The organism is Lentzea sp. NEAU-D7 (assembly GCF_026242055.1).
In the GTDB taxonomy this organism is placed as follows: domain Bacteria; phylum Actinomycetota; class Actinomycetes; order Mycobacteriales; family Pseudonocardiaceae; genus Lentzea.
In genome coordinates this window covers 179,641-220,906 of the sequence record NZ_JAPJDL010000017.1, presented here as the reverse complement: position 1 = coordinate 220,906, position 41,266 = coordinate 179,641, and the positions used below count along the sequence as shown (strand labels likewise).

Below are 41,266 nucleotides of genomic sequence, written 5' to 3'. Positions count from 1 at the left end.
CCCCCCCCCCACCACCCTGTTGATCAGGATGACGTTCGTGGTTCGAGCCCGTCCGCACGGAGGACACCTTACTTGGCCGGGAGCGATCGAGTTCTTGCTCAGACCGGTGCCCGTACGGATCGCTGGGATCGCGAACGGCTCAATCGGAGGCCAGGCCATCGAGCCTCGTCATTAGGACGCCGCGCGTTCTCGTCAGGGTCATTGGCCAGCCCACCAGCGAAGTCAAGGGAGAAGCACGAGTTGAAGGTGTTATGCGGGATCGACTGGGCCGAAGACCATCACGACGGCGCCTTGGTCGGCGCCGACGGCGGCCTGGTCGCCAAACGCCGCATCGGGGACAGCACAACAGGGTTTGCCGAGCTGACGACAATGCTCGCCGATGCCGGCGACAACGCGGACGACCCGATCCCGGTCGCGATCGCGACTCCACGCGGGCTGCTCGTGTCGGCGTTGCGCCAGACCGGCCGGCGGGTCTAGGCGATCAACCCGAACGCGGTGTCGCGCTACCGCGAGCGGCACACCGTCGCCCGCCCGAAGTCCGACCACGTCGACGCGATGACGCTGGCGAACATCCTGCGCACCGACGCCCACGCCCACCGGCCGTTACCCGCCTACAGCGACCTGGCCCGCGCCATCGCGGTGCTCTCCCGCGCGACACAGGACGCCACCTGGCGACGAACTCGCGCCACCCAGGAACTACGCGCGGTGCTGCGCGAGTACTACCCGGGATTCTTGGCCGCGTTCACCAAAGGCACCGTCACCAACCTCGCCAGCCCCGAAGCACGAGCGGTTCTGCAACTCGCGCCCACCCCGGCCGCCGCGGCGCGAGTCACCAAGGCGCAGCTGGCCGCCGCGCTGCCGGGCCGGCCGCAAGCGCGGCATCGACGAGCTCGCAACACATCTGCGCCACGCCCTGCGCGCCCAGCAGCTCCGGCAGCCAGCGGCGGTCGAGGACGCCTTCGGCCGCCAGGCCCTCGCGCTGCTCGGCAGCCTCAACGCCGAATGCGTCGCCGTCGACCAGCTCGGCGTCGCCACCGCCACAGCGTTCCAGCAGCACCCCGACTCGGTAGTGGTCTTGGGGCGCGCCGGGTTTGGCCATCGCGGCGAAGGCACAGAGGAATCCCGTGGCGTTTAGGCGGTCGTTCTTCACCGTGCGGCGGGTGATCGAGATGCTGCGGCCAGACGCTCGTGTGACCGGTGCGGAACCGGCGTAGGCCTTGAGCGCGCGGGCGTCGGTGAACCAGTCGCGGTCGTCGCCGATCTCACCGAGAACACGTGCGCCGGACAGGTCGGCCAGACCAGGCAAGCTGGTGATTATGGCGTACGCCCGACGAGAACACGGCGTACGGCACGCGCAGCCCTGCGGCATCTGTTCAACCACTTCCTCGGCCAGCTCTTCCACTGCCAGCACTACAACCCAGCTGAAGCCTTCGGCACACCAAACGCAGCGTCCGAATGCGCCACAGCTTGACTCTTAATCAGATCGGAGGTCTATGCCCGCCATTACCGGTCAAAGACAGCTCGTCGAGCAGCCTTGCCCGGCGGGCTGCACTACAATCACCACCGAACAATCTGCGCGTCTTGCCTACACCAGCTACGTAGAACTGCCGCACCGACGCGTCCTCGGCGTCGACCACCACCACCCGTCCCCGGCCAGGTGCCGGCCTTCGCGGTTGGCGCGTCCCGCCGCCTGCTGCAGTGACTTCGCAGGCGCCAGCGCGCGGAACATAACCGGGAAATCCACATCCACGCCCACCTTTACCAGCTGAGTGGACACCAGCAACACAGGCTTCCCATCGGCCAGCAGCGTGCGGATACAGGTGAGTGCCTGCTTGCGGTGCCGAGGGCGCATCCGGGTCGACAGGTGCACCACCTCGGCGTCCGGCCCACGATCCGCCACCAGCGAGTACAGCCTGCGGCCGTGGGCAACGGCGTTGACGATCGCCAGCGCCTGGCGCTCCTCGCAGATCTGCGCCGCGACGTCATCCAGCGTCGGGGGTGGATCCGGCTGCCATTCGTAGCGCACCCGCTTGAGCCGGGTGAACAGCTCCACCGAGTCGTCGGCCAGCGGCCGGATCTCCAACGACTTTCACACAGCCAGGTGGTCGAAGCTCGGTTGCGTCGCCGACGCCAGCAGCACCGTCGTACCGAAATGCCGCGACAACACCTGTAGCGCGTCCAGGATCGGCACTAGCAGCGGCAACGGCAACGCCTGCACCTCGTCCAGCACGACTACCGCGTTCGCCAGCCTACGCAGCTTGCGCGACTGCCTGGGCTTACGGCCGAACAACTGCACCGCCGTAGTCACCACGAAAGGGGCATCCCAGCTTTCGCAGCTAACCGCAACCGACGATCGTCCAGCTCCCAGGGAGATCATCATCTTGTCGACAACACCCAGCCGCCTCTGCCGCTTCGCGGCGGTCTTGGGCTGGAAGCTGGCGCCCCGGTCTTGCGGCACGGCGACTGCGGCCGGGCCAATATCGGTGAGCACGGTCATGAACCGGGTGCCGTTGCGCGAGTTTGCGGTCCCGCGGCTGGCCGGGTCGTGCTTGTCGCAGCTGAGGTGAACAGTGATCTCGACCTCGAGCGCGGACTCCAGTAGCCGCTTTGCCAGCTGCTGCAGCATCCCGCCCGCACCGGTCAGCTCTAGTCTGCTGGCCCTGCCGCGACTAAACCGCTGCGCGACGAGCTAAGCGTTCAGTACGTCCAGACCGGTTGCGGGCTTCGAGTCTCGGCGTTCTCCAGTCCGGACATCATGTCGGTCATCAGGTGCACTTCCATGATCGGGAGTTACTGCTCGTTTTATAGTCTCACCTTCGGGTCAAACCACTCATCGTCGTCCGTGACGTCATCCCAGGCTCCTGGACCGACTCGGAACCTGTCGCTCGTGACCAGATTCTTGCGGGCTGTGTCATCGCTGACTACAGCGTGGTCAACGCGGTACCACGCTTCGTCCTCGGGCCAGCGCAGGGCTACCGAGCCTGTGACGCGGCTGATGCGGATGTCTGGAATCGCCATTGGCATAGTGTGCCTGAGGAAGCGGAGAGCGAGTAGGGCGACTTCCTTCGAGTGCCCATCTGCCTTCGGATATTGGGATCGAGACGCAGCGGAATTGGCGCAGAACGGATACTAGCTTTGACTTGCGGTATGGTGGAACTTCAGGCAGGCGGGTTATTTGGCGATGATGTGCCCTGCGCTGTCGGCTCGAGGGGACGCGACGATCAGTTCATCGATCAGGTGGCACTATTGCGCAACGAGCAGGTGTGACGGTGCCGGTGACCGAGGCTGGCAGGCGTGCACTCCATTCATCTCCAAAACCTCCTTGTCCGGCCAAGTACCTCGACCATCGGATTCAGGGCTGCCGCAGTGACACTGCCCTTGCGAGCGTCAAGGGGGTGAAATTTAGATCTGCCAACCGCGAACAGTCGTGCGGTAAATTGCTACTTTCAACTCGACAATATTCCCAGCTTGGTATCCTTGCGGGCATAGTCCGCGAGTCTGTGGGCTAAGAAGTCGCAGGTTCAAATCTTGTCGTCCCGATGATCTGAATCAGCCCCGCTGATTCTGGGTGAACGTCCAGTTTAGCGGGCTTTTCGTGCGCTTTTTTCGATCTCGAGGCGATTCTCCGCAGTGGCCTGTAACAAAACGTAGGAGATCACCCGCGCTGCCTCCTGCGGAGTGACGTCACCTCACCCGCTGAAGTGCCGCGACAGGGACGACGGTTCGAGGAAGGTCACCTGGCAGAACATCGATCATGCCGAAGGAGCAAGGATCATCCCAGATGGGTGAATCTGAAGGTTCCATCGCTAGAGGTGTCCCCAACGGGCTCGTAAGTTGGAGTTAAGAGGCGTCAAGTCGTTTTTTCGGGAGGATGCCCGTGACTCACATCGACCGTGAAGCTCGTCTGTGCTCAGGAGATCTGGCGTCCAGTCGGCGATGCTCGTCTTCTGCTTCGCCTGGGCAGTTGGAGCACGCCGGGGACGCCCTGTCGGACCCGGCCGCCTGCGATCAGTTGCCTATGCGCGACCTACCCGGCCCGCTGCGGGCCAGATCCTGTTCACCCCTAGTCAGGCGGCTGCATTACTACAAGTGCGGCAGGCATGGCTGCGGTGGCGTACTGCCCGGCGGTTGGTGCCGTGCACGTTCCTTGTCAAGCACTTGCGCTTCTCCCGTGACAACCTTGAGCAGATCGCTGCAGACGGGGCCCGACCAGCGAGCGCCGCTTCTGAATCGTCAGCTCGATCGATTGGGCTGCGTGCTCACAGGAAGGCATACAGGCATCGTTGAGGGGCCGGCCCAGGAAGTCCTCCAGTCAAGAACACATTTAATTTGCCCTTCTCGTTGAAACGAGCGTTCATGCGGGTTGCGTCGATTGATGCTCAGATTTGGTTCTCAATGGAGGGTGAACGATGGCCTGGGTTGAAAAGCATGGAGACACGTTCCGTGTTCGCTACCGTCTTGACGACGGAACGGTCTTCTCGGAGAACGGGTTCGTGACGGTCGCATCGGCGGAGAATCGGGCCGCCGATGTGGAGTCCGATCAGCGGCGGCAGCGCTTCACCGATCCGCGTTTGTCGAGGACCACGATCGATGAATGGATCCGAGTGTGGTCTGAGGCGCACAGCGTTTCGACTATGACGTGGTCGACCTATGACTCGCACATCCGCAACCACATCCTCCCTCGCTGGTCCGGCACGGCTGTCGGTGACATCGAGAGGATCAAGGTGAAGGGATGGGTGAACAAAACCCTGCGGCAGAACCTGGCCGACAAGAGCGTCAAGGACATCCTCGTACTGTTCTCGATGATCCTCGGCGAGGCGGTCGAGGAGGGACTGCTCACGCTGAACCCGTGTCGGAAGCTGCGAATCACCTTCGACGAGGCGCCCGAGCGGCCGCACGCCAGCACGGAGGAAGTCGATGCGCTCGTGGGGCGAATGGACCCTGACGACGGGCTGCTGACAGTTACGGCCGCCTACACCGGGCTGCGGTGGGGCGAGCTGGCTGGGCTGCAGTGGATTAGGACGTACCTCGCGAGCGATCCGAGAATCGAGGTGGACCCGAAGTTCGGGGCACTGCACGAGGTACGAGGACGGGAGCTCGAAGTCGGCCCGCCCAAGACTCCTGCCAGTGCTCGGTCCGTGCACCTGCCGCCGTTCCTCGTCGACGAACTGCTCGCGCACCGAGAGCGAAACCTGGATGCGCGGTTCGTATTTCCTGGAGCGAGAGGAGCGCTGCGACGCCGTTCCAACTTCCGGCAGCGAGTGTGGCTACCAGCTCTGGCGGGTGACGAGAAGCTGGGCTGGGCGCCGCTCAATCAGGAGATGCACTTCCATGACCTACGCCATACGCACAAGACCTGGCTCATCGAAGACGACGTACCCCGTGTGCTGCGCCTGGAACGGCTGGGACACAAACGCAAGGATGTTGACGACGGCTACTCGCACGTGACCGATCTGATGATCAGTCGGATGCTGGCAGCATTGCAGCGCCGGTGGGAAGCGGACGGCGGGTGGACCTGGAACCAGGAAGCAATGCCGGAAGTCGTGCCTCAAGCACTATGACTACTTAGGTATTGCAACTGTGGTCAGGAGGCCGTGCTCCCAATTTGCTCCCAACGCAACGCAAACGGCCCGCCGATGAGATCATCGACAGGCCGTCTGACTAGGTAAAACACACTGTGGGCGATACTGGGATCGAACCAGTGACCTCTTCGGTGTGAACGAAGCGCTCTCCCGCTGAGCTAAACGCCCGTGTTCTGTTGTGTTGCTGTCCCGCTCTCGCGGTGTGGCCATAGCCTACAACATCATCAACGAGAACCAAAAATCGGGCTCTGCAACCAGCTCCACTCGAGGCCGAACCAGCCGCCTACCAGCGCGAACACGTTGAGGAAGTAGCAGGTCACGAGGACGATGGCGCAGACGCCCGCCATCACCAGGCCGCGGACCCAGGACGGCTGGCGCTTGAGCCACTCGACCCAGCGGTCGTAGTAGCGCTTGGCGAACTGCAGGACTCGGCCTGCCCACTCGAACTCCGTGGCGAGGATGGCGAGGCCCGCGAAGACCACGAGCCAGCCCGGGCCCGGATACGGGATCATGATGATGCCCGCGATCAGGACCAGGCCGCCGATCACGCCCACGCCGATCCGGTAGGCCAGGTTCAGTGCCGGGTTCCGGTGGAACCAGTGGCGCCAGCCCTTGTGCTCTTCGGGCTTCACGTCGGGCTTCGTCATGTGTCGATCATCCTGTTGGGATTCAGGCGGGTGCAACCTGGCCGCCCGCTAGCACCTCCGAGGGTTTCGGCGGGGCTTGGCGGCCTGGTTCGAGCGACACCGCGAAGGTCGTGTGCTTGTGCGCGTCGGAGGACCAGGCCAGCAGTTGCGGGTCGGCCGAACCGGCTCGTACGTCGAACATCGCCAACGGTACCGGCGCTTTGGTGCTCGCGCCCCAAACCACGTAAACGTGTCCCGAGTCGTTCGGTTTCAGGTTCATCGGCACCACGGCGCCCGAGTTCGGGTTGGAGAGGACGACGGCCACCTCGTCGCCTGAGGCCGTGCGCAGGACCGCCCTGTTCGTCGCCGGGTCGGCTGCGAGGGAGAGGGCCCTATTCAGGTCGTCGGTTCGGGCCTGGGAGGCCGCTACCTGGTTCGAGAGCTGGTTCACGCGCACGCCGAGGTAGCCGGCGCCTGCCAGTACGGCCAACGCTGCCGCGGCGGCCAGCAGGACGCGGCCGGTGCGGCGGCGGTGCTGCGGACGCAGCGGGATCGGTGCCGCGTGGCGCGGGGTGTGGTGGGCCGGTGCTTCCTGGGGGATGTGCTCGATCTGCTCCATCAGCTTCGCGCGCAGGCGGGGTGGTGGTTGTTCCTGGTGGACCGCGCCGCCGATGCTCGCCAGCACCTCCTGCGTCGCCTGCACGGTGCGCTGGCAGGTGGCGCACGTCGGCACGTGGTCGCGGGCCAGTGCTTCCTCGTCTGGCTCCAACGAGTGCATCGCCCAGCCGACGGCTAGCTCCTCGTGAGCGCACAGGTCGCCGTTCACCGGTGAACTCCTGTCGTTTCGCCGGTCTCTCCGGCCCACAAGTTCCCCAACGTGCCTCTCAGACGTCTGATCGCCGCGAACGTGCGCGATTTCACAGTTCCCAGCGGGACGCCTGTCAGCTTTGCCACTTCGCACTGCGTGTAGCCGCCGAGATAGGCGAGCGCTATTACTTGGCGCTGTTCTTCCGGCAGCGTGTGCAGGGCCGCTCTGACCTCGGCGCTCACCACGCTGACCAACGCTGCGTGGTCGGAACCTTCGGCAGGAGGGGAGACATCGTCGGTGAGGGGAACAGTCCGACGACGCTGAGTGTTCTCCTTACGTACGGCGTCGACCGCGCGGTGGTGCACCAAAGTCATCAACCAGGTGCCGAAACTTCCGCGGGCGGGGTCGAACCTGGCGGGGTGCCGCCAGAGCGCGAGGAAGGCTTCCTGGACGACGTCCTCGGCCAGTTCCGGGTCCACGCAGATCCGCCTGGCCAGCGAATATGCTGGTGTGCCGTACCTGTCGTACAGCTCACCGAACGCCGACCGATCGCCCTGTGCGAGTCTTTGCACGAGCTCGAAATCGGTCGGCCGGCCGTCGCTCGACGCAACGGTTGGGCCGGGCGAGTCAGCCACCAGAGATGTCCTCACGTCCAACATTCGCGCAACAGCCGGTACCGGGTTCAGGTTAGACCCAGCAAGATGGGAGTCGCTGAACCCCGGCTAAGAGCGAGGAGGCAACGGAGTGCGTGCACACGGTCGCGTTGCGGAGTCGAGCTGACCCGATGGGGTGATCTGGACCCGATTCGCGAGCGTTCCTCGCCACATGCACGTCACAACTAAGGTGCTCGGTCGTTTCATTGACCGGGAAGGGAGAAGAGGGTAACGACGATGCGCAACGATCACGTGACGCTCCGCTCGACAGCGGTCTTCGACCTGCTGGCACCGAGGACCCCCGCGGTCCCGGTTCAGGTGGAGCTTCGATACGACACGAAGGACCCGTACGCGGTTGTGGCCGCGTTCCGCACCGGCCGCGCCGGTTGGGTCGAGTGGGTTTACGCCCGCGACCTGCTCGCGGACGGTCTCATCGCCGACGCCGGCGACGGTGACGTCCGGATCCGCCCCGCCGCAGACGACCCCGAGGTCGTCGTGATCGAGCTGAGCTCGCCTTCCGGGCACGCCATGTTCGAGGCGTCCGCCCAGGAACTCGCTGACTTCCTCGACCGGACCTACGACGTCGTCGTGCCGGGCAACGAGCACCTCTGGGTCAACGTCGACGAGGCGCTCACGCACCTCATCTCGAACGATCTGAGCTGAATAATCCGAGGTAGGGGGCCCGCGATGCCGAAGCGGGCACCCCCGGTGAAACCCGCTTGAACCCCTCGTATAAGCTTCGTTTCAACATCATGAAGTCAGTGATGTACGCGGATGTAGCGCAGTTGGTAGCGCATCACCTTGCCAAGGTGAGGGTCGCGAGTTCGAGTCTCGTCATCCGCTCTGTGGTTCCACGGTGTACTGCCGTGGGGTCATGCTCCTGGCGGAGTGGCCGAGTGGCTTAGGCAAGGGCCTGCAAAGCCCTGTACACGGGTTCGATTCCCGTCTCCGCCTCGGACGATTAGCTCAGCGGGAGAGCACTACCTTGACACGGTAGGGGTCACAGGTTCAATCCCTGTATCGTCCACTTCGGATCGACCAGCGGGGCCAGGTGCACAGCGCACCTGGCCCCGCTGTCGTTTCACGGGTGTGCCGGCGGACGCGTCACCCCGAAGATCAGCCGATTTGGAACTCCGGGGGGCCATCGGATAAAGTTCCTCTCGCACCACGGGAAACCGGGGAGCACGCGGATGTAGCGCAGTTGGTAGCGCATCACCTTGCCAAGGTGAGGGTCGCGAGTTCGAGTCTCGTCATCCGCTCGGACGATTAGCTCAGCGGGAGAGCACTACCTTGACACGGTAGGGGTCACAGGTTCAATCCCTGTATCGTCCACTCACTGCAGAAGCCCTCGATCGAACATGATCGAGGGCTTCTTGCTGTTCGCGGCAAGGCGCCGATTCCGCCCAGTTTTTGTCCAATTATTGGTCGGAATCCCTCAAAATGCCCACTTTTTTGTCTTTTATCGCGAGATGACCGCATCTACTGTTGGTCGCTGTGTCCGGCTACAAGTTCGATTTCTTCATCAGCTACAGCCGCAAAGGCAGTGTCCAGAAATGGCTGGTGAACCACTTCTACAGCAAACTCACCGAGTGTCTCGCGGACGAGTGCGCACCAGCGCCCCGGGTCTACGTGGACAAGGTGATGCCGCGGGCCGTGCAGTGGGCGCACAACCTCGAGAACTCCCTGCGGCACAGCAAGATCATGATCCAGCTGCTGACCCCGCACTACTTCGAGTCGGACTGGTGCATGGCCGAGCTGGAGAGCATGCGGGCGCGGGAGGCCATGCTCGGGCTGGCCGGCGCGGACGTGACCCAGGGCCTGATCTACCCCATTCTCTATTCGGACTCGGACAACTTCCCGCTCGCTGAGCGAATGCGTTCCTGGCAGGACTTCAAGGACTACGCGTATCCGGAGCTGGTTTACCAGGACTCGGTCGACTACCTCCCTTTCTGCCGCAAAGTCAGGGAGCTGGCGCGTGACCTCGTCCAGCTGGCGAGGCAGGTTCCCGAGTGGAGCCCGGACTGGCCGATCGTCGACCGGCCGGAACCTGTGCTCATCCCTCCTCCGCCGTTGCCGAGGTTCCAGACATGACCGGAACAGTCATCACGTTCTACTCGTACAAAGGCGGAGTCGGACGCAGCTTCACCCTGGCCAACATCGCGGTGCTGCTCACGCGCTGGGGTTATCGCGTGCTGGTGGTCGACTGGGATCTGGAAGCGCCTGGACTTCACCTCTACTTCCACCCCCATCTTGTCGATGAGCCGCAAAGCGGTGTGGTCGACCTCGCACACGAGTACCTCGCAGGAGTGAGAACTCCTCGGTCGCACGAGGTGCGGGTCGAGGTGGACGGTGGCGTGCTCGACCTGATCGCGGCGGGCAGGGTCGACCAGGGCAGGCTCGACCCCGGCTACCCCCGGCAGCTGCAGGCGATCAACTGGGAGGACCTCTACCGGAAGGGCTTCGCGGCGCACCTCGAGGAGTACCGCGACGAGTGGACCGCCAAGTACGACTTCGTGCTGATCGACAGCCGCACCGGTGTCTCGGACATCGCGAGCATCTGCACCGCCCAGTTGCCGGACCGGTTGGTGGTCGTGTTCACCGCCAACGACCAGAACCTCAACGACGTCGTGGACATCGCCCGCCTCGCGGACCAGGCCAGGGACCGGCTGCCCTACGACAGGCCCCGGCACCAGGTGATGCCCGTGCTGTCCCGGCTGGACAACACGGTGGAGTACGAACGCGCCGCGGAGTGGCAGAAGAAGTCCGCCGAGGTCGTGACGCCGCTGTTCAGCAACTGGCTGGTCAAAAGCGTGAAGCCGGACCTGATGCTGCGGCATCTGACCGTGCCTTACGTCTCCTATTGGAGCTTCGGCGAGCTGTTGCCCGTGCTGGAGGAGCTCTCCCCCTCACCGAACCAGATCTCGTTCGCCCTGGAGACGGTCGCGTCGGTGATCGCGCAGGAGTTCGACCGGACCGACCTGCTGGCCGAGAACCGCGACGCCTACGTGGCGGCGGCGCGGTCACGGCGCCAGAAGTTCGACCTTGACCTGCTGGTGTCCAGCCCCAGGACGTTGTGGCGCCCGGGAGCCGAGCTGATCACCGAGTTGCGCCTGCTCGGGGTGAAGGCGGAGCGGTCGGTGTCGGGCGACCCGGAGATCCTCGACCAGACGAGCGACTCCGCCGAGAACCTGTGCCTGCTGGTGGACGGCCGGCTGAGCAGGTGGCAGCTGACGGAGGCGGAACGGTTCCTGCGCCGCACTCTCGGCCCGGACGGAGTGCAGCGGCAGATGTTCTGCCTGCTGACCCGGGGCACCGACGTCGAGCGGCTGCCCGGTTTCGTGCGCAACCTCCGCCACCTGGAGTTCGAGCCCGACGTGCGGCCCGCGAAGGTGGCGCGGGAGTTGCACGACCTCATCAAGGCCACCCCGGCAGCGGAGACCGCGCCGGACCACGAAGCGTTGCGCAGCGCCGAGGACGCCTTGCGCGAACTGCCGGACCAACTGCCGTACGCCGAACGGTTCGTGCTCGTCGAGGAGACGGTGCGCGGCATGGCGAGCGCGCTCGACGACGGCGACATGGACCTGCTGCGCGACCGGTCGGCTGACCTCCTGCTCCTGGCCAAGCCGCACCGCAACGGCGCCGGGGTCGCCGTACCCCAGCGACTGCACGCCGAGGTGAGCGCTCTGCTCGCCCGGATCGAGCGACGAATCAACGCGTTCACTGACTGAGAGGCGGCGTGATGCCGGAGAAGTTTGGTGCCCCAGAACGTGCGGCGCTGATGGTGCTGATGTCGGAGAACCGGAAGATGCTCAACACGGAGCTGAACGGCCGGGTCAGGCTCACCAAGGCGGGTCGCGGCAAGCTGAACAAGGCCGGTCTGCTCCGGACCGACGAAGACGTGACGCCGATGGTCCACGAGATCACCGACCAGGGCATCTCCTGGTGCCTGACGGATCTCGTGGACGGTGAGTTGCCGCCGAGGACGCCCTCCCACACGCGAGCCGCCTTCGGCCTGCTGAAGAAGTTCGTCCTGCACCACAAGGAACGCGGCACGCTGGTCGAGGTGATCCGGTCCCGGGACCTGGAGTCGATGATCCGGTCCGTCTACGAGGAACTGGCCGTCGAGCCGCAGGACTGGATCCGCCTGGCGCGCATCCGGCCGCGGCTCAACGGGGTGGAGAAGGGCGAGGTCGACGAGGTGCTGGTGAAGATGTCGAAGACCGGGACGGTCCACCTGGCTCCCGAGTCGAACACCAAGGTGCTCACGCCGGAGGACCACGCGGCGGCGTTGCGGGTCGGCAGCGAGGACCTGCACCTCGTGGCGATGGAGGAGTCATGACCGCGCAGCTGCGCGAGGCACTGGCCGCGCTGCGGTTCAACTCCGCCGAGACCCCCGACGACGTCTGGCGGACCTCGCCCTCTCACGTCGACGGGTTGCACACCAGGGCGGAGCACCGCATCAGGACGGCGATCGCGGACGCCAGGGACAGCACCGGTTCCAACCCGATCGGGCTCGTCCTGCAGGGACGCAAGGGCGTCGGGAAGACCCACCTGCTCGGCACGGTGCGCAGCATGGTGCAGGAGACCGGTGGCTACTTCTTCCTGATCGAGGTCAGCTCGGCGGAGATGTTCTGGGACGACGTCGCCGAGGCCATGCGCACCGAACTGCTCAGGACCGACGACAGCGGAGCGCTCCAGCTCACCGTGCTGCTGCGCCAGCTGTGCCGTGGTGCGGACGTGTCCGAGGAGATCACCAGGGCGATCGTGAACGAGGCACCGCTGGCGCCGGAGCACCTGGACGCCCTCGTCGACGGCCTGCGCAAGGTGGACGCCCGGATCGCGACGGACTGCAACGCGGTGATCCGCGCTCTGGTGCTGTACGCGTCCAGGCACTCGTCGATCGGCCAGGGCTACCTCGAGGGGCTCGACGACGAGACGGGCGAGCGCCGCGAGTGGGGGTTGTCGAGCAGGACGAAGCCGGCGCGGCACGTGGTGCGGGACATCTCCCGCGTCTTGGCCATGACGGGTCCCTGCGTGATCGCGATCGACCAGCTGGACACCGTGGTCAACAAGACCCAGGACCTCATCGAGGACGACCTCAGCCCCGAGGAAGCGCGGGAGCTCGCGCTCATCTCGGACGGGTTGATGCAGCTGCGCGAGATCACCCGGCGAACGGTGACCATCGTCGCGTGCCTGCCCACGACGTGGATCAAGCTGCGCAAGGCCGCCAGCGACACCGTCGGGGACCGGTTCACGCTGACGCCGATCCTCGGCGCCATCACCGATCCCGCGATCGCCAGGACGCTGGTCGAGAAGTGGCTCGGGGTGATCTACCGGAGCCACGGGATCACACCTCCCCACCCGACCTGGCCGGTGGCGGCCGAAGCGTTCGGCGACGACTGGCAGGGCGAGACCCCGCGCACGCTGCTCAAGCGCGTCCACTCCCACGCGGAGGCCTGCCTGCACGGTGAGATCCGGGAGCTCCGCTCGTTCCAGGAGCCCGAACAGCAGGAGGAGACACCCGCGCCGAAGGCCGCGTCCCCGCGGCAGGCAGGTCCCGAACCGGACTACCTCGCGGGCCTCGACGCCAAGTTCGCGCGGCTGCGGGAGAAGGCCGCGCTCGCGGCCGCGGACGTCAGGCCGCACAACGAGGACGAAGTGATGCCGGCGTTGCTGCTGGCGGGGCTGAGGTCGTGGGTAACCGAGATCGGCAACGACGACCTCGCGTGGCACCCCGAGCCCCAGTCCGAGGACAAGAGCCTGCACGCGAGCCTGCGGCACACCGTGGACGAGGAGCGTGACGTCGAGGAACGCTGGGTCTTCCGGCACATCGCGAGCGGTCACGGCAACCGGGTGCTGCGCAGGCTGCGGGACGCACGCGCGGCCGCGGCCGGCGGACGGGGCAGGCACCTCGTCCTGATCCGCAACGGCTCCAAGGGGTGGACCGGAGCGAAGACCAGGGGCGAGGTCGCGGAGTTCGAGAAGCGCGGCGGCAAGAGCGTCGACGTGTCCGACGAGGACCTGCGCACCTTCATCGCTCTCAAGGAGATGTGGTCGTCGCAGTCGCACCAGCTGCTCGCCTGGCTGGTGGCGCGCAAGCCCGCCAGCAGCACCACGTTCCTGCGGGTGATCCTGCCGGATCCGGCGAGGAGCGGCATCAGGAGCGGGCACCAGGAGACGCGCCCTCCGCCGGCGATGCCCCAGCCGGTGACTCCCGAGTTGGAAGAACCACAGCCGGAGAACCGGTCCGCGAAGCCGGAGCCACCGCCGGAGCGGGGTGACGGCGCGATCGTGCTCGGGATGGACGGGGAGATCCGGATCGAGCTGGAGTCGTTGCGCAAGCACGCGATCGTGTTCGCCGGGTCAGGCAGCGGCAAGACGGTGTTGTTGCGCCGGATCGTCGAGGAGTGTGCGTTGCAAGGGGTTTCGGCGATCGTGCTGGATCCCAACAACGACCTGGCGCGGCTGGGCGATGCCTGGCCCGAGGCGCCGGGGGAGTGGCGGGCCGGGGACGCGGCCAAGGCCGCCGCGTACCTCGCCGGCACCGAGGTCGTGGTGTGGACGCCGGGACGTGCGGCTGGACGGCCGCTGAGTTTTCATCCCCTGCCGGACTTCGCTCTGGTGCGGGGGGATCAGGACGAGTTCGAGGCCGCGGTCGAGGCGGCGGTGGCACGGTTGGTGCCCCACGCGCGGATCGCCAACGAGACGAAGTTCGCCGTTCGCGGGCGGGCGGTGCTCAAGGAGGCGTTGAAGCACTACGCGCGGGCTGACCGGAGGGACCTGAACGGGCTCGTGGACCTGCTGGCCGAGTTGCCGGACGGGGTCAGCAAGCTCTACTCGGCGACGGCCACCGCGGCTGATCTGGCGGAGACGCTCAGGGCCGCGATGGTCAACGACCCCCTGCTCGCGGGGACCGGGGAAGCCACGGATCCCGGGGTGTTGTTCGAGCCGTCGCGGGGGAAGAAGGCCCGGATCTCGGTGATCAGCTTCGTCGGGTTGCCCTCGGACGAGCAGCGGCAGGGGTTCATCAGCCAGCTGCAGCTGGAGGTGTTCGCCTGGATCAAGCGGAATCCCGCCGTCGACCGGCCGCTCGGCGGGTTGATGGTGATGGACGAGGCGCAGACGATCGCGCCGTCCGGCGGGGTGACGGCCAGCACGCAGACGACGATCCTGCTGGCGTCGCAGGCTCGCAAGTACGGGCTGGGGTTGTTGCTCGCCACGCAGGCGCCGAAGGGTGTGCACAACCAGGTCACCGGTAACGCGACCACGCAGTTCTTCGGGCGGTTGAACAGTCCGGCGCAGATCGCCGCGGCCACGGACATGGCGCGGGCCAAGGGGAGTTCGATCGCGGACATCTCCCGGCTGGAGCGCGGGCAGTTCTACGTCACCGGGGACACGTTCGGGTTCCGGCGGATGCGGGCGCCGCTGTGCCTGAGCCATCACCCGCCGAGCCCGTTGCGGCTCGAGGAAGTGGTCGAGCGGGCCAGGAAGCAGTGAGAAAGGGCGGTGTCCCCGACGGGGGCACCGCCCTTTTTCGCGTCACGAGGCCAGCATGGCCTCGATCCGGTCGTGCAGCGTGGCGAGCAGGTCGGTGGTGCCGCCCAGGACGACGAAGTTCACGGTCTCGTCGCGGACTTCCACCGCGTAGACGGTGTCGCCCGCTCGTTCCACGCGGACGGCGATCGTGGAGTCACCGAGGTGCAGGGTGCCGCTGAGGTCGCGCTTGGTGCCCGCGGCGGCGAACTGTTCGGCCAGGGAACGCAACGGGCTGGTGGTGGCGGGCTCTTCGGGAGCGGTCGTCACCTCGGTCGCGGTCGCCGCCTCGGCGACGGACACCCGTTCCCTGCCCTCGGTCTCGGCCGCCTCCACCCGGCTGACGAGGGCGTCCACCAGCCCCTCGTCCGTGCGCAGGAACGACGACGGCGCGGGAGCGTCACCCGTCAGCACCGGCAGCACGTGCTCATCGCCGTTCACCGCCAGTTCGTCCACACTGGACACGAACGGCACGAAGAAGCGCACCCTGGCCTCGGGCACGTCGTCGCCCTCCAGCACGGTCAGGCCGCGTTGCCGGCACGCCTCGACCACCTCGCCGACCACGGCGCGCTGCTCTTCGGCGAACGACACGGCGATGTCGTAGGTCGCGGATTCGGTCACTCCAACCTCCTCGGGTGTGGGCCGGCCCTCGGCCGGCGCGCGCAGCATCCACGGCGGGTGTCGACCAGAAGTGGATGAGGAGTGGACGTGTTGACCACCTCGGTGGGCAACGGGAAACCCCTGTTATCGCGATTTCTGAAGATGAATCCTCGAAGTAGCCCGCAGAACGGCGGGCGAAATCCCGAAATCAATTGCGATTTCCTTCGGAGGATTCGTCATGTCCAAAATCGTGTCCACTTTCGTCGCCGGTGCCACCACGCTGGTGACCGCCCTCGCCGTCGCCGCCGCTGTTTCCGGTGGCGGCGCGGCGAACGCGGACGGCAACCCGCCGCCGCCTCCCACCACCACGACCACCACGGAGAACCAGAACGGCGGCGGCAACCCGTGGCACGGATGACATAACCGCACAATCGCCCTGGCCATTATTTGTCATGGCCAGGGCGATTGCGTCGGGTGGATTCTGGTGATGTACTCGGCTGACGCCGGAGCGGGAGGCAATCGTGGCCGGAAGTTTTGGTGAGTTGCTGCGTGAACACCGCGTCGCCGCGGGGCTGTCGATGGGACAGCTGGCGAAGCTGATTCATTACAGCAAGGGCTATCTGAGCAAGATCGAGAACGATCTGAAACCGCCGACACCGACGGTCGCCCGCCTGTGCGACGGCGTGCTCGGCGTGGGCGGGCGGCTGATCGAGGCCGCGATGCACGGCACCCCGTCGCTCGCCCGCCGCCAGGTGCTGGTGGCCGGCACGATGCTCGGTGTCGGCGCGTTCGCCGGCGGCGGGCTCCGGCCGGCCCCGGACGCCCAGGTGGTCGCGGGGATGCGCACCTCGTTCGAGAACCTGCGGGCACTGGGCCTGCGCACCAGCCCGATGGTGATCATCGAGCCGCTGAAAGCCTTGCAGCACACCGTGCACGGGATGGCGCGGGAGAACACCGGGTCGCTCGGCACGGGGTTGCTGAGGCTCGCCGCGCGCCTGTCCGAGTACACGGGCTGGATGAGCCAGGAGGCGGGCGACGAGCAGGCGGCGCTGTGGTGGACGAGGCAGGCCTCCGAACTGTCGCGCGCGGCGGGGGATCCGGACATCGCGAGCTACTCGTTCGTGCGGGAGGCGGGGATCGCGTTCTACCGGCAGGACGCCCGGAGCACGATCAACCTCGCCCAGCAGGCGCAGTGGATCGGCAACGCCGGCTCACGCGTGCTCGCGCTGGCCGCACGGCGTGAGGCGCAGGGACACGCGCTCGCCGGAGACCGCTACGCCGCCGAGAGCGCGTTCGACCGCGCCGTGCGGCTGATGGACTCCGCGCAGCCGGACAGCCCGTACCCGGCGCTCGGCCCCAGCGCACCCGATCCGCTGGAACTGGCCAGGGGATGGGCGTTGAGCGACCTCGGGCTCAACGCGGAGGCCGCCGCCGTGCTGGACCGGCAGCTCGCGCTCGTCCCCGCCACGTCGCGCCGCACGAGGGCTCGCTTCGGCACGCGCAAGGCGCTCGCCCAGGCGTTGTCCGGTGACGTCGACCAGAGCTGCCGGACGCTCGCCGCCACGATGGACGACGCGGCGCACGTCGACTCGGCCACCGTCCGGACGGATCTGCGGCAGCTGGCCAGAACCCTGGGCAGGTGGCACAACCACGCCGCGGTGCGCGAGGTCCACCCCGGCCTGAAACGGCTCCTGACTCACCGCTGACCGCACGCACAGGTCATCGCCGCACGCTCGGCCCGCACCTCCTCCGCCTCCGGCTGGTCGAGCTCGGCGAACACGGCCTCGGCCGCGTTCCAGTGCGCCACCGCCTCGGAATGGCGGCCCAGCGCGTGCAACGTCCGTGCCACCCCGATCTCACCGTGGGACTGGTGCGTGCGGTTGCACGTGCTGGTGGCGAGGTCCAGCAGCGTCCGGTAGAGGCGCAGCGCGCCGGCCAGGTCGCCACCGTCGCGAGCCGTGGCGGCCCGGTCGCGCAGGAGCCGCGCGCGCAGGTCCGCGTCGGACAGTCCCGCCGCGGCGGCGGAGGCCAGTTCGTGGTGGTGCAGGGCTTCGCCCAGCCTGCCGGAGAGCCGGTGGGCGTCGGCGATGTTGGTCAACGCGTAGGCGGCCACGCAGTCGTCGCCGATCTCGACCGCGATCTCGTGCGCCTCCAGGTGGTCGGGGATGGCCTCCTCCAGCATCCCCAGGTGCTGCCGGTTCGCACCGCGGTTGTTCAACGCGTGCGCCAGTCCCTGCAGGTGGCCGATCTCCCGCAACATCTCCACGGCCTCGCCGTGCTGCCGCAACGCGATCTCGTACCTGCCGTGCTGTTCGTTGAGGTAGCCCAGCATGCTGAGCGCGTGCGCCCGGCCCCGCAGGTCACCGCACTGCTCGTACTTCGCGAGCCCGGCCTCGTAGCAGCGCACCGCCTCACCGTGGGAGCCGAGCTGCATCGCGGACACGGCGAGCGCGCACAGCGTCGCCGCCTCGCCCGCCACGTCGCCGAGCCGCGACCACCTCTTCAGCGCCTGTTCGGCGAACGCGAACGCCTCGCTGTGCCTGCCGAGCCGGTCGTGCGCGGTGGACAGGCGCAGCAGCACGTGCGCCTGACCGCGGTCGTCCTCCGCGCGAACGGAGTCGACGGCCTCGAACCAGTCCTCGAACCGGTTCGCCGTGTTGAAGTGCCGCCAGATCAGCGCGGCCAGCCGCCACGCGTGGTCGGCACCTGAGCGCTTGATCGCCGCCATCAGGTTGTCGCGCTCGGCGGTGATCCACGCGAGCGCCTCGTCCTCACCGGAGAACCGCATCGCCAGGGGGCTCGTGCGGTCCACCGGCGGCTGGACGGTGCGGTCGAACGGGTAGGCCGAGCTCACCGCGTTGCTCAGCGACACGAGGTAGAAGTCGAGCAGGCGCACCAGGGCGTCCGCGGGAGGGGGTTCGAGAGCGGCGAACTCCTTGATCGGGTCGAGCATCTGGTACCGGTCCGGCGCGACCTCCTCCAGCAGGCAGACCTCGTGCAGGTCGTCGAGCAGCCTGCGGGTGGCGGTGACGTCGAGACCCGCGAGCGCCGCGGCGCCGACGAGATCGACGTCCGGACCCGGGAGGTGGCCGAAGAGCCGGAACAGCTCCTGTTGCCGTTCACCGAGCTGCCGGTAGGACGCCAGCACCGCGGCGTCTTCCCGCAACGGACCCTCCTCGTCCATCAGGCCGAGCAGGTGGTCGAGCGACCAGCGGTCGTGCCTGCGCAGCAACGCCGCCGCGACCGTGATCGACACCGGCAGGTACCCGCAGCGCTTCACCAGGCCCGCGATGTCCGCCGCCCTGCCGCGCACCCGGAACGGGTCGGTCAGCCTCCGGAACAGCGCGGAGGCGTCGTCCGCGGGCATCGGGGCCAGCCGCACGTGTTCGCTGATGTCCGGCTCGCCCATCTTGCGGCTCGTGACGATCGCGAAGCAGTCGCGCGCCTCGGGCAGCAGCGGCCGGATCTGGTCGGGCGACGCCGCGTTGTCCAGCACCACCAGCGTTTTCGTGCCGTAGAGCTGGGTCTGGTAGAGCGATGCCTTGCGGCCCACCGTGTCCGGGATCTGCTCGGCCGGCACGCCCAGCTCCGTGAGCAGCTGGCTCAGCGCGTCCGAGACGGACATCGGCGCCACGTTCGGTGTGAACCCGTTGAGCCGCAACAGGAGCTGGCCGTCCGGGAAACGGGGCCGCAACCGGTGCGCCGCCTCGACGGCCAGGCCGGTCTTGCCGACGCCGAGCGCGCCGCTGATCCACACCGCGCGTCGCTCGTCCGAGCCCGCCGCGGCCGCCTCGATCTTGTCCAGCTCCTCGGACCGGCCGGTGAACCCGCCGGGACGGGACGGCAGCGAGCTGACCGGTTCGCCCCTCCTGGCGCGTTCCGCGAGGTTGCGCAGCACCGTTCCCGGCTCGATCCCGAGCTCGCCCAGTGCCTCGGCGGCGGTGTCGAAGGCACGGATCGCGCCGACGCGGTCGCCACCCGCGATCAACGCGCGCATCAGCAGCTCGGCGTACTTCTGGTTGTCCGGCGCGCTGCGGACGGCACGGCGCATCCGGTCGCGGGCCGACCGGTGGTCGCCGGCGAGGAGCTCCCACTCGGCCAGGTCACCGAGCGCGTCGAGGTGGCTCTCGTCCGGCGGGATCACCTCGGGGCCGCCGACCCTGTCGATGTCGATGTCCTCCAGGAACCTGCCCCGCCACAGCGCCACCGCCGTGCGCAGGAGGTCGATGGCCAGGCGCTGGTCGTTGTCCTGCACGGCCTGCGCGGCGGCCGCGCGCAGCCGGTCGAACCGCACGGTGTCGATCTGGTCCTCGTCGACGCGCAGCACGTATCCGGTCGGCGTCGTGTCGATCTCCACGTCGGTGTGCTCGAACGTCTTGCGCAGCTTGTTGATGTACCCGCGCACGAGCGTCCGGCGTTCCGGCTGCTCGGGCCACACGATCTCGGTGATCCGTTCGGGTGACACGGGCTTGTTCGCGTGCAGGAGGAGGACGACGAGGATGAAGCGTTGTTGCTGGTCGCCCAGGGAAACGGAAGTGTTGCCGTGCCAACATTCCAACGGACCCAGCATACGAAATTCCACGCCGTCCTCCAGGTGCACGAGCTGCCGTCTGGGGGGAATGTCGCGCAACGGCCCGTTGGCGTGTCAGCGAATCAGCTTTTTGTCCACGTTTGATCAACGCGATCCGGTAACGGTGTCCCCGTCACGCATCGTGCTGAGGGGGAAGTCTGATGGTTCACGACGTGTTGCCGTGCTATCTCGTGTGCGACGTGTCGTTCTCGATGAGCGACCACATCGACGAGGTCAACGCAGGGATGCGCGAGTTCCGCGGGGTGGTGCACGCGGACCGGCACGCCACGGCCCAGATCCGCCTCTGCGTGGTCGTCTTCGCGGAGAGCCCGCTGGTCGTGAGGCCGTTGCTGCCCGCGCTCGACCCGGCGGAGGAGATCACGCCGCGCGAGGAGTCCGGTTCCGACTTCGGGTCCGCGTTCACCCTCGTGCGCACCATCATCGAGCGCGACGTGCACCGCCTCAAGACGCAGCGGGTCCGGGTGCGACGACCGCTGCTGTTCTTCGTCTCCGACGGAAGGGCCACCGATCCGGCGTGGCCCGCGGCGCTCGCGAGGCTCACCGCCACCACGCTGTGCCCGGAGATGGTCGCGTTCGGGCTCGGGGCGGTCGACCAGCAGGCGCTCGGCCGCATCGGCAGCTCGCGGGTCTTCCTCGGTGGCGACGGTGTGCGCCTGGGCATCGCGCTGGCGTCCTCGGTGGCGCGGACCGTGCTGCGACCGGAGCACGTCTGACCGATCCACGGCGTGTCCACTTCTCGTCCACACGCCCGCCGCAACCTGACTCCGCCGCACGTGAGCGAGCAAAGGGGAGGAGAGCGAGGATGATGAAGAACCTGGTCCGTGAGCTGAAGACCCTTCGCAAGGGACGAGGCGTGCACGCCGCCCGGATCGCGGACAAGATCGGTCCGGCGCTGGCCGCCGCCTGCGGGATCACCAGGGCCGACGGGTCGGTCGCCGCGAAGCAGAAGCTGGTCACCCGGCTGACCGAGCTGGTCGAGCAGCTCCCGGAGGACCTCCAACTCGCGGCCCGCGCGGCGTTCGGCCTGATCCCCGACGTCCGCCACCCGCTCTACCAGGAGCGCGTCAGCTGGGTGGCGGCGGCGATCGACCGCGACTCCCGCACCGTGCGCCGCCGCGTCGACGAGGCGGTCGACCAGCTGGCCGAGCTCGCCGCGACGACCGTGCGGCGCGACGACGGCGGCTGGCACACCGTCGAGCTCAGCGTCGCGGTGGCGCTGGACCGCGGGCAGCCGGAGGTGCTGGAGCGCTACCAGGTCCTCGTCGACCAGGACGGGGTGGACTCGCTGGAATTCGCCTCGTTGTTCCCGGTGCTCGGGCGCGACGTGGACGTGCAGCTGCTCTACGGCGGCACGCTGCGGGAACGCGGCGGTGCGGACCGTCGCGGCTTCACGCTCGTGCCGGCCGAGCCGCTGGGACGGGGCGACACCCACGACTTCGCGGTCCGCTACCGGTTCGCTCACCGCGACGCCATGCCCCCGTGCGTGCTGCACGTGCCCGCACGTCCGTGCGACGTGTTCGACCTGCGCGTGCGGTTCGAGCACGACCGCAAGCGGCTCGTGCGGGCGTTCGACGGCGTGCTGCAGCGGACCGACGTCGAGGCGAACGGGCTGCAGCAGGCCGTGGACCGGGCCGGCGAGGTCCACCTGCGGTTCCGGCAGCTGCTGCCCGGACTGCTCTACGGCGCCCGGTGGGGGAGCTCCGCGGTGTGCTCGGCGCGGCGGGCCTCATGAACGGCGGGGCTCGTACCAGGTCTCGCCCACCGGTTCGCCCGCCATGTTCCACGCCCAGACGCGCGTCGGCGTGATCCGGCTGTAGACGCCGGGACCGACCAGGCCGACGCGGTCGACGGGGTCGTCGGCCAGACCGTAGATCCGGATGGCCCTCGCCACGAACGGGGTGAACGAGACCAGGTCGTCGACCACGAGCGACACCTGGCGGCGGCCGGCGGTGATGTTGCGGAACTTGCGGGTGTTCCTGACCTGGTCACCCGCACCGCCGACCCAGATGTGCGCGCCGTCGTACTCGAACGCCAGGGGCACCACGTCCGGCTGACCGTCCTCGTTGACCGTCGCGAGGCGGGCCAGGGGCTGTTCGCGCAGGTAAGCGATCTCCTCGTCGGTGAACATGCTCCTTATACGAACAGAGACGCGCGTTTTCGACCACTTAGCCCTTCGGCCGAACGCGCCACCGCGAACTCAACCGGCGACCACGGCCCGCAACGCCCACGGCACCACCGGGTCGAGCGACGTCAGCCGGTCGCGCAGCCGGGTGTCCACGGTCAGCACCCCCGAGGCGAGCCCGGCCGCGACGTCGGGCCGGCGGTCGAGGTAGGCCTGGTGCAGCGTGCCGTCGCGGAGGCGGTCGTAGTCCTCGCGCCAGTGCCAGCCGACGCCCGGATCGAGGCGGGTGTTGGCCGCGTAGGACGCGCCGCCGTTCGCGATCTTGCGCTGGTACTGGTCGTAGCCGCGGTCCGGCACGTGCAGGATGTCGATGCCCGCGGTCGTCATCGGGCCGAGGCGCGGCCCGGACACGCCGTGGTTGCCCTGGTCGACGGTGACCTCCGGGTCGCCGCGGTGGCAGGTCTTGGGCCCGATCCTGGTGCCGCGCGGGGACAGCGACGCGCTGTCGCGCAGGATCAACCGGCGCACCCAGCCGCCGTCGGCGGACGGGTCGGCGACCAGGTTGTCGCGCCGCATCTCCACCACGCCGAACGCCGGGTCCACCGCGCCGAGGTCGTCCTCCAGCGAGGCGGACGCGGGCCAGAAGAACTCGTCGGCGTCCGCGTTGATCACCCAGTCCGCGCCGTGCTCCGCGGCCGCGCGGCGGGCCATCGCGGTCACCCAGCGGCCCTGCTCGTAGTCCTGCGCCGGTTCGTGGTGCAGTTCGAGCACGCCCGCGTCGCGGTACGCCTCCAGGACCTCGACCGTTCCGTCGACCGAACCGTTGTCGGTCGCGACGACGAGGTCCACACCCGCGGCGAGGTGGTGTTCGATCATCGCGGCGACGACGTCCGCCTCGTCGCGGACGAGCAGGGTCATGATCAGGCGCACCCGCACAGCGTACGGACGGGTCCGGGCATGCTGGACGGATGCGTCCCCTGGTCCTGATCGACGTCGACGGCCCGCTCAACCCGTGGGCCGCGAACCCCAAGCCGGAGAACTACCGGCTGTTCGAGATCAAGATCGGCTGGCGGCGCAGGCTCCGCGTCTGGCTCGACCCGGACCACGGCATCCAGTTGAGACAGCTGGCGGAGGACACCGGCGCCGAGCTCGCGTGGGCCACGACGTGGCTGCACCGGGCGAACACCGAGATCGGGCCGCGTCTGGGGCTGCCGCCGCTCAAGGTGGTCGAGTTCCACGACGAGACCGGCTGGAAGTACCCCGCGGTCGCCCGATACGCCTGGGAGAGGCCCCTGGTCTGGTTCGACGACGACTTCGGGCTGCACACTGCGCGCCGGGAGCAGTTCGTCCACAAGCGACGGCACCTGACCACCGCGCTGATCCACGTCGATCCCGGTACCGGGATTACCGCGCAGCACCTGGCCGAGGCGCGGAAAGCATTCAGCGGCAACCCGCAGGCCATCGAGAATTCACGGTTGGAGTCGAGAAGGTCTCAACCGGCGCGGCTGGCTTGACAACGAAAGCATCCCGAGCCAATCCTCCGCTCGTGCTGAAGCGAGGGAACGTCACGACGAAGTTGATCGGCGTCGGTGCGCTGGTGCTGGCGGTGGCCGCCTGTGGCGCCCCGCCCGCCAAGGAGGCGCCGGCCGGTGCCGCGGGAACCGCGAAGTCGGCCAGTGAGCTCGGTGGCATGGACAAGCTGGTCGAGGCCGCCAAGAAGGAGGGCAAGCTCAACGTCATCGCGCTGCCCCCGGACTGGGCGAACTACGGCGAGATCATCAAGGCCTTCGAGGCCAAGTACGGCATCAAGGTCGACTCCGCGCAGCCGGACGCCTCGAGCCAGGAAGAGATCAACGCCGCCAAGCAGCTCAAGGGCAACGACCGCGCGCCCGACGTGTTCGACCTCGGTCTGAACGTGGCGCTGGCCAACAAGGACCTGTTCGCCCCCTACAAGGTCAGCACCTGGGACGACATCCCCGCGGAGCTCAAGGACGCGGACGGCGCGTACTACGGCGACTACGGCGGCTTCATGTCGATCGGCTACGACGCCGCGAAGGTGCCGGCGCCGACGAGCGTGAAGGACCTGCTCAAGCCCGAGTACAAGGGCAAGGTGGCGCTGAACGGCGACCCGACGCAGGCCGGTGCCGCGTTCTCCGGTGTCGTCATGGCGGCGCTGGGCAACGGCGGCAGCGCCGACGACATCGCCCCCGGCGTCGAGTTCTTCAAGCAGCTCAAGCAGGCCGGCAACTTCCAGCCGGTCGACCCGTCGCCCGCGACGATCGAGTCCGGTCAGACGCCCGTCGTCATCGACTGGGACTACACCAACGCCGCCCAGACCGAGAAGCTCAAGGGCAAGCTCGACTGGAAGGTCGTCGTCCCGGCCGAGGCCCAGATCGGCGGCTACTACAACCAGGCCGTCAGCAAGGACGCCCCGCACCCCGCGGCCGCGCGCCTGTGGCAGGAGTTCCTCTACTCCGACGAGGGCCAGAACCTCTACCTGAAGGGCATGTCCCGCCCGGTGCGCCTGGAGAAGATGGGCGACAAGGCGGACAAGGCGGCGAAGGACAAGCTGCCCAAGACCGACGGCAAGCAGGTGTTCCAGACGCAGGCCCAGGCCGACAAGGCCAAGGCCGTCCTGACCGCGACCTGGGCACAGGCCATCGGATGACCTCGGTCGCTCCTGTAGCGGCGGCGAAGCCCGGCGGCCCCACCCCGAAGAAGGGTGGGGCCGCCGGTCGGCCATCTGCGGCCGCCTGGCTCGTCGCGGTGCCGTTCCTGGCGTTCGCCGGCACCTTCCTCGTCTACCCCACGGTGCTCGTGCTGTTCGGCGCCTTCCAGGACTCGAACGGCGCGTTCACGCTCGACAACCTCAAGACCCTGTTCACCGGCGTCGTCTTCGACGCCTTCGTGCGCAGCATCGAGCTCTCCGCGCTCACGGCGGTCATCGGCGCGATCTTCGGCGCGCTGCTCACGTGGGCCATCGCGGTCGGCAACCCCGACGGGATGCTGCGCCGGACCGTCGTCGCGGGCAGCGGTGTGCTCGCCCAGTTCGGTGGCGTGCCGCTGGCCTTCGCGTTCCTCGCGACGGTCGGCTTTGAGGGCCTTGTCACGAAGTTCCTGCGTGACAACGTTGGCATCGACCTCTTCGCCGGCAGCGCGTGGCTGTTCGAGCTGCCCGGCCTCACGCTCGTCTACACGTTCTTCCAGATCCCGTTGATGGTCATCGTGTTCCTGCCCGCGCTGGACGGTCTGCGCCCGCAGTGGCGCGAGGCGAACGCGAGCCTCGGCGGCACGAGCTGGACGTACTGGCGCCACGTCGGCGGCCCGATCCTGACGCCGCCGTTCCTCGGCGCGCTGCTCCTGTTGTTCGCCAACGCCTTCAGCGCCTACGCCACGGCCGCGGCGCTCGTCTCGCAGGGCAGCCCGATCGTGCCGCTGCAGATTCGCGGGTTCCTCACCGGCGAGGTCGTGCTCGGCCAGGAGAACCTCGGCAAGGCGCTCGGCCTCGGCATGGTGGTCGTGGTCAGCATCGCGATGGGCGTGAACGTGCTGCTGCAGAAGAGGGTGGCCAAGTGGGTTCGCTAGTGAAGCAGCGCGTTCTGCGCACGATCATCCTGCTGGTCCTCGGCGTCTACTTCATCCTGCCGCTGATCGCGATGGCGGAGTTCTCCACGCGGGGAAAGAACGACACGCGCAGCCTGGAGTCCTGGACGTCCATCGTCGACGACGACGGCCTGATGGAAGCTCTCGTCAACTCGCTGCTGCTGTCGGTCACGTCCGCGGTGCTGATGCTGGTGCTGCTCGTGCCGACGATGGCGTGGATCCGGTTGAGGCTTCCGCAGCTGCAGCGGCTCGTGGAGTTCCTGTGCCTGCTGCCGCTGGCGATCCCCGCCATCGTGCTCGTGGTCGGCATGGCGCCGCTCTACGCGTGGGTGAACTACTTCTTCGGCGACTCGCCGCTGACGCTGACGTTCGCGTACACGATCCTGGTGCTGCCGTTCGCCTACCGCGCGGTCGACGCCGGACTCGCCGCGATCGACCTGAAGACGCTGGCCGAAGCCGCGCGCAGCCTCGGCGCGTCGTGGTTCACGGTGCTGTGGAAGGTCGTCGTGCCGAACATCCGCGTCGCACTCATCGGTGCGTCGCTGCTGTCGGTGGCCTTGGTGCTCGGCGAGTTCACCATCGCGTCGTTGCTCAACTTCGACACGTTGCAGGTGCAGGTGAACCTCCTGGGCAAGCGGAACGCGGGTGTGTCCATCGCGGTCTCGTTGCTGTGCCTGATCTTCGCGTTCGTCCTTCTGTTCGCACTTTCTTATGTCGGCCAGCGGCGCCGTCAGACCGTGGTCGAGGAGTGAAGATGAGTCACCTGGTGCTCAAGGGACTGCGCAAGACGTTCGGCGGCAACACCGCGCTCGACGGTCTCGACCTGGAACTGGCCGAGGGCGAGCTCGTGTCGCTGCTCGGCCCTTCGGGCTGCGGCAAGACGACGGCGCTGCGCATCGTCGCGGGCTTCGAGACGTCCGACTCCGGCACGGTCACCGTCGGCGGCAAGGACATCACGAAGGTGCCGGCCAACAAGCGGGACATGGGCATGGTCTTCCAGGCCTACAGCCTCTTCCCGAACATGACCGCGGCGCAGAACGTCGCGTTCGGCCTGAAGATGCGCAAGGCCGACGCCAAGAAGGCGGGCGAACTGCTCGACCTGGTCGGTCTCGCCCACCTCGGCGGCCGCTACCCGCACCAGATGTCCGGCGGCCAGCAGCAGCGCATCGCACTGGCGCGCGCCCTCGCGATCCAGCCGCGCGTGCTGCTGCTCGACGAGCCGCTGTCCGCCCTGGACGCCAAGGTCCGCGTGAACCTGCGGGACGAGATCCGCCGCATCCAGACCGAGCTCGGCATGACGACGCTGTTCGTCACGCACGACCAGGAGGAGGCGCTCGCCGTCTCCGACCGGGTCGGCGTGATGTCGCACGGCCGCCTGGAACAGCTCGACACCCCGTCCGTGGTCTACCGGCAGCCCGCGACGGCGTTCGTCGCGCAGTTCGTCGGCGTCACGAACTCGGTGGAGGCCAAGGCCGAGGGCCAGACCGTCGTGGTCAACGGCGTCACGGTGCCCGTGACCCACGACCAGCCGTCCGGAAGCGACGTCCGCGTCATCGTGCGTCCGGAGGACATCGGCGTTTCCGCGCACGACGGAGACGTCGATGGCAAGATCGTGGGCGATGTGCTGACCCAGTCGTTCCTCGGGCCGGTCACGCGGATCTCGGTGAGGGTGGGGGAGCAGGTGCTGCGCATCGACCAGCCCTCCAACACCGCCGCCGCGTACCAGCCGGGCACGCGGGTGGCGCTCGACCTCAGCGAATCGCGGATCATGGTGGTGCCTGGATGATCAAGAAGCTCCTCGCGCGCGACACGGCGGAGGCCCACCGGGTCGCGACGCCGTTGGAGCTGCTGTTCGACCTCAGCTTCGTGGTGGCGGTCGCCCAGGCCGCCGCCTCGTTGCACCACGCCGTCACCGAGAACCACGCCGGGGCAGGCCTGCTGGCGTTCTGCATGGCGTTCTTCGCGCTGTGGCTGCCGTGGCTGAACTTCACCTGGTTCTCCAGCGCGTTCGACAACGACGACACGCTGTACCGGATCATCACGATGGTCCAGATCGCCGGTGTCCTGGTGATCGCGGCGGGCATCCCGGCCGTCTTCGAGCACCAGGACTACCGGATCGTCGTCGGCGGCTACGTGGTCATCAGGCTCGCGATGGTCACGCACTGGCTGCGTGCCGCGCGGGACAACCCGTCGCACAAGGCGTGCGCGCACCGGTACGCGGGCGGCATCGCGGTCATGCAGGTGCTGTGGGTGCTGTGGCTCTTCGCACCGCCGAGCCTCGCGCTCGGCCTGTGGGTGCTCGGCATGCTCGCCGAGCTGCTGGTGCCCGCCTGGGCCGAGAAGGCGAGTGCGACGACCTGGCACCCGCACCACATCGCGGAGCGGCACGGCCTGTTCACGCTGATCGTGCTCGGCGAGTCGATCCTGGCGGCCACGCTCGCGTTCCAGAAGGGCTTCGACACCGGCGTCAACCTCATCTCGCTCGCCGCGGCCTCGCTCGTCATCGTGTTCTCGGTGTGGTGGATCTACTTCGAGGCGCCGTCGCACCTGCACAACCTGAAGAAGGCGTTCCTGTGGGGGTACGCGCACCTGCTGATCCTCGGCTCGATCGCGGCACTCGGCGCCGGTCTCGCGGCCTCGGTCGACTACGACCTGCACATCTCGCACGCGCCGGGCACGACGGTGGCCGCGTTCACGACCGTGCCGCTCGCGGTGTTCTTCCTGTGCGTCTGGTACGTGCAGGACTGCCCGGGGCAGGCGGGGGTGCGCAAGTTCCTGCTGCCGATCGGGTCGGTGGCGGTGCTGGCGGCGACGTTCGGACCGGCACCGATCCACGTGACGGCGGGGATCGCGCTGGTCCTGGCGGTGGCGACGCGGCTGTCGCTCGGGCAGCCTCAGCGCGTCGAGGTGTAGTCCCGCGACGCCGTGTCGCCGGTCGGCAGTTCGGCGGGTTCGCCTCGTTCTGACACGGGTGGTGCGATGATCGTCGCCATGACCGGTGTCCGTGAACTCCGCTTGGTCGTCACCGCTGACGACTACGACGAGGCCCTGCGTTTCTACCGAGACGTGCTGGGGCTTGAGCAACGGGCGGCGTTCTCGTCCGACGGCGGCAGGGTCACGATCCTCGAAGCCGGGCGGGCGACGCTGGAGATCACCGATCCGCCGCACGCGGAGTTCATCGACGAGGTCGAGGTCGGCAGGCGCGTCGCGGGGCACGTGCGGGTGGCCTTCGAGGTGGACGACTCCGCCGCGGCCACCCGTGCGCTGGAGGCCGCCGGGGCCGAGGTGATCGCGGAACCGACGCGCACGCCGTGGAACTCGCTGAACGCCAGGCTGGCGGCGCCGGCCGGGCTGCAGCTGACGTTGTTCCAGGAGCTGGGCGAGTAGATGACGATCTCCGCTGCCGGGTACCGCGACCTCGCGAACCGGGACGTGCTGGCGTGCGCCGTGGTGACGGTCGCCGCGAAGCTGCCGATGTCGATGACGCCGCTGATGATGGTGTTCCTGACCAGGGGACTGCCCGGCGGGTACGTGCTGGCCGCGTCGCTGGTCGCCGTCTACGTGCTGGGCGAGATCCTCGGCGCCGCGCTGCTCGGGCTCTTCCTCGACCCGTCGCGGATGCGCGGGCAGCTGTCGGTCGGGCTGGTCGTCGGCGCGGGGGCGTTCACGACGCTGGCGCTGACGCAGAACGTGACGGTGCTGGCGATCGCGGCGTTCGTCGCGGGTGCCGGGCCGTCGACGACGCCGGGCGGTCTGCGGGCGATGCTGCTCGGGCTGGTGCCGGACGCGCTGGTGCCCAAGGCGATGGGCTTCGACGCCATGATCACGCAGGTGGTGTGGGCGGTGGCGCCCGCGCTGGTCACCGTGCTGGCGCTGAGCGTCGACCACCGGGCGCCCGTCGTCGTGTCCGTGTCGCTGGTCGTCGTGGCGGCGTGGCTGGTGTTCATCCTGCCGCGCGGGCACGTGACGTCCCGGTCCGGTACGGCGAAGGTGCGCGTGGTCGCGTCGGCGTGGCCGATCTACCTGGTCAGCGCGGCGGCGCTGGCGCAGCTCGCGGTCGCGGAGCTCGTGCTGCCCGCGTTGCTCGAACACCGGGGGATCGGCATCGGCTGGACCGGGCCGCTGCTCACCGGGTTCGCGGCGTGCAGCGCGCTGGGCGCGGTGCTGTACGGGCTTCGGCCGTGGCCGGGATCGTTGCGCACGCAGGGTCTTGTGCTGCTCGTCGTCACGGCGACGTGCGTCGGCGCGCTGGCGTTGTTCCCGAACCTGCCGGGCATCGCGGGCGCGCTGCTCGCCGCCGGGCTGTTCCAGTCCGGCGTGCTGGTGACGCGCAGCCTGGCGTTGCGCGAACGGCTTCCCGTCGGCGCGCACGCGGCCGGGTTCTCGATGATGTACGCCGTGACGGGCGCCGGCTACGGGCTCACGGCCGTCGTCGTCGCGTGGGCGATGGACGTCGGCTCTCCGGTCTGGGCCGTGTTCGGTGGTGTCGCGGTCACCCTGGTCCTGACAGCAGTCAGCGCGGCTGCCGAACGACGGCAGCCGCGCTGATCTGAGAGGGAGCTCCTACCCGCGGTAGAAGTTCCCCTGGGTCTGCACGTTCAGCTCGTCCGTGCGGAACAGCTTCGCCACGAACGTGCGCGGGTCGCGCATGTCGATGACGTCGAAGCCGCGGCCCATCTCCGAGGAGTAGATGTAGCCGTTGTACCAGTACGTGGACCACGTACCGCCGCCCGCGCCGTTCGGCATCGGGCCACGCTCGAAGAAGCCGATCTCACGCGGCTTGGCCGAGTTCGTGAAGTCCCACACCGAGACGCCGCCCTGGTACCAGGACTGCACCATGATGTCCTTGCCGGGCACCGGGATCAGCGAGCCGTTGTGCGCGACGCAGTTCTCCGTGTCGCCCTGCATGCGCGGGATCTTGTAGTAGGACTTGAACTCCAGCTTGCGGTTCTTGCCCTTGCCCACGATGTCGTAGATGCCGTTGGCGCCGCGGTTCGGGCCGATCTTCTCGTTGCACGTCGCCGCGCCACCGCCACCGAGCTCGTCGGTGAAGACGACCTTGGTGCCGCTGTTGTTGAAGGTCGCGGAGTGCCAGAACGCGAAGTGCTTGTCGTCCTGCACCCGGTTGATCTCGACCAGGTTCTCCCGGTCGGTGATGTCCCAGAGGACGCCGTCACCCATGCAGGCACCGGCCGCGAGGTCGAGCTGCGGGTACACGGTGATGTCGTGGCAACCCGAGGTGGCCGAGGTGTAGCCGGTCTCGATGGTGCCGGGGGTGCCGGCGTTGCCGCCGTCCGGGAAGAGGACCGGGGCCTTCAGCAGCGAGGCCGCGGCCGGGTTCTTCACCGGCACCTTGACGATGGAGATCTTGTCGTGCGGCGGCTGGCAGTCCGGGAACGTGGCGTTGGGAGAGTAGGAAGAGACGTAGAGGTACACGTCCTTCTTGTTCTTGCCCGGCACCAGCGTGTGGGTGTGCGAACCGCAGGCGGTCTCGACGGCCGCGACGTACTTCGGGGCCTTCTTGTCGCTGATGTCGAAGACCTTGATGCCCTCCCACGACTCCTTGATCGTCGCGGACTGGGAGACGCTGCTGCAGGAGTTGTCACTGCGCGACGAGTCGGTCGACAGGAACAGCAGGTTCCCGTACACCGAGATGTCGTTCTGCGAGCCGGGGCACAGGACCTGACTCTTGATCGTCGGCTTCTTCGGGTTGCGGATGTCGTAGATGACGAAGCCGTCGTAGTTGCCGACGAACGCGTAGTTGTCCTGGAACGCGATGTCGGTCTGCGTCGAGCTGAGCGGAGCCTGCTTGTCCAGGTGCGCGACCGGGACCATGTTGCGGCTGCGGCTGATCTCGTCGACGCCGGGGAGTCCGGTGGCCCCTTCGGCCCGCGACTCGAGCTGAGCCTCGCTCAGCCCCTTGCCATCGGCGGGAAGATCGGGCTCTGCGGACGCGGGCGCCGTCAACGTTGACAGCGTCAGCGTGAGCGCCCCCAGGATCGCGAAAGGCGTTCTGCGCCGCCGGGCCGTTTCGCGTGAACTCACAGCTTTACCCCCTCGGTACGGGTTGGTGAGGGGGAGTATCACCCCTTCGCCTTGCTAAAGGCCAGCGTCTTTCGGAGGTATTCTCCGGAGCATGCGTTCTGGGGTTCTTGTCATCGTGGCGGCGTTCGCCCTGCTTGCAGGCTGTACATCGGAGCCTGATGCGGCACCGGTCATCGCACCGGACACTCCCGGCGGCTCGGCGCCGACCGTCGCGCCTTCGGACCTGACCGGCGTGACCCAGCCTCCGCCGAACGACGCCGACCGCCAGTACGTGGCGATGATGATCGCCCACCACGAGCAGGCGCTCGCCATGACGCGGTTCGCTCCCGACCGCGCGCAGAACGAGACGGTGAAGGGCCTGGCGGACCGCATCCGGTTCAGCCAGGAACCCGAGATCGGCGCCATGAAGCAGTGGCAGCGCACGTTCAACGCCATCGGCTCGCACGGTGACCACGGCTCCATGCCGGGCATGGCCACCCAGGACCAGTTGAACGCCCTGGGGGCCGCGCGCGGCAAGGACTTCGACCGGATGTTCCTCGAACTGATGATCAAGCACCACGAGGGTGCCATCAAGATGGCGACGGACGTGCGGGCGTCCGGCAGCAACGTCCAGGTCGAGGAGATGGCCGACGACGTGGTGGCCACCCAGGACGACGAGATCAACCGGATGAAGAAGCTGCTGACCGAACTCTGAGCCCGGACGGCCCTGCTACTCGGTGCGCTGCAGGGGCAGGACCATGTCCTCGGCGTGCTGGAAGGTCTCGACGGCGTTGCCCGTGACGTGCCGGGCGATGCCGCGGTTGCGCTTGTGGGCCTCGCGGAACGAGTCGGAGGCGACCCAGTCGCGGAAGTGCTCCTCGGACTCGAACTCGTTGACCGACACGTACGGCTGGTCGTCCTTCGTCGGCTTGAGCAGCGTGCTGCGCAGCAGGCCGGGGACGCCGGGCAGGAACGTGCGCATGTTGTCGCGGAAGTGGGCCTCGAACTCCTCCGCCCGCTCGGCGGGGACGAACAGCCGGTTCGTCGCGATGAACATGGAGCCCTCCTTGATTCCGACGCTCTGTCGGGAACTATTCCAACTCCCCGTCGGGAAATCAAGCGCGATACGATCCCGATGTGCCGAGGATCAGCGCAGACACCGTGGCGGAACACCGCGCGAACCGGTTGCGCGCCCTGCTGGACGCCGGGCGGGACATCGTGGCGACCGACGGGGCGGAGGCGCTGACGCTCGCGTCGCTCGCCCGGCGCGTGGGGCTGTCGCGGCCGAGCCTCTACGAGTACTTCCGCTCGCGCGAGGAACTGGTCGCCGCGATCGTGTCCGACGCGCTGCCGGAGTGGGCGGACAAGCTGGAGGACGCGGTCAACAGCGCGTCGTCCGTGCCGGCGAAGATCGAGGCGTACCTGCGCACCGAGCTCGCGATCATCACCGACGGCAGCCACGGGGCGGTGGTGGCGTTGTCCGCGCACACGTTGCCGGACTCGTCGCGCGAGCAGATCCGGGCCGAGCACGAACGGCTGCTGGCGCCGCTGGTCGGTGTCTTCAAGACCGCCGGGGTGGAGCGCGCGCAGCTGCGGGCGATGCTCGTGCACGCGATGGTCGAGGCGACGTCGCGGATGATCACGCCGGGTCGAGGCGAGCACAACGAGGCCGTCATCCGGACGTTGCTCGACCAGGTGGTGCACGGGCTGGACAAGCCCATCAGCTGAACGGCACGACCTCGCCGTGGCGGACCAGTTCGCCGTAGTGCGCGGGGTTCAGCGGGCCGAGTGCCAGCTCCAGCAACGCCTTCGCGGCCTGGGCGGGGCTCGGGGCGGTGCTGACGTCCCACCACAGCGCGGACGTGGGGGTGTTGATCATCCCCGGACAGGCGGCGGCGATCAGGACGCCTCTGGCGAGGTCCGTCTCACGGCGTTCGGCGGCGAGCACCCGCACGGCGGCGACCTGGCCGATCTTGGACGGGATGTTCACGAAGCCGGGCCACGCTCCGGCCCTCGCCCTGCCGTCCCTGACCTCGTCGCGCCAGCGGGCGATCTGGGCGTCCAGCTCGTCCAGGGAGGACGGTCCGGTGAACCGCCTGTGCAGCACCGGTGCCAGGTGGTGGAGGGTGCCGAGCGAACTGGCGACCACGACCAGCCTGCCGTTGTCCGCGAGCAGCGGCGCGAAGGCCTTCAGGAGCCTGGTGGTGCCGAAGTTGTTGACCTCGGTGTAGGCGTCGATGATCGCGGGCGGGTCGTCGCGGGGACCGACGCGCATGACGGCGTTGCCGAAGACGATGTCGACGCCGCCGTGCCGTTCCTCCAGCTGTGCGGCCATCTTCGCGGCGGCTTCGGGGTCCGCGACGTCGAAGAGCTCGCCGCGGACCTGCGCGCCGCCGCCCGGCACGGACCGGACGGCCTCGGTGATCCTGCCGGGATCCCTGCCGGTGAGGTAGACGGTGTCGGCGGGCCGCAGGCGTTGCGCGAGCCCTTCGGCCAGTGCCAGGCCGAGCCCCTGGGTGGCGCCGGTGACCAGTGCGATCGTCATGTCAGGCCTTCGTGAGGAGTTCGGGGACACGTCCAAGCTAGGACGCCCGGAGGCATGCGAGTAGCGAGAGATCTGCATGTGAGGTATGCGTAGACGTCATGGCCCTCACCGACGCGTCACTGGTGGCGCTGCGCGTGTTCCGCGAGGTCGCCGAGCGCGGCACGCTGACCGCTGCGGCAACAGCGCTGGGCTACACGCAGTCCGCCGTGTCGCGGCAGATCGCGGCGCTGGAACGGGCGGCGGGCGCGGAGCTGCTGGAGCGGCGGCACGACGGTGTGCGGCTCACCGCGGCCGGGCGGCTCGTGCTGCGCCGTGCCGCCGTCGTGGTCGACCAGGTCGACGCGGGCGCCCGCGAGCTCGCGGGCCTGCCGGAGGACGTGAGCACCATCAGGCTCGGCTGGTTCGCGACGGCCGGCGCGTGGCTGGTTCCCCGCGCGCTGACGGCACTGGCGCGCACGCACCCGTCGATCACCGTGGTGACGCGAGAGGGGAGCACACCGGCGTTGGTGCGCGCGTTGCGGGCGGGCACGCTGGACATCGCGTTGATCTCGTCGGTGCCACCGTTCCGCGCTCCGGACGACGAGACGCCACCTCTCGTGGTGGACACCCTCGTCGAACGCAGTCTGCGCGTGGCCGTGCCGTCCACGCATCCACTGGCGCGCAACGACTTCATCGACGTCGCCGACCTGCGGGGCCAGCGGTGGATCTCCGGTCCCGGTGACCGGTGGGTGATGGGCATCTGGCCCGGGCTGGACGAACGGCCCGTCGTCGCCCACACGGCGCGGGACTGGCTGGCGAAGCTGCAGCTGGTCGCGGCGGGGCTCGGCATCACGACGGTGTCCGCGTCGCTCGTGGCCGTCGCGCCCGCGGGGGTGCGGATCCTGCCGGTGCGGGGCGGGCCCGCCGAGCAGCGCCGGACCGTGCTCGCGCGGCTGCCCGGACCGGTGCCGGAGCCGGTGGCGCGCCTGGCCGCCGCGCTGCGGGCCGCCGTGCTGGAGACCGGGTAGCGGCATCAACCGATCGGTTGATCCAGGTCCCGCTCGTTGTTCGATGATCTTCGGGCGCCGTTCTCCGAGGCTGGACGCATGGCAATCATCGAAGTGCGCGACCTCGGGAAGAGGTACGGGCCCCGCGTCGCGGTCGACTCCGTGTCCTTCGAGGTCGCCGAGGGGGAGATCTTCGGCGTCCTGGGGCCGAACGGGGCGGGCAAGACGACGACGGTCGAGTGCGTGGCGGGGCTGCGGACCCCGGACCGCGGGAGCGTGTCGGTGCTGGGGCGGCGACCCGCGGACGTCCGCGCGTCGATCGGCGTGCAGCTGCAGGCCTCGGAGCTGCCGGAACGGATGCGGGTCGGCGAGGCGCTCGCGTTGTTCTCGTCGTTCTACCCATCACCGGTCGACTGGTCCGCGCGGCTGGGACTGGTGCCGCACCTGAAGGCGGAGTTCGGGCAGCTGTCCGGCGGGTTGAAGCAGCGGCTGTCGATCGCGCTCGCGCTGATCGGCTCGCCGCGGATCGCGATCCTGGACGAGCTGACCACGGGGCTCGATCCGCGGGCGCGGCGGGACACCTGGTCCGTCATCGAGGAGGTGCGGTCGGCCGGCGTGACGATCCTGCTGGTCACGCACTTCATGGAGGAGGCCGAGCGCCTCTGCGACCGGGTGGCGGTGTTCCGCGACGGCCGGATCGTCGCGCTGGACACGCCTTCCGAGCTGGTGTCGCGTGTGGACGGTGGCACTCGGGTGCGGTTCGTGCCGTCCGCCGCCCTGGACGTGTCGGTGCTGGAGGCGCTGCCGGAGGTCACGTCGGTGACGACGGCGGGGGAGCAGCTCGTGGTCAGCGGGTCGGAGAACCTGCTGCACGCGGTGACCTCCCTCCTGGCACGGCGGCAGGTCGTGGCACGCCAGCTCCGCGTCGACCAGGTCTCGCTGGACGACGCCTACGTCGAACTGACCGGGGGTCGTGATGTTCAAGATCGTTGAGATCGAGGCGCGGTTGTTCCTGCGCGATCGGATGAACTCGCTGTTCGCGCTGCTGTTTCCCAGCGTGCTCCTGCTGGCGCTGGGCGCGATCCCGGCGTTGCGGACGCCCGACGAGAACTTCGGCGGGCAGCGGTTCATCGACAGCTACGTGTCGGCGCTCGTCGTGTTCGCGTTGGTGTTCATCGGGTTGCAACGCCTGCCCGTCGTCGTGGCGACCTACCGGGAGAAGGGAGTCCTGCGGCGGCTGTCGACGACGCCCATGCACCCGGCGCGGTTGCTGGCCGGGCAGATGGTCGTCAACTTCGCCGCGGTGATCTTGTCGGTGCTGCTCCTCATACTGGTGGGGTACGTCGTGTTCGGCGTCGACCTGCCTCACCACCCACTCGGCCTGGCGTGTGCCGTGATGCTGGGAGGCGCGGGCACGTTCGCGCTGGGCCTGGTGATCGCCGCCCTGGCCCCGAACGCGCGGACGGCCGGCGGCTGGGCGGCGGTGGTGTTCATGCTGCTGATGTTCCTCGGCGGTGTGTACCTGCCGCGGTTCATGCTGCCCTCGGCGGTTCAGGCGATCGGGTCGTACTCGCCTCCCGGCGTGGAGGCGATTCACCAGGCGTGGCTGGGTGTCGCGCCGGACTGGAGGCATCTCGCGATCATGGGACTGGTCGGGCTCGTGGCGGGTACCGTCGCGGCCAGGACCTTCCGCTGGGAGTAGCTCGTGGACATGGCCGCGTTGGACCGGTGGGAGCGCAGGCTCGTCTCGATCGCCCGCGTGATCCCGTACTTCGTGCTGACCGTGACGACGGTGCTGTACACGATCTTCACGACGCAGTCGGTGCCGGAGCGCTGGTTCACCTACGGCGTGGTGGCGTTCGGGTTCGTGTGGATGGCGTGGTGGTTCACGCTGCACCCCTCGTGGCACCGGCGCCCGGAGCTCATGGCCGTGTTCATCGGTGGCATGGTCGTGTTCTACGCGGTGCTGGGCATGCGCGAGCACTGGTTCGGCGCGGTGTCGTACGCGGTCTACATCTACGCGAGCGAGCTCCTGCGCGGGCGCTGGATGTTCGTCGTCGTGGCGCTGACGGCCGGCCTTGCGACGCTGTCGTTGTTCGGCGGCTACCCGCCGCCGGGCGCGGAGGCGGCGTTCTGGTTGCTGCTGCTCGTCTTCGTGGTGCTGGCGTGCACCTTCACCTACGTCGGCCACGTGACGACCGAGCAGTCCAGGCTGCGCAAGGAACTCCTCGACGAGAACGAGGGGCTGCACGCGCAGTTGCTGGTGCAGGCGCACGAGGCGGGGGTGCAGGACGAACGCCACCGCATGGCCGGCGAGATCCACGACACCCTGGCCCAGGGCCTGGCGGGCATCATCACGCAGCTGTCGGCGGCCACGGCCACCGACTGGGAGCACCGCGTGGAGGTGGCCACCGAACTGGCGCGCGCGAACCTGGCCGAGGCCCGCCGTTCGGTGCACGCCCTGCGCCCACCCGCCCTGGACTCGGCGGCGCTGCACGAGGCCTTGGACGACGTGGCGTCGGGCTGGTCGAAGCACAACGGCGTCCCCATCTCGGTGACGCTGACCGGAGCCGTGCGCGAAACGCACCCGGAGGTGGAGGTCGCGTTGCTGCGCACCGCCCAGGAGGCGCTGGCGAACGTGGCGAAGCACGCCTCGGCGTCCCGCGTGGGCCTGACCCTGTCGTACATGGAGGACGTGGTGACCCTGGACGTGCGCGACGACGGCGTGGGCTTCGACCTGACGGTCCCGTCCGACGGCTTCGGCCTGCCTGCGATGCGCCACCGCGTGCACCGCCTGTCCGGCGCGCTGTTCGTGGAGTCCGAACCGGGCGCGGGAACGGCGATCTCGGCACGGGTGCCCGCGTGATCCGCCTCGTCATCGTCGACGACCACCCGGTCGTGCGCGACGGCCTGCGCGGCATGCTCGCCACCGGCGACTTCGAGGTGGTCGGCGAGGCCGCGTCGGGGGACGAGGCGGTCGCCGTGGTCACGGCCCTGTCGCCGGACGTGGTGCTGATGGACCTGCGCATGCCGGGTTCGGACGGCGTGTCCGCGATCGAGCGGCTGCGCGGCCACCCGTGCCGCGTCCTGGTGCTCACCACCTACGACACGGACCGCGACGTGCTGCCGGCCATCAAGGCGGGCGCCACCGGCTACCTGTTGAAGGACACTCCGCGCGACGACCTGCACCGCGCCATCCGTGCCGCGCACGCGGGCGAGGCCGTGCTGTCGCCCGCCGTGGCCACGAGGCTGCTGGGGCAGGTGCGCGAACCCGCGCTGGAACCGTTGTCCGCACGGGAGCTGGACGTGCTGGCACTGGTGGCCAAGGGTTCGACGAACCGGGCGGTGGCGGCGGCGCTGTTCATCAGCGAGGCGACGGTGAAGACCCACCTGCTGCACGTCTACGCGAAGCTGGGGGTGTCGGACCGGGCCGCGGCCGTCGCGGTGGCCTACGAGCGCGGCCTGCTGCGGGCGGGCGGCGGTTCCCGGGCCTGACGGTGGTCAGGCCCGGCGAGTGGCAGCGCTGCCGCAGTCCCCCGCGGCGAGGTCGATCTGGTCGACCCCGCCGCCTGCGGCAACTCCCCCTTGCCACTCCCTCACCCCTCGTCAGAAAAGGAGCGGGGAGTGGGCGTGGAAATACGCGACACCGCCGGGATCACTCGTTCGGAGTAGTCCAGAGCTCGTCGACCAGGGCTTTCGCCGTGTCGGTGAGCTGCTGGCCACCGAAACGGCCGATGCGCGTCCACGGGCCGAGGCTCACCTCGTAGACGGGCGTGTCCCACGCTTCGGGGTAGGTGAGGTAGCCGAGGTAGTCGTTGGCGTACCCGACGGGCAGGACCGTGCGGTCGTCGCCGGACATCGCCTTCAGCTGGAAGCCGAGTTCCACGAACGGCTCACCGGGCAGGCCGGCGAGAGCGAGTCCGCCGATGCGCAGCACCTGCACCTCGGCGTCGACGGGCGCGGTGCCGCGGTCGATGGCGACGAGGGTCTCCTCGACGTCCTGCACCTGTTGTGTGAGCCGGACGATCTCGGCTTTCGGGGCGCCGCGGGCGACGGCGTCCGCGAGTGCGCGCCGACGGCTGATCAGCTCGGCCTCGAAGGGCCCCCGGTCGGGCAGGTCGCGGGAGTCGACCCGGACGGTGCGCCGGGCGGCGGTGACCGGACCCGTCAGCTCCGTCTCGGCCGGGACGTCGAGTGCGGTCTGGGCGAGGTACATGCCCATGCGCGTGGTGTGGGCGAACAGGTTCCGGACGACCTCGAAGTCCGGGTTGTTCTCCTCGTCGAACCGGGGACCGCTGTGCGTGAGCGGGTCGGGCGGAGGCGCCTGGTTGCCGGCCGCGCCGGGCAGGAACAGCGCGGCCCGGCAGTGCGGTTCGTTGAGCTCGAGCATCGCGGACGTGACACCGGGGAAGTCGGCCGACACGTACGGCTGCACCTGCACGTACACCGGGTGCGTCGTGAAGTGGTAGAGCACGGTGCTCCACCCGTCGCCCCGCAACCGCACGACGGTGACCTCGGGGTCCTCCGGTGGGGCACCGGGGTAGACGTGGCCGTTGCGGTTGATCGCCAGCGTGCCGCGCAACACCTCGCCCGTGCCGATCGTGGCGGTCACCGGCCGCTGGTCCTCGACGGCCTCGCGTGCGGCCCGCACGATGCGGTCGCGGAACGTGGCCAGCCACTCCTGGTCGGGAAACGGCCGGAAACCGGCCGTCTCCGGGCTGGAGTGCGCGTGCGAGCTGGTGATCATCACGTGCGAGGGCGGCACCCCGGTCTGCTGCCGGACGCGCTCGCGGACCTCGGCGGTGAAGTCGCGGCCCGGCCCGAGGACGTCGTTGTTGATGCCGAGCGAGTCGACGGCGATCACGATCACGGTCTCCCCGTTCGTGATCGCCGTGGCACGGACGAACAACGGGTCGTGCACTCCCAGGAACAGCGAGTGCCGCGGCTGACCGCCCAGGTACGGGGCCGTCGGAGGCGGCGTCACGTCGACTTTGGCCGAACCGGACTGGAATGGCATGGCTCCTCGCTTCCGTGCGACTACCTCTGCAAGTAGGAGGTCCAGTCGCCCAGATGTGAGATGTCCTTGAGATCGCTCGAACGGAGGAACTCGTTCCGCAGAACCGTGGCCAGTGCGGCGCCGCCGTCCTCGAGCTCGACGACCCCGATTTCCAGCTCGGCGGGCTCGGCGGGGATCAGGTGGTCGCGCAGCACCGTGAGCGGGAGGTCGTACAGCTCGCCGACGACCTGGGCCGTGCCGGACGCGTGCATGGCCGGGAACTCGTCGCGGACCGAGAAGTAGCGGTACTTCGGCGCGCTCTTCACGCGGCCGAGCATCGGTGCGCCCTGGAGCTGGCCGTGGAGGGGCCCACCCCGCATGCCGCCGCCGTTGAGAAAAATAAGCGTCATTTCCTTCTGACCTCGGGTTCTCGAATGGGGTCTCGTTGTGAAAGGTGTGCCGGCCTGCGGCTTCCCACCGGGTGAACGGTCCGTTCACCCCGAGTCGGCCAGGTGATCAGGAACCGATCGGGAGACAATTTCGTTGCGTCAGGAGGAAGGGCGCGGGGGAGCGGTGGATCGCGGTGGTGAGGTCGCT

General features: G+C 68.6%; 42 protein-coding genes, 6 tRNA genes and 1 pseudogene (1 of these 49 cut by a window edge). 32 read left to right on the top strand and 17 right to left on the bottom strand.

The window, feature by feature from the left end:
- The first annotated feature begins 240 nt into the window (after window positions 1–240).
- Entirely contained in the window at window positions 241–477 is a 237-nt protein-coding gene (locus ORI60_RS30670; protein ID WP_266041469.1) for an IS110 family transposase, read from the top strand.
- Window positions 478–495: 18 nt separating this feature from the next.
- Window positions 496–1,164 (top strand): IS110 family transposase, encoded by a 669-nt coding sequence (locus ORI60_RS30665; protein ID WP_266041479.1) that lies wholly within the window; start codon window positions 496–498, stop codon window positions 1,162–1,164.
- On the opposite strand, the pseudogene ORI60_RS30660 reads toward ORI60_RS30665, so the two are convergent.
- The 3 genes and pseudogenes from ORI60_RS30660 to ORI60_RS30650 all read right to left on the bottom strand — a co-directional run.
- Window positions 1,064–1,318: pseudogene (locus ORI60_RS30660) on the bottom strand (transposase); the annotation flags it as partial. The gene ORI60_RS30665 and the pseudogene ORI60_RS30660 overlap by 101 nt on opposite strands.
- Window positions 1,319–1,594: 276 nt before the next feature.
- Window positions 1,595–2,083: a helicase-related protein gene (locus ORI60_RS30655; protein WP_266041468.1), complete on the bottom strand. Its 489-nt coding sequence runs from the start codon at window positions 2,081–2,083 to the stop codon at window positions 1,595–1,597.
- Between the two features lie 6 nt (window positions 2,084–2,089).
- Complete coding sequence (locus ORI60_RS30650; protein ID WP_416234514.1) at window positions 2,090–2,626, bottom strand: transposase; 537 nt, start codon at window positions 2,624–2,626, stop codon at window positions 2,090–2,092.
- Window positions 2,627–4,409: 1,783 nt separating this feature from the next.
- On the opposite strand from ORI60_RS30650, the gene ORI60_RS30645 reads away from it, so the two are divergent.
- Window positions 4,410–5,561 (top strand): tyrosine-type recombinase/integrase, encoded by a 1,152-nt coding sequence (locus tag ORI60_RS30645; RefSeq protein WP_266041467.1) that lies wholly within the window; start codon window positions 4,410–4,412, stop codon window positions 5,559–5,561.
- 117 nt (window positions 5,562–5,678) lie between these two features.
- Here ORI60_RS30645 and ORI60_RS30640 read toward each other — a convergent pair.
- The 4 genes from ORI60_RS30640 to ORI60_RS30625 form a co-directional block, all read right to left on the bottom strand.
- A tRNA-Val gene (locus ORI60_RS30640) sits at window positions 5,679–5,750 on the bottom strand.
- A 56-nt stretch (window positions 5,751–5,806) separates the two neighbouring features.
- On the bottom strand, window positions 5,807–6,229 hold the full coding sequence (locus ORI60_RS30635) for a TIGR02611 family protein (protein ID WP_266041466.1): 423 nt from the start codon (window positions 6,227–6,229) through the stop codon (window positions 5,807–5,809).
- Window positions 6,230–6,251: 22 nt separating this feature from the next.
- On the bottom strand, window positions 6,252–7,034 hold the full coding sequence (locus tag ORI60_RS30630; RefSeq protein ID WP_266041465.1) for an anti-sigma factor: 783 nt from the start codon (window positions 7,032–7,034) through the stop codon (window positions 6,252–6,254).
- Window positions 7,031–7,651 (bottom strand): RNA polymerase sigma factor, encoded by a 621-nt coding sequence (locus ORI60_RS30625; RefSeq protein WP_323055958.1) that lies wholly within the window; start codon window positions 7,649–7,651, stop codon window positions 7,031–7,033. The genes ORI60_RS30630 and ORI60_RS30625 overlap by 4 nt, the downstream gene beginning before the upstream one ends.
- Window positions 7,652–7,906: 255 nt before the next feature.
- On the opposite strand from ORI60_RS30625, the gene ORI60_RS30620 reads away from it, so the two are divergent.
- The 10 genes from ORI60_RS30620 (at window position 7,907) to ORI60_RS30575 (ending at window position 15,166) form a co-directional block, all read left to right on the top strand.
- The gene (locus ORI60_RS30620) at window positions 7,907–8,332 is read left to right on the top strand and encodes an SsgA family sporulation/cell division regulator (RefSeq protein ID WP_030477975.1); all 426 of its coding nucleotides are present in this window, start codon (window positions 7,907–7,909) and stop codon (window positions 8,330–8,332) included.
- Between the two features lie 107 nt (window positions 8,333–8,439).
- Window positions 8,440–8,512, top strand: a tRNA-Gly gene (locus ORI60_RS30615).
- Window positions 8,513–8,551: 39 nt separating this feature from the next.
- Window positions 8,552–8,623: transfer RNA gene (locus ORI60_RS30610), tRNA-Cys, on the top strand.
- A gap of 1 nt (window position 8,624) precedes the next feature.
- Window positions 8,625–8,696, top strand: a tRNA-Val gene (locus tag ORI60_RS30605).
- 159 nt (window positions 8,697–8,855) lie between these two features.
- A tRNA-Gly gene (locus ORI60_RS30600) sits at window positions 8,856–8,928 on the top strand.
- A 1-nt stretch (window position 8,929) separates the two neighbouring features.
- Window positions 8,930–9,001, top strand: a tRNA-Val gene (locus ORI60_RS30595).
- A gap of 162 nt (window positions 9,002–9,163) precedes the next feature.
- Complete coding sequence (locus ORI60_RS30590) at window positions 9,164–9,760, top strand: TIR domain-containing protein (RefSeq protein WP_266041463.1); 597 nt, start codon at window positions 9,164–9,166, stop codon at window positions 9,758–9,760.
- Window positions 9,757–11,397: a KGGVGR-motif variant AAA ATPase gene (locus ORI60_RS30585; RefSeq protein ID WP_266041462.1), complete on the top strand. Its 1,641-nt coding sequence runs from the start codon at window positions 9,757–9,759 to the stop codon at window positions 11,395–11,397. The genes ORI60_RS30590 and ORI60_RS30585 overlap by 4 nt, the downstream gene beginning before the upstream one ends.
- A gap of 11 nt (window positions 11,398–11,408) precedes the next feature.
- Window positions 11,409–12,008 carry a hypothetical protein gene (locus ORI60_RS30580; RefSeq protein ID WP_266041461.1) on the top strand — a complete coding sequence of 200 codons (600 nt, stop codon included), beginning with the start codon at window positions 11,409–11,411 and terminating at the stop codon, window positions 12,006–12,008.
- Window positions 12,005–15,166 carry an ATP-binding protein gene (locus ORI60_RS30575; RefSeq protein WP_266041460.1) on the top strand — a complete coding sequence of 1,054 codons (3,162 nt, stop codon included), beginning with the start codon at window positions 12,005–12,007 and terminating at the stop codon, window positions 15,164–15,166. The genes ORI60_RS30580 and ORI60_RS30575 overlap by 4 nt, the downstream gene beginning before the upstream one ends.
- Before the next feature lie 42 nt (window positions 15,167–15,208).
- On the opposite strand, the gene ORI60_RS30570 is transcribed toward ORI60_RS30575, so the two are convergent.
- On the bottom strand, window positions 15,209–15,823 hold the full coding sequence (locus tag ORI60_RS30570) for a hypothetical protein (protein ID WP_266041459.1): 615 nt from the start codon (window positions 15,821–15,823) through the stop codon (window positions 15,209–15,211).
- Window positions 15,824–16,040: 217 nt separating this feature from the next.
- On the opposite strand from ORI60_RS30570, the gene ORI60_RS30565 reads away from it, so the two are divergent.
- Both ORI60_RS30565 and ORI60_RS30560 read left to right on the top strand, forming a co-directional pair.
- Window positions 16,041–16,220 carry a hypothetical protein gene (locus ORI60_RS30565; RefSeq protein WP_266041458.1) on the top strand — a complete coding sequence of 60 codons (180 nt, stop codon included), beginning with the start codon at window positions 16,041–16,043 and terminating at the stop codon, window positions 16,218–16,220.
- 103 nt (window positions 16,221–16,323) lie between these two features.
- Window positions 16,324–17,508, top strand: coding sequence for a helix-turn-helix domain-containing protein (locus ORI60_RS30560; RefSeq protein ID WP_266041457.1), 1,185 nt, complete (start codon window positions 16,324–16,326; stop codon window positions 17,506–17,508).
- Here ORI60_RS30560 and ORI60_RS30555 read toward each other — a convergent pair.
- Window positions 17,499–20,360, bottom strand: a complete 2,862-nt coding sequence (locus ORI60_RS30555; RefSeq protein ID WP_266041456.1) for an AfsR/SARP family transcriptional regulator — start codon at window positions 20,358–20,360, stop codon at window positions 17,499–17,501. The genes ORI60_RS30560 and ORI60_RS30555 overlap by 10 nt on opposite strands.
- A gap of 173 nt (window positions 20,361–20,533) precedes the next feature.
- Between ORI60_RS30555 and ORI60_RS30550 the strand changes: the two genes are divergently transcribed.
- Together ORI60_RS30550 and ORI60_RS30545 are read left to right on the top strand one after the other, a co-directional pair.
- The gene (locus tag ORI60_RS30550) at window positions 20,534–21,106 is read left to right on the top strand and encodes a vWA domain-containing protein (protein WP_266041455.1); all 573 of its coding nucleotides are present in this window, start codon (window positions 20,534–20,536) and stop codon (window positions 21,104–21,106) included.
- An 89-nt stretch (window positions 21,107–21,195) separates the two neighbouring features.
- Window positions 21,196–22,125: a hypothetical protein gene (locus ORI60_RS30545; protein ID WP_266041454.1), complete on the top strand. Its 930-nt coding sequence runs from the start codon at window positions 21,196–21,198 to the stop codon at window positions 22,123–22,125.
- Here ORI60_RS30545 and ORI60_RS30540 read toward each other — a convergent pair.
- Both ORI60_RS30540 and ORI60_RS30535 read right to left on the bottom strand, forming a co-directional pair.
- Entirely contained in the window at window positions 22,120–22,521 is a 402-nt protein-coding gene (locus ORI60_RS30540; protein WP_266041453.1) for a PPOX class F420-dependent oxidoreductase, read from the bottom strand. The genes ORI60_RS30545 and ORI60_RS30540 overlap by 6 nt on opposite strands.
- Before the next feature lie 69 nt (window positions 22,522–22,590).
- Window positions 22,591–23,445: a glycosyltransferase family 2 protein gene (locus tag ORI60_RS30535; protein ID WP_266041452.1), complete on the bottom strand. Its 855-nt coding sequence runs from the start codon at window positions 23,443–23,445 to the stop codon at window positions 22,591–22,593.
- A gap of 38 nt (window positions 23,446–23,483) precedes the next feature.
- On the opposite strand from ORI60_RS30535, the gene ORI60_RS30530 reads away from it, so the two are divergent.
- From ORI60_RS30530 to ORI60_RS30495, 8 genes are all read left to right on the top strand, one after another.
- On the top strand, window positions 23,484–24,029 hold the full coding sequence (locus ORI60_RS30530; RefSeq protein WP_266041451.1) for an HAD domain-containing protein: 546 nt from the start codon (window positions 23,484–23,486) through the stop codon (window positions 24,027–24,029).
- A 32-nt stretch (window positions 24,030–24,061) separates the two neighbouring features.
- Window positions 24,062–25,183: an ABC transporter substrate-binding protein gene (locus ORI60_RS30525; protein ID WP_266041450.1), complete on the top strand. Its 1,122-nt coding sequence runs from the start codon at window positions 24,062–24,064 to the stop codon at window positions 25,181–25,183.
- Complete coding sequence (locus ORI60_RS30520; RefSeq protein WP_266041449.1) at window positions 25,180–26,100, top strand: ABC transporter permease; 921 nt, start codon at window positions 25,180–25,182, stop codon at window positions 26,098–26,100. The genes ORI60_RS30525 and ORI60_RS30520 overlap by 4 nt, the downstream gene beginning before the upstream one ends.
- Window positions 26,088–26,870, top strand: coding sequence for an ABC transporter permease (locus ORI60_RS30515; RefSeq protein ID WP_266041448.1), 783 nt, complete (start codon window positions 26,088–26,090; stop codon window positions 26,868–26,870). The genes ORI60_RS30520 and ORI60_RS30515 overlap by 13 nt, the downstream gene beginning before the upstream one ends.
- 2 nt (window positions 26,871–26,872) lie before the next feature.
- Window positions 26,873–27,904: an ABC transporter ATP-binding protein gene (locus tag ORI60_RS30510; protein ID WP_266041447.1), complete on the top strand. Its 1,032-nt coding sequence runs from the start codon at window positions 26,873–26,875 to the stop codon at window positions 27,902–27,904.
- Window positions 27,901–29,031 (top strand): low temperature requirement protein A, encoded by a 1,131-nt coding sequence (locus ORI60_RS30505; protein ID WP_266041446.1) that lies wholly within the window; start codon window positions 27,901–27,903, stop codon window positions 29,029–29,031. The genes ORI60_RS30510 and ORI60_RS30505 overlap by 4 nt, the downstream gene beginning before the upstream one ends.
- 78 nt (window positions 29,032–29,109) lie before the next feature.
- Window positions 29,110–29,505 (top strand): VOC family protein, encoded by a 396-nt coding sequence (locus ORI60_RS30500; protein WP_266041445.1) that lies wholly within the window; start codon window positions 29,110–29,112, stop codon window positions 29,503–29,505.
- A complete protein-coding gene (locus ORI60_RS30495; RefSeq protein ID WP_266041444.1) occupies window positions 29,506–30,666 on the top strand; it encodes an MFS transporter in 1,161 nt (386 codons plus the stop codon).
- A gap of 15 nt (window positions 30,667–30,681) precedes the next feature.
- Here ORI60_RS30495 and ORI60_RS30490 read toward each other — a convergent pair whose 3' ends face one another.
- A complete protein-coding gene (locus ORI60_RS30490; protein WP_416234513.1) occupies window positions 30,682–32,163 on the bottom strand; it encodes an LVIVD repeat-containing protein in 1,482 nt (493 codons plus the stop codon).
- Between the two features lie 91 nt (window positions 32,164–32,254).
- Here ORI60_RS30490 and ORI60_RS30485 point away from each other — a divergent pair, with 91 nt between their 5' ends.
- A complete protein-coding gene (locus ORI60_RS30485) occupies window positions 32,255–32,857 on the top strand; it encodes a DUF305 domain-containing protein (RefSeq protein ID WP_266041443.1) in 603 nt (200 codons plus the stop codon).
- 15 nt (window positions 32,858–32,872) lie between these two features.
- On the opposite strand, the gene ORI60_RS30480 is transcribed toward ORI60_RS30485, so the two are convergent.
- On the bottom strand, window positions 32,873–33,199 hold the full coding sequence (locus tag ORI60_RS30480; RefSeq protein WP_266041442.1) for an antibiotic biosynthesis monooxygenase family protein: 327 nt from the start codon (window positions 33,197–33,199) through the stop codon (window positions 32,873–32,875).
- Window positions 33,200–33,279: 80 nt separating this feature from the next.
- On the opposite strand from ORI60_RS30480, the gene ORI60_RS30475 reads away from it, so the two are divergent.
- Window positions 33,280–33,870, top strand: coding sequence for a TetR/AcrR family transcriptional regulator (locus ORI60_RS30475; protein WP_266041441.1), 591 nt, complete (start codon window positions 33,280–33,282; stop codon window positions 33,868–33,870).
- Here the strand turns inward: ORI60_RS30475 and ORI60_RS30470 are convergent.
- Complete coding sequence (locus tag ORI60_RS30470; protein ID WP_266041440.1) at window positions 33,863–34,687, bottom strand: SDR family NAD(P)-dependent oxidoreductase; 825 nt, start codon at window positions 34,685–34,687, stop codon at window positions 33,863–33,865. The two genes, ORI60_RS30475 and ORI60_RS30470, sit on opposite strands and share 8 nt — an antisense overlap.
- A gap of 98 nt (window positions 34,688–34,785) precedes the next feature.
- On the opposite strand from ORI60_RS30470, the gene ORI60_RS30465 reads away from it, so the two are divergent.
- The 5 genes from ORI60_RS30465 (at window position 34,786) to ORI60_RS30445 (ending at window position 39,168) form a co-directional block, all read left to right on the top strand.
- Window positions 34,786–35,694, top strand: coding sequence for a LysR family transcriptional regulator (locus ORI60_RS30465; RefSeq protein ID WP_266041439.1), 909 nt, complete (start codon window positions 34,786–34,788; stop codon window positions 35,692–35,694).
- 78 nt (window positions 35,695–35,772) lie between these two features.
- Entirely contained in the window at window positions 35,773–36,666 is an 894-nt protein-coding gene (locus ORI60_RS30460; protein ID WP_266041438.1) for an ABC transporter ATP-binding protein, read from the top strand.
- Complete coding sequence (locus ORI60_RS30455) at window positions 36,650–37,375, top strand: ABC transporter permease (protein WP_266041437.1); 726 nt, start codon at window positions 36,650–36,652, stop codon at window positions 37,373–37,375. The genes ORI60_RS30460 and ORI60_RS30455 overlap by 17 nt, the downstream gene beginning before the upstream one ends.
- Before the next feature lie 9 nt (window positions 37,376–37,384).
- Window positions 37,385–38,539 carry a sensor histidine kinase gene (locus ORI60_RS30450; RefSeq protein ID WP_266041436.1) on the top strand — a complete coding sequence of 385 codons (1,155 nt, stop codon included), beginning with the start codon at window positions 37,385–37,387 and terminating at the stop codon, window positions 38,537–38,539.
- Window positions 38,536–39,168 (top strand): response regulator, encoded by a 633-nt coding sequence (locus ORI60_RS30445; RefSeq protein ID WP_266041435.1) that lies wholly within the window; start codon window positions 38,536–38,538, stop codon window positions 39,166–39,168. The genes ORI60_RS30450 and ORI60_RS30445 overlap by 4 nt, the downstream gene beginning before the upstream one ends.
- A gap of 160 nt (window positions 39,169–39,328) precedes the next feature.
- On the opposite strand, the gene ORI60_RS30440 is transcribed toward ORI60_RS30445, so the two are convergent.
- The 3 genes from ORI60_RS30440 to ORI60_RS30430 form a co-directional block, all read right to left on the bottom strand.
- The gene (locus tag ORI60_RS30440; protein ID WP_266041434.1) at window positions 39,329–40,690 is read right to left on the bottom strand and encodes a hypothetical protein; all 1,362 of its coding nucleotides are present in this window, start codon (window positions 40,688–40,690) and stop codon (window positions 39,329–39,331) included.
- Window positions 40,691–40,710: 20 nt separating this feature from the next.
- Window positions 40,711–41,079 (bottom strand): gamma-glutamylcyclotransferase, encoded by a 369-nt coding sequence (locus ORI60_RS30435; RefSeq protein WP_266041433.1) that lies wholly within the window; start codon window positions 41,077–41,079, stop codon window positions 40,711–40,713.
- 106 nt (window positions 41,080–41,185) lie between these two features.
- Window positions 41,186–41,266 carry the end of an XdhC family protein gene (locus tag ORI60_RS30430; RefSeq protein ID WP_266041432.1) on the bottom strand. 870 nt of this gene lie beyond the right edge of the window, so only the last 81 of its 951 coding nucleotides appear in the window; the start codon falls outside the window, past its right edge; its stop codon occupies window positions 41,186–41,188.

Bases quoted from the DNA above. Each gene is read 5' to 3' on its own strand.
- ORI60_RS30480 (WP_266041442.1), bottom strand. From the start codon at position 33,199: ATGTTCATCGCGACGAACCGGCTGTTCGTCCCCGCCGAGCGGGCGGAG.
- ORI60_RS30635 (WP_266041466.1), bottom strand. From the start codon at position 6,229: ATGACGAAGCCCGACGTGAAGCCCGAAGAGCACAAGGGCTGGCGCCAC.
- ORI60_RS30530 (WP_266041451.1), top strand. From the start codon at position 23,484: ATGCGTCCCCTGGTCCTGATCGACGTCGACGGCCCGCTCAACCCGTGG.
- ORI60_RS30440 (WP_266041434.1), bottom strand. From the start codon at position 40,690: ATGCCATTCCAGTCCGGTTCGGCCAAAGTCGACGTGACGCCGCCTCCG.
- ORI60_RS30460 (WP_266041438.1), top strand. From the start codon at position 35,773: ATGGCAATCATCGAAGTGCGCGACCTCGGGAAGAGGTACGGGCCCCGC.
- ORI60_RS30465 (WP_266041439.1), top strand. From the start codon at position 34,786: ATGGCCCTCACCGACGCGTCACTGGTGGCGCTGCGCGTGTTCCGCGAG.
- ORI60_RS30545 (WP_266041454.1), top strand. From the start codon at position 21,196: ATGATGAAGAACCTGGTCCGTGAGCTGAAGACCCTTCGCAAGGGACGA.
- ORI60_RS30470 (WP_266041440.1), bottom strand. From the start codon at position 34,687: ATGACGATCGCACTGGTCACCGGCGCCACCCAGGGGCTCGGCCTGGCA.
- ORI60_RS30585 (WP_266041462.1), top strand. From the start codon at position 9,757: ATGACCGGAACAGTCATCACGTTCTACTCGTACAAAGGCGGAGTCGGA.
- ORI60_RS30565 (WP_266041458.1), top strand. From the start codon at position 16,041: ATGTCCAAAATCGTGTCCACTTTCGTCGCCGGTGCCACCACGCTGGTG.
- ORI60_RS30645 (WP_266041467.1), top strand. From the start codon at position 4,410: ATGGCCTGGGTTGAAAAGCATGGAGACACGTTCCGTGTTCGCTACCGT.
- ORI60_RS30650 (WP_416234514.1), bottom strand. From the start codon at position 2,626: ATGCTGCAGCAGCTGGCAAAGCGGCTACTGGAGTCCGCGCTCGAGGTC.
- ORI60_RS30450 (WP_266041436.1), top strand. From the start codon at position 37,385: ATGGCCGCGTTGGACCGGTGGGAGCGCAGGCTCGTCTCGATCGCCCGC.
- ORI60_RS30520 (WP_266041449.1), top strand. From the start codon at position 25,180: ATGACCTCGGTCGCTCCTGTAGCGGCGGCGAAGCCCGGCGGCCCCACC.
- ORI60_RS30540 (WP_266041453.1), bottom strand. From the start codon at position 22,521: ATGTTCACCGACGAGGAGATCGCTTACCTGCGCGAACAGCCCCTGGCC.
- ORI60_RS30495 (WP_266041444.1), top strand. From the start codon at position 29,506: ATGACGATCTCCGCTGCCGGGTACCGCGACCTCGCGAACCGGGACGTG.
- ORI60_RS30550 (WP_266041455.1), top strand. From the start codon at position 20,534: ATGGTTCACGACGTGTTGCCGTGCTATCTCGTGTGCGACGTGTCGTTC.
- ORI60_RS30620 (WP_030477975.1), top strand. From the start codon at position 7,907: ATGCGCAACGATCACGTGACGCTCCGCTCGACAGCGGTCTTCGACCTG.
- ORI60_RS30455 (WP_266041437.1), top strand. From the start codon at position 36,650: ATGTTCAAGATCGTTGAGATCGAGGCGCGGTTGTTCCTGCGCGATCGG.
- ORI60_RS30575 (WP_266041460.1), top strand. From the start codon at position 12,005: ATGACCGCGCAGCTGCGCGAGGCACTGGCCGCGCTGCGGTTCAACTCC.
- ORI60_RS30500 (WP_266041445.1), top strand. From the start codon at position 29,110: ATGACCGGTGTCCGTGAACTCCGCTTGGTCGTCACCGCTGACGACTAC.
- ORI60_RS30485 (WP_266041443.1), top strand. From the start codon at position 32,255: ATGCGTTCTGGGGTTCTTGTCATCGTGGCGGCGTTCGCCCTGCTTGCA.
- ORI60_RS30435 (WP_266041433.1), bottom strand. From the start codon at position 41,079: ATGACGCTTATTTTTCTCAACGGCGGCGGCATGCGGGGTGGGCCCCTC.
- ORI60_RS30580 (WP_266041461.1), top strand. From the start codon at position 11,409: ATGCCGGAGAAGTTTGGTGCCCCAGAACGTGCGGCGCTGATGGTGCTG.
- ORI60_RS30510 (WP_266041447.1), top strand. From the start codon at position 26,873: ATGAGTCACCTGGTGCTCAAGGGACTGCGCAAGACGTTCGGCGGCAAC.
- ORI60_RS30505 (WP_266041446.1), top strand. From the start codon at position 27,901: ATGATCAAGAAGCTCCTCGCGCGCGACACGGCGGAGGCCCACCGGGTC.